The following is a 42097-nucleotide window of genomic DNA, read 5'->3' on the forward strand; positions in this document are numbered from 1 at the left end:
TCAAGTGCGGCAAGAATTTCGCGGGTGCTGCGTACACGCGCCAGCCGCGGGAAGATATTGTCGAAAGCAAACTGGTGCATTTCAGCGTTTGCTGTGCTGCACACGTCTTCGGCGATCACCAATTCGTAGCCGTGTTCCCAGGCGGCGCGGGCGGTAGATTCCACGCCAATATTGGTGGCAATTCCCCCTAGCACAATGGATTTAATGCCGCGGCGACGCAGTTGCAAGTCAAGATCGGTGCCATAAAATGCGCCCCATTGGCGTTTGGTCACCAGAATGTCGCTGTCACTCACTGCCAGAGCGTCAGGAAATTCCCACCAGTTGGCAGGCAGCCCGCCGGCTGGCGCGGGAGATGGCTTGTCTACCGGCTGTTTCAGCGCTTCAGCGAAGGAGTCTGACCAGCCGACGCGCACCAGGAACACCGGGGCCGCCAATGAACGGAAATGTGCGGCTAACTGTGCACCATGGGCAACAACACTCTCGGCGCTGTGCGGGCCTCCAGCATAGGGTAGAATGCCGTTTTGCAAATCAATCAACACCAGGGCAGTGGTGTGGGCATCAAGTTTCAACATGGTCATATCTCGTGACGAGGTGGATAAAATGCGCGCAAACGAAACCGCGCGCCAAACACGTGTTGATTCAGGCTACGTGAAAAAAGGGTCACCGGTTAATGGGAAATTTGTTAATCAATGTGTTATTTCGGGCAAAAACACGTCATTTAGTGCTGCAACAAAGCTGTGTTCGCACTTATCTGGCGCATGAATTTCCTTTATAATGATCGCCTTTTTTCAACACACTTTACGCCAAAGACCTATGCCGATTTATGAATATGCATGTGGTGCTTGCAGCCTTCGGTTAGAGAAACTGCAAAAATTTTCCGATGCGCCGCTGACAGATTGTCCGGCGTGTGGGCAGCCCGCGTTAACCAAGCTGATTTCTTCCACGGGGTTCCAGTTAAAGGGCACCGGTTGGTATGCAACAGACTTCAAACCGGGCAAGAAATAGAGTTCATCAGAAATTATCAGAAAACAGCCGTGTGGCAGGTGCCAAAAGCCCGCGCGGCATCGGCTTAAGCCAAAAGGATAGCGTATGCGTACTGAATATTGCGGGCAGTTGAATCTGTCCCACGTGGGCCAGGAAGTCACTCTGTGTGGTTGGGTCAACCGTCGTCGCGATCTGGGCGGCCTGATCTTTATTGATATGCGCGACCGCGAAGGCATCGTGCAGGTGTTCTTCGATCCAGACCAGAAGGTCGCGTTCGATAAGGCGTATGACCTGCGTAATGAATTCTGCATCCAGATCGTCGGCACAGTGCGTGCGCGTCCGGACAGCCAGATCAATAAAGATATGGCCACCGGTGAAGTCGAAGTCTTCGCCCATGCCCTGGAGATCATCAACCGCTCCGAACCATTGCCGCTGGACTCCAACCAGGTTAACAGCGAAGAAGCGCGCCTGAAGTATCGCTACCTGGATCTGCGTCGTCCTGAAATGGCTGACCGCTTGAAAACCCGCGCTAAAATCACCAGCTTTGTGCGTCGCTTTATGGACAGCCACGGCTTCCTCGACATCGAAACACCGATGCTGACCAAAGCTACGCCGGAAGGCGCGCGTGACTATCTGGTACCGAGTCGCGTGCATAAAGGCAAATTCTATGCGCTGCCGCAGTCACCACAGCTGTTCAAGCAGTTGCTGATGATGTCCGGTTTCGATCGCTACTATCAAATCGTCAAGTGCTTCCGTGACGAAGACTTGCGTGCTGATCGCCAGCCTGAATTTACCCAGATCGACGTGGAAACCTCTTTCATGACTGCCGAACAGGTACGTGAAGTGATGGAGAAACTGGCACGTGAACTGTGGCTGGACGTGAAGGGCGTTGATTTGGGCGATTTCCCGATCATGACCTTCGAAGAAGCCATGCGCCGTTACGGATCTGACAAGCCAGACCTGCGTAACCCGCTGGAGCTGGTGGACGTTGCCGATCTGGTAAAAGACGTGGAGTTCAAAGTCTTCTCCGGTCCGGCCAACGATGCTAAAGGCCGCGTCGCTGCCATTCGCGTTCCTGGCGGAGCGCAGTTGACCCGTAAATTGATCGACGAGTACGGTGCATTCGTTAATATTTATGGTGCTAAAGGCCTGGCTTGGCTGAAGGTTAATGACCGTGCCGCCGGCATGGAGGGTGTACAAAGCCCTATCGCCAAATTCCTCAGTGCGGACGTTCTGGAAGCTATCCTGGCGCGTACCAACGCACAGACTGGCGATATTCTGTTCTTCGGTGCCGACAGCTTCAAGATTGTGACTGATGCGATGGGCGCGCTGCGTCTGAAACTGGGCCGCGATCTGGAACTGACTAAACTGGACAGCTGGGCACCGCTGTGGGTGGTTGACTTCCCAATGTTCGAAGAGGACGGTGAAGGTGGTCTGGCAGCGATGCACCATCCGTTCACGGCACCACGCGACATGAGCCCGGAAGAGCTGGCCGTAACGCCAACCAACGCCATTGCCAACGCCTACGACATGGTGATTAACGGTTATGAAGTGGGTGGCGGTTCTGTACGTATTCACCGCAGTGAAATGCAGCAAACGGTCTTTAGCATCCTGGGCATTACCGAATACGAACAGCGTGAGAAATTCGGTTTCTTGTTGGACGCATTGAAGTACGGTACACCACCGCACGCCGGGCTGGCCTTCGGTTTGGATCGTTTGGTGATGCTGTTGACGGGTACTGACAACATCCGTGACGTTATCGCCTTCCCGAAAACCACGGCTGCGGCCTGTTTGATGACCGAAGCACCCAGCTTCGCCAATCCGACGTCGTTGCAGGAGCTGGCTATCTGTGTGGTAAAGAAAGCCTCTGCGGAACAAGAGAGCGAGTGATGAACTACAAGCGACCCGAGTCTATTCTGGTAGTGATTTATGCCATCTCCAGTGGCCGGGTGCTGATGTTACAGCGGCGCGATGATACGGAATTCTGGCAGTCGGTTACCGGCAGTCTGGAGGACGCAGAATCGCCGCCGCATGCCGCGCGGCGTGAGGTCAAGGAAGAAGTCGGCATCGATATCGAAGCAGAGAATCTGCCGTTGTTCGATTGCCAGCGCTGTGTGGAGTTTGAACTCTTTGTCCATTTGCGACATCGCTATGCCCCGGGGACCACGCGCAATAAAGAGCATTGGTTCTGTCTGGCTTTGCCTGAAGAGCGAGATCCGGTGATTACCGAGCATCACGCCTACCAGTGGCTTGACGCGGCGGAAGCCGTGAAACTGACCAAGTCCTGGAGCAATCAGCAGGCGATTGAAGAGTTTGTGATTAATTCAGTCCAGTAATTTTTTCGGAGATTTTTATGGCAGGTCATAGTAAGTGGGCCAACACAAAGCACCGTAAAGCAGCGCAAGATTCCAAGCGCGGTAAAATTTTCACCAAAATTATTCGCGAGCTGGTGACGGCTGCGAAACTGGGCGGTGGCGATCCGGGTGCTAACCCGCGTCTGCGCGCGGCGATCGATAAGGCGCTGTCTAACAACATGACGCGTGACACCCTGAACCGTGCTATCGCACGCGGTGTGGGTGGTGATGATGATTCCAACATGGAAACCATCATTTATGAAGGTTACGGCCCAGGCGGCACTGCCGTCATGATCGAATGCCTGAGTGACAACCGTAACCGTACCGTGGCAGAAGTGCGTCATGCCTTCACGAAATGCGGCGGAAACCTTGGTACCGATGGTTCAGTGGCTTACCTGTTCACCAAAAAAGGCGTAATCACTTACGCACCGGGTCTGGATGAAGACGTGGTAATGGAAGCAGCACTGGAAGCCGGCGCTGAGGATATCGTCAGCTACGACGATGGGGTGATCGACGTGTTCACCGCGTGGGAAAATCTCGGCGAAGTGAAAGATGCACTGACTGCTGCCGGCTTTACCGCTGAGTCAGCGGAAGTTTCCATGATCCCATCGACCAAGGCCGATATGGATGAAGAAACTGCACCTAAGTTGCTGCGTCTGATCGACATGCTGGAAGACTGTGACGACGTGCAGGAGGTTTACCACAACGGTGAGATCTCCGACGAAGTTGCAGCTACGCTGTAATCAGCTTGAAGTATGGCGCTGCTGCGTGGCAGCGCCTGGCAACATTAATGCCTAACGCAAGGTGGGTGTAGGGATGACGATCATACTCGGTATCGATCCCGGATCGCGCGTCACCGGTTACGGCCTTATTCGTCAGCAAGGCCGTCAGTTAAGCTATGTCGCCAGCGGCTGCATCCGCACCGTGGTGGATGACATGCCGACGCGTTTGAAGCTGATTTACGCCGGCGTCAGCGAAATCATTACCCAGTTTAAACCGGACTTTTTCGCCATTGAGCAGGTGTTTATGGCGAAAAACCCGGATTCGGCGCTCAAGCTTGGGCAGGCGCGCGGCGTGGCGATTGTCGCTGCCGTGAACCAGGATCTGGAAGTGTTTGAGTATGCGGCACGACAGGTAAAGCAGACGGTGGTCGGCACGGGCGCGGCGGAAAAGGCACAGGTGCAGCATATGGTGCGTTCGTTGCTTAAACTGTCGGCTAACCCCCAGGCTGATGCCGCCGATGCCTTGGCAATTGCCATTACCCACTGCCACCTCAGTCAAAATGTGCTGAGGATGAGTGAAGGGCGGTTGAACCTGGCGCGTGGGCGTTTAAAGTAGTGCTTAATCAGCGATAACTGAGGCTGGATATTCATCCAGCCTTTTTTATGTTATAAGCTTTACCAGCACGGCATGGCAGAAGGTCATGCTCAGGAATTCAGCAGGAGGGTAAATGATAGGTCGTCTCAGAGGATATATTCTGGAAAAGCAGCCGCCACTGGTATTACTGGAGGCAAACGGTGTGGGCTATGAAGTGCATATGCCGATGACCTGTTTTTATGAGCTGCCGGAGCTGGGGCAAGAGGCTATCGTGTTTACCCAATTTGTGGTGCGCGAAGATGCACAACTGCTGTATGGCTTTAATGATAAACAAGAGCGTGCGCTGTTCCGCGAGTTGATCAAAGTGAACGGCGTAGGGCCAAAGTTGGCGTTGGCTATTTTGTCCGGTATGTCTGCGCAACAGTTCGTCAGTGCGGTGGAACGCGAAGAGATCACGTCCTTGGTGAAATTACCGGGCGTGGGCAAAAAAACCGCAGAGCGCCTGGTCGTAGAAATGAAAGACCGCTTCAAAGGGCTTAATGGCGATCTGTTTAACAGCAGCAGCGAAATCACGCTGCCGGCCACTTCCGCACAAACCGTCGAGGTGGATGCTGAAGCTGAAGCCGCCTCTGCGCTGGTGGCATTGGGCTATAAACCGCAAGAGGCCAGCCGCATGGTAAGTAAAATCGCCAAGCCGGGTGCCGATTGCGAAACCCTGATCCGCGACGCGTTGCGCGCCGCGCTGTAAGCGCCGATAAGAGGTAGAGAATGATTGAAGCCGATCGCCTGATTTCTGCCGAGCCGATCAATGAAGAAGAAATTCTTGATCGCGCAATACGGCCGAAGCTGCTGACGGAATATGTTGGTCAGCCGCATGTCCGCGAGCAGATGGAAATCTTTATTCAGGCGGCCAAGCAGCGTGGCGATGCGCTGGACCATTTGCTGATCTTCGGCCCTCCAGGGTTGGGTAAAACCACGCTGGCCAATATCGTTGCTAATGAAATGGGCGTTAATTTGCGTACCACTTCCGGCCCGGTGCTGGAGAAGGCAGGGGATTTGGCGGCGATGCTGACCAATCTCGAACCGCACGACGTTCTGTTTATTGATGAAATCCACCGCCTTTCTCCAGTAGTAGAAGAAGTGCTGTATCCGGCGATGGAAGATTATCAACTGGACATTATGATCGGCGAAGGCCCCGCTGCACGTTCGATCAAGCTCGATTTGCCGCCTTTTACGTTGGTGGGCGCAACCACCCGTGCCGGTTCGCTGACATCGCCATTGCGTGACCGTTTCGGTATCGTGCAACGCCTGGAGTTTTATCAGGTTGCCGATTTGCAGCACATTGTTTCACGTAGCGCTAACTGCCTGGGGCTGGATCTGTCGGACGAAGGGGCGCATGAAGTGGCTCGTCGCGCGCGGGGGACTCCACGTATCGCTAATCGTTTGCTGCGCCGAGTGCGCGACTTCGCCGAAGTCCGCGCCAATGGCGTGATCAGCGGCGATGTGGCGATGCAAGCGCTGGACATGTTGAATGTTGACGCGGAAGGTTTCGACTACATGGACCGCAAGCTGCTACTGGCAATTATCGACAAATTCACCGGTGGACCTGTTGGTTTGGATAACTTGGCGGCTGCGATTGGCGAGGAACGAGAAACGATCGAGGACGTTATCGAGCCTTTCCTGATCCAGCAAGGTTTTATCCAGCGCACACCGCGTGGGCGCATGGCTACCAATCATGCTTATAAGCACTTTGGTATGGTGCGCGAAGAGTAAGTCTTGCGTGGTCATCTGCATGAAAAAGGGCCGCTAATTGCGGCCCTTTTCATATCTGCACGGGGAATCAGGCATGCTGCTTTTTGGATAGGCTCAAAACAAACAGCACGGCTGCGCTTAGAACTACCGACGGGCCGGCCGGCGTGTCGTAAAATGCCGAGAAGGCTAACCCCCCCGTCACCGCAAGCACACCAACCAGTACCGCGTATCCGGCCATTTGTTCCGGTGTGCGGGCGAAACGCCGTGCGGTTGCCGCTGGGATAATCAACAGTGAAGTGATAATCAGCGCGCCGACGAATTTCATTGCCAGGCCAATGGTGAGGGCTGTGACCAGCATTAACACGGTGCGTGCTCGCACCAGGTTAACGCCGTCAACGTGCGCGAGTTCCGGGCTGATGGTCATCGACAGCAGGTTACGCCATTGCCACCACAGGATCAGCAGCACGAGAGTAACGCCAATACCAATCATCCAAATATCGTTGAGCGTGACCGACAGCAGATCGCCAAACAGGTAGGCCATGAGATCGACCCGGACGTTGGACATCAGAGCAACCACCACCAACCCCAGTGAGAGCGCGCTGTGCGCCATAATACCGAGCAGGGTATCAACGGATAGTTGCGGACGACGCTCCAGCCACACCAGCACCAGTGCCAACACCAGCGTGACGGCAATCACCGCGTAGAACGGATTCACGTCAAGCAGCAGGCCGAACGCCACACCCAAGAGTGAGGCGTGCGCCAATGTATCCCCGAAATAAGACATTCGACGCCAAACCACAAAAGAGCCGAGTGGCCCTGCGGCACCGGCAAGAAGCACCCCGGCGAGCCAGCCAGGTAATAACAGTTCAATCATGCCTCACGGCCCCCGGTTTTCTTCAACACAATTCGTCCTTGCAGGTCATGGCGGTGATTATGGTGGTGGCGATAGACCGCCAGTTGTTCTGCGCCACGGTTGCCGAACATGGCGATAAATTCAGGATGCATCGACACCACTTCCGGCGCACCGGAACAACAAATGTGTTGGTTGAGGCACAGCACTTCGTTGGTTTTCGCCATCACCAGATGCAGGTCATGGGAAACCATCAGTACCGCGCAGCCTAATTCTTTGCGCAGTTGATCGATCAGATCGTACAACGCTAGTTGGCCATTGACGTCGACCCCTTGCGTGGGTTCATCCAGCACCAGCAACTGCGGTTTATTCAGTAAGGCCCGAGCCAGCAGCACGCGCTGGTTCTCACCGCCAGAGAGCTTTTGCATTGGCTGATTAATCAGGTGCGCAGCTTGTACACGCTTAAGCGCTGGCAGGATATCGGTTTTTTTAACGCCGGGTTTTAGGCGCATAAAGCGGCTGACGGTAAGTGGGAGGGTAGCGTCGAGGTGCAGCTTTTGCGGCACATACCCGATACGTAAGCCAGGCTCACGTGCCAGTGTGCCTTCCGTTGGTGCAATGAGCCCCAACACGACGCGTACCAGCGTGGATTTGCCCGCACCGTTTGGGCCGAGCAGCGTCAGGATACGACCCGGCTGCAGGCTGAGCGAAATATTCGACAGCACCTTACGGTTGCCAAAGGATACGGAGATATTTTTTAGCGTTGTCAGTGTGGACATCTCATGATTACATTTTGCAGAACTAACCGAATGTTATAATATCACGCTTCGCTAACGAAAACGACGGGATTACGGATAATGGCACAGAAAAATAAATGGTTACAACGCACGCTACTGGCCAGTGCATTGATAATGGCGGGACCGCTGAGCAACGCCTCTGCGGCGGTGGTGACGTCCATTCGCCCATTGGGCTTTATCGCCTCGGCAATTGCTGATGGGGTAACGCCAACGGAGGTTCTGTTGCCGGACGGTGCATCACCGCATGACTTCGCGCTGCGGCCTTCCGATATTCAGCGTTTGCGTGCCGCGGATCTGGTGGTATGGGTAGGTCCAGATATGGAAGCCTTCCTGACAAAATCGTTAGCGCCAGTAGCGGCTAAACACCAGGTCGCCATCAGCGAACTGAGTGGCGTGAAACCTTTGCTGATGAAAGGCGAAGATGATGACCACGATCATGAACATGCAACAGATGCGCATAATCATGCCGACCATGATGAGGGCGACGGGCATCATCACGGTGAATATAACATGCATGTTTGGCTGTCCCCAGAAGTGGCAAAAGTGACCGCGATCGCGATTCACGACAGGTTATTGGAACTTATGCCACAAAATAAGGACAAATTAGACGCAAACCTGCGCCAGTTCGAGAATCTGCTGACGCAAACTGACAAAAATGTTGGTAACATGCTTAAGCCTGTGCAAGGTAGGGGATATTTTGTTTTTCATGATGCTTATGGCTATTTTGAGAAACACTTCGGCTTGAGCCCATTGGGCCATTTTACCGTTAACCCCGAAATCCAACCTGGAGCACAGCGCTTACACCAAATTCGAACACAGTTGGTTGAGCAGAAAGCAGTATGCGTTTTTGCTGAGCCACAATTCAGGCCAGCCGTAATCAATGCTGTTGCCAAAGGGACCAATGTGCGTTCAGGAACGCTGGATCCGCTGGGCATCGGCATCGCACTGGGTAAAGACAGCTACGGGAACTTCCTGACTCAGTTGTCAAACCAGTACGTGAGCTGCCTGAAGTAAAGATTATGAGGATAAAATCGAGTGCAGCAGATAGTCCGAACTATCGCTCTGGCGTATAACAACCTGCCACGGCCCCACCGCGTCATGCTGGGGTCGTTGACAGTCGTTACATTGGCCGTCGCTGTTTGGCGGCCTTTTGTTTATCACCCAGAACATAACCCCATCGTTAAGAGCATTGAATTAGAATCCAGCCAATTACGTTCCTTGTTACCTGAAGCCAGTGAACCGATCGACGTTGACCAACCCACCCCCGATGATGACATCCCACAGGATGAGCTGGACCAGAAGGTCGCCGGCGAGGATGGAGTGCATGAATATGTGGTTTCGACGGGCGATACGCTGGGCAGCATTCTGACCCAATATGGCATCGATATGTCGGACGTCACGCTGTTGGCATCGCAAAACCGCGATCTGCGTAATCTGAAAATCGGCCAACAACTGTCCTGGACAGTGAACGAAGCCGGCGATTTGCAGCGTTTGACGTGGGAAGTGTCTCGACGTGAGACCCGCACCTACGATCGTACAGGCAACACCTTCAAAGAAACCCAGGAAGCTCAGCAAGGCGAATGGCGCAACAATGTCATCAGTGGTCGTTTAAACGGCAGTTTTGTCAGCAGCGCCAGCAATGCCGGCCTGAGTCGTGCTGAGATCAATGCAGTGATCAAAGCGTTGCAGTGGCAGTTGGACTTTCGTAAGTTGCGCAAGGGCGATCAGTTCTCTGTGTTAATGTCCCGTGAACATTTTGACGGCAAGAGTGCGCAGAGCCAGTTACTGGGTGTTCGCATGCGTAGCGGCGGTAAAGACTATTACGCCATTCGTGCCGAGGACGGTAAATTCTACGATCGTCAGGGTTCTGGTTTGGCGCGTGGCTTTATGCGTTTCCCAACCATGAAACAGTTCCGCATTTCCTCAAACTTCAACCCGCGCCGCGTTAACCCTGTGACAGGGCGTATTGCACCGCATAAAGGTGTCGACTTTGCGATGCCGGTAGGCACCCCGGTGCTGGCTGTCGGTGACGGTGAGGTGTTGATCGCCAAACGTAGCGGAGCTGCGGGTAACTATGTGGCGATCCGTCATGGTCGTCAGTACACCACGCGCTATATGCACCTGAAAAAGCTGTTGGTCAAGCCAGGGCAGAAGGTGAAACGTGGTGACCGCATCGCATTATCCGGCAATACCGGCCGTTCTACCGGCCCACATCTGCACTTTGAAATGTGGACTAACCAACAGGCGGTGAACCCGTTGACGGCGAAACTGCCACGCTCTGAAGGGCTGACCGGTAAAGATCGCAGCGATTATCTGGCGCAGGTGAAAGAAGTGGTCCCTCAACTGCAGCTAGATTAATGCATTTGTCGGGGCGCGTTACCGCGCCAGTGATTCCATCGGCCTGATTACGGGCCGATGTTGTTTTATATTGGCGCTTCGCCGTTGTTAATTGCAAAATCAATCATTGCAATTATGATTAGCCGAACCGCTAAGTTAAGAGCTTGTGCATGCAAAACGAAAAAAAATCAAATCCTGAGTTCATCCCGCAATTTCAGAAAGCCTTTTACCACCCGCGCTACTGGGGCGTTTGGTTAGGAACAGGGCTGATGGCCGGTATTTCGCTGGTGCCTGCGCGCCTGCGCGATCCAGTGCTTGGTGCGATTGGTAAACTGGCAGGCAAGGTTGCTAAAGGCGCAAGGCGTCGTGCTCGTATCAACTTGTTGTATTGCTTGCCGGAGGTGTCGGAAAGCGATCGTGAGCACATCATTGATGAGATGTTCGCCACAGCGCCACAATCGATGATCCTGATGGCGGAACTGGCCTGCACTAAACCGGAAAAGGTGTTGAAGCGCGTTCGGTGGCACGGTGAAGAGGTGCTGGATAAAATCCGTGAAGAAGGTCGTAACGTGATCTTTCTGGTACCGCATGGCTGGGCAGTAGATGTACCGGCAATGCTGATGGCTGCTCGCGGCCAGCCGATGGCGGCGATGTTCCATAACCAACGCAATCCTCTAGTCGATTATCTGTGGAATAAGGTGCGTCGCAAATTTGGCGGCAGAATGCATGCCCGGAATGACGGCATCAAGCCGTTCATCAGCTCAGTGCGCCAGGGTTACTGGGGTTATTATCTGCCCGATCAAGATCACGGTGCAGAACACAGCGAGTTCGTCGACTTCTTTGCGACCTATAAGGCCACATTGCCGGCCGTTGGGCGTTTGATGAAGGTTTGTCGCGCAGCTATTGTCCCGCTGTTCCCGGTCTATGATGGCAAAACCAGCATGTTGGATATTCATATTCGCCCGCCGATGGATGACTTGGCCACGGCTGATGATCACTATATTGCACGGCGAATGAATGAAGAGGTTGAGAATCTGGTGGGGCCAAACCCAGAACAGTACACCTGGATCCTAAAACTGTTGAAAACGCGTAAAGAAGGGGAAATTGAACCCTATTCACGTGACGATTTATATCGCTAAATCCGGTTTTTGCTGACGGCCAAGGGCCAGACATCTTCGGGGGTCTGGCCCTTTTTGTTACGGGGCTTAAATATGCACCATGCAGCCTTGAGCAATCAGGGGTTCCAACACGGCAGGCATATGGGCAAAGCTGTTCCAGCGTAGATCCAAGCGTCGTAAACGGGTCAAGTTCACCATACTGTCCGGCAGAGTACTTAAACGGTTAGCGCGCAGGTCAAGCGTGGTCAGCGCGGTTAATTGGCCCAAATCGGCGGGCAACTGTTGTAACTGATTGGCCCGGAGGTTGAGGTCAGTCAGGTTGCTGAGGTGACAAAATGCGTCTGGCAGCAGACCGATGGCGTTATTTTCAACGTCCAGCACCGCCAGCTCGGACAGCTGAGAGAGCTCATTCGGCAATGTCGTCAGGCGATTGTTCATTAGATGCAGTTCTCGCAGTGCCGTTAACTGACCAACAGAGCCAGGCAATGCAGCAATTTGGTTGTTGTACAACCGGAGTTCTTGCAAGGTGCTGAGCTGAACGATAGCGGCCGGCAACTGAGTCAGCTGGTTATCCGTCACATTCAGATAGCGCAATTTGCGTAGTTGACCCAACTCAATGGGCAGATCGCTAAAGGCATTATCACTCAGATATAAATAGGTCAAATTGTGCAACTCACCGATTTCTGCAGGGACGTGAGTGGCTTGGTTGTGGCCGCAATCCAGCATCGCAAGATGTTGCAGTTGGCCAATGCCGATCGGCAGTTCACAAAGTTGATTGCAGGAAATATTCAACACCTGCAGATCGGTGTGTTTGAACATTTGCGCAGAGAGCTGGAGGAGTCGGTTGTTGTATAAACTGATTTTCAGCAATGCGTTGCCTTGCAGGCAGGCATCATCCAAATGTTCCAGCCCCTGGCTGTCCAAATTCAGCGCATTTAGGCTGCAGTTTTGCTGTGGGTGTTGATGAAGCATCAATGGCTCTCCGTTTGCCGAGCGGCGACTGGAGGGGAGTTTAACAGGGGAAAGGGCAGAGTGGGGAAAAATGCCGGCCGAGTTAACGGCCGGCAGCAGCAGTGATTACTCGACGCGCAGGATACGGCTGGTGTTGGTGGTGCCAACGGTTTCCATCACGTCACCCTGGGTGACGATGACCAGATCGCCGGACACCAGGAAGCCTTTATCACGCAGGCGGTTCACTGCGTCATTGGCGGCGATGACGCCGTCGTTATGGCTGTCGAAATACACCGGCGTAACGCCGCGGTACAGTGCAGTCAGATTCAACGTGTGCTCATGACGTGACATGGCGAAGATCGGCAGGCCGGAACTGATACGTGACATCATCAGAGCCGTGCGCCCAGATTCGGTCATGGCGATCAGTGCGGTAACACCTTTCAGGTGGTTTGCCGCGTACATTGAAGACATGGCGATAGCCTCTTCAATGTTGTCAAATTGCACGTCCAGGCGGTGTTTGGAGACATTGATGCTTGGGATCTTCTCAGCGCCCAGACAAACACGCGCCATTGCCGCTACGGTTTCTGCCGGATACTGACCGGCTGCGGTTTCAGCCGACAGCATAACGGCGTCGGTACCATCCAGCACGGCGTTCGCCACGTCCATGACTTCGGCGCGGGTTGGCATCGGGTTGGTGATCATCGACTCCATCATCTGGGTTGCGGTAATCACGGCGCGGTTCAGCGTACGGGCACGGCGGATCAGTTTTTTCTGGATGCCGACCAGCTCAGGATCGCCGATTTCGACGCCCAGATCGCCACGCGCCACCATGACCACGTCAGACGCCAGGATGATGTCGTCCATAGCTTCATCGCTGCACACGGCTTCAGCGCGTTCAACTTTGGATACGATCTTGGCATTGCAGCCTGCGTCGCGAGCCAGACGGCGTGCGTAGTTCAGATCTTCGCCGGTACGTGGGAAGGAAACCGCCAGGTAGTCAACGCCGATTTTTGCCGCAGTGACGATATCGGCTTTGTCTTTTTCAGTCAGGGCTTCTGCGGACAGACCGCCACCGAGTTTGTTGATACCCTTGTTGTTGGACAGTGGGCCGCCAACGGTGACTTCGGTAAAGACTTTCATGCCCTGAACTTCGAGCACTTTCAATTGTACGCGGCCGTCATCCAGCAGCAGCACATCGCCCGGCACAACATCGGCAGGCAGGCCTTTATAGTCGATACCGACTTTTTCTTTATCGCCTTCGCCCTTGGACATGTTGGCATCGAGCAGGAATTTATCACCGATGTTAAGGAAAATTTTGCCTTCCTTAAAGGTGGAAACACGAATCTTCGGCCCTTGCAGGTCACCCAGAATAGCGACGTGACGTCCCAACTTGGCAGCAATTTCGCGCACTTTGTCCGCGCGAGCTTGGTGATCTTCAGCACTGCCGTGGGAAAAGTTTAGCCGAACTACGTTAGCGCCAGCGGCAATGATCTTTTCCAGATTATTGTCGCGGTCAGTAGCCGGACCCAGGGTGGTAACAATTTTGGTTCTTCTGAGCCGTCTGGACATGTATTACTCCGTTGACTGGTGAAGCAAATTATTGGTGTTGCGATAACGTCGGATAACGAAACCAGGAGTGAAATGTAATTTTACTACACTGATGTTTCACTCGGGTTACCCGCATGAGCGTTTTAACAGGGTACTGCCTCTAATGCTGCCGTTCAGGTTATCCTGACCGACAGTTTTTTTCACATCGGTTACGAGTCGAAATTGTTGGGGATAACGACACCCTTATCAAAGCGCGATTCTTTCAACGCTTCCTTGACCCGCTTCAAGTTATCTCTGAATTTGGCCCCTCTACGCAAGGTAAATCCGGTAGCGAGAACGTCGATGAGCGTTAATTGTGCAATTCGAGACACCATGGGCATATAAACGTCGGTGTCTTCAGGGACATCGAGCAGCAAGGCTAACGTTGCTTCGTGTGCCAAAGGGGTGTCGCGTGAGGTAATGGCGATCACCGTGGCGTCGTTTTCTCGCGCCAGCTGCGCCATTTCCACCAGATTTTTGGTGCGACCGGTGTGGGAGATTAATACCACCACATCACCTTCGCTGGAGTTCATGCACCCCATACGTTGCATGACGATGTCATCGAAGTAGACTACCGGAATATTGAAGCGGAAAAACTTGTTCATGGCGTCATGGGCGACGGCTGCCGAGGCACCTAAACCAAAGAAAGAGATCTTTTTTGCCTGGGTAAGCAGATCAACAGCACGATTGATTGCTGCAATATCTAAATTTGCCTTTACTGTATCCAGACTCGCCATGACGGATTCGAAAATTTTACCGGTATAGGACGCGACGCTGTCATCTTCCTCCACGTTACGGTTTACGTAAGGTGTGCCATTGGCCAGACTTTGTGCCAGATGCAGTTTAAAATCAGGGAAGCCTTTGGTATCAAGACGGCGGCAAAAACGGTTGACGGTAGGCTCGCTGACGTCCGCCATCCTGGCCAGCGTCGCAATGCTGGAGTGAATGGCGGTCTGTGGAGAGGCGAGGATCACCTCTGCGACTTTCCGTTCAGATTTGCTCAGTAGCTCCAGATGGCTCTGGATTTTTTCCAGCGTATTCATATAACGAGAGTCACTCATAGGGTATGTCGATTTCAATCAAAGGAGAAATCAATGCCGGTTTAGTGAAAATATACTACGTGCTGGAGACCGTTGGCAGTGTAGACAGAGGGTATGCAGTCTTTTTTCATCAGAACATGACCTGTGTCTAACTTTCATAATGGTAAAAGAGTGTCAAAAAAGACAGAAAATTACAGTTTTTCGTTTGGTCAGCGGCATTTATGCCCGATAACGCTTAACACTGCAATTTCTAGGGCTTTTTTTCTACTTTTGATCCGGGTTTACTGGCCGTAGTTAAAGAGAGTACATTAGTAATGTAAGAAAATTACAAATATCCTGCAACGAGGAGATGAACATGGCGGTAACCTCTACAGCCCAGGCGTGTGACCTGGTTATTTTCGGCGCGAAAGGCGATTTGGCGCGTCGTAAGCTGTTGCCTTCCCTGTACCAGTTAGAGAAAGCCGGTCATATCCACCCGGATACCCGTATTATTGGCGTCGGCCGTGCCGAGTGGGATAAAGAAGCCTATATCAAGGTGGTCAAGGAAGCGCTTGGCACCTTTATGAAAGAAAAATTGGATGACGAACTCTGGGCCACGCTGAGCGCGCGCCTGGACTTCTGCAACCTGGATGTGAACGACAGCAAGAATTTTGCCACATTGGGTAAAATGCTGGATCAGAAACATCGTACTACCATCAACTACTTTGCAATGCCGCCAAGCACCTTCGGCGCGATCTGCAAAGGCTTGGGCGAAGCCAAGCTGAACCACGAGCCGGCCCGCGTTGTAATGGAAAAACCGCTTGGCACCGATCTTGCGTCGTCACGCGTGATCAACGATCAGGTTGCGGAATACTTTAACGAATCCCAGGTTTACCGTATTGACCACTATCTCGGTAAAGAGACCGTGCTTAACCTGTTGGCATTGCGTTTTGCTAACTCGCTGTTCGCGTCCAACTGGGACAACCGTACTATCGACTCCGTGCAGATCACCGTGGCGGAAGAAGTGGGGATTGAAGGGCGCTGGGGCTATTTTGACCAGGCTGGCCAAATGCGTGACATGATCCAGAACCACCTGTTGCAAATTCTGACCATGATTGCCATGTCACCCCCTGCGGATCTGACCACCGACCGTATTCGTGACGAGAAGGTGAAAGTGCTGCGTTCATTGCGTCGTATCGATCAGACCAATGTTCGTGAAACCACGGTGCGTGGCCAGTACACTGCCGGTTTCGTGCAGGGTAAAAAAGTGCCAGGTTATCTGGAAGAGGAAGGGGCGAACAAAAGCAGCAATACCGAAACCTTCGTCTCCATTCGTGTGGATATTGATAACTGGCAATGGGCGGGTGTGCCGTTCTACCTGCGTACAGGTAAACGTCTGCCGACCAAATGTTCCGAAGTGGTGGTTTACTTCAAAAACCCGCCATTGAATCTGTTCAGCGATTCTTACCAGCAACTGCCGCAGAACAAACTGACCATTCGTTTGCAGCCGGATGAGGGTATCGAGATTCAGGTGTTGAATAAGGTGCCTGGTCTGGATCACAAGCATCGTCTGCAAACCACCAAGCTGGATCTGAGCTTCTCCGAAACCTTCAACCAGGAGCACGTCGCGGATGCTTACGAGCGCCTGTTGCTGGAAACCATGCGCGGCATTCAAGCGTTGTTTGTGCGTCGCGACGAGGTGGAAGAGGCATGGAAGTGGGTTGACTCCATCATGGATGCGTGGAAAGCCGATAACGAAGCGCCGAAACCGTATCAATCCGGCACCTGGGGGCCGGTAGCCTCAGTCGCGATGATCACTCGCGATGGCCGTTCCTGGAACGAGTTCGAGTAATGACTCTGCCGGCAGTTTATCTGCCGGCATTTTTTTGCCCGCAATACCGGGGCGCAACATCACTTGGGGTACGGCCGGACGCCTGCGTGAATTCGCGGAGCCCTGTGGCAGGGGCGTGCCATTGATAACCCGTAAGTCATGGAGAAGTAACAATGAAAAACTGGAAAACCAGCGCAGAACAAATTCTGACCGCAGGCCCGGTCGTTCCTGTGATTGTGATCAATAAGCTGGAACATGCGGTGCCGTTGGCCAGGGCGTTGGTAGCCGGTGGCGTGCGCGTACTGGAGGTTACATTGCGGACCGCCTGCGCCATGGAGGCGATTCGTGCTATCGCGTCGGAGGTGCCGGAAGCGATTATTGGTGCCGGTACGGTGATTAACCCACAGCAATTACAGGCTGTGACCGATGCGGGGGCGCAATTCGCCATTAGCCCGGGCCTGACAGAGGCGCTGCTGAAGGCGGCAACGTCAGGTCCCATTCCGTTAATTCCTGGCATTAGCACTGTTTCAGAGCTGATGCTGGGGATGGATCATGGCCTGAGCGAGTTCAAATTCTTCCCGGCGGAAGCCAATGGGGGGGTGAAAGCGTTACAGGCAATCGGTGGGCCATTCCCACAGGTGCGCTTCTGTCCGACGGGCGGCATAACGCCGAATAACTACCGTGATTATCTGGCGCTGAATAGTGTGCTGTGTATTGGCGGCTCTTGGTTAGTACCAGCCGATGCGTTGGAAAAGGGCGACTACGCACGCATCACTGAACTGGCGCGTACCGCCGTCAGTGGTGCCACGGCGTAACCCGCGCCGAGCCTGGGTTTGTCGATTTATTGGCCGACCCGTTCCAAGTGAAGGTTCAACACAATGTTGAGCCTTTTTTTATTTTTAAATTACTTAACTTTATTATTTTTAAACTTTTTTTATATGGTTTTTGCGAAAACGGGGGTTTGCTTTATAATTTTTGCTGTGGTACAACTATCACAGTTGAAAATTTTACTTGATGAGGATATTGGGCAAATCGCACTCCGTGTAACAAGATAATGTGCGGCTGAGAATAGAGAATACTTATGATGACAACTAATGGAATTACCCTCAGAACCTCTACTTGCCAGCTTTTCCTATCTGCCATCCTTGCCAGTGAGCATCACTGGTGCAGCGAGCTATAGCGTCTTTCTCCCTTAACCGGTGCTGGTGACAGGCTCAGTCCTTCGTCATTCCGCGTAGCCGGGCAAACTTCTTTATTACGTTTGGGTCAGTTTATCCCCAGGGATCTCTGCGTCGTCAGCGCCTTGTTGCGCCTGTCTGACGAGATAAATCGGGATAAATATGCCTTAGCGTGCGTTATTCGCCGTTTGGGAGAGAAATTATGATTTATTGGATCTTTTTAGGTTTGGCCATCGTGGCCGAAATTATCGGTACCTTGTCAATGAAATACGCCAGCATCAGCGGTGGCATGACGGGGCATATCGTGATGTATATCATGATCACAGCGTCGTACGTGATGCTGTCATTAGCGATAAAGCGTGTTGCCTTAGGTGTTGCTTATGCATTGTGGGAAGGTATCGGTATCCTGTTCATTACCTTGTTCAGCGTGCTGTGGTTTGATGAACCTATCTCGGTACTGAAAGTCCTGGGTCTGGTGACATTGATTGCCGGCATCCTGTTGGTGAAGTCGGGTACCCGCAAATCACGAAAACAGGCCAGCCCGCGAGGTGACAACCATGCAACAGCTTGAGTTGTACCACATTGGGTTTTTGGGACTGGCGATTGTGCTGGAAATTGTCGCCAACATCTTCCTGAAGATGTCAGACGGTTTCCGTAAAATTTGGTTAGGTCTGTTGTCTTTGCTCTCGGTACTGGGGGCATTCAGTGCCCTGGCACAGGCGGTGAAGGGGATTGATCTGTCGGTGGCTTATGCACTGTGGGGCGGATTTGGTATTGCCGCGACTATCGCAGCCGGTTGGATCTTGTTCGGTCAGCGATTGAATGCCAAAGGTTGGATCGGCCTGGCCTTGTTGCTGGCGGGGATGGTCATTATCAAACTGGCTTAATCGGCAGACAACAAGTAAAAACCGCAGGCGTTACCGTCTGCGGTTTTTTTTTACAGTGCGGCAATGATTTTGATTTCAACCTTGTACTTCGGGTTCATCAATTTAGCCTCTACCGTGCAGCGCACAGGGGCGCTACCAGCAACGACCCAGGCATCCCAGGCGGCGTTCATGGCAGCAAAGTCTGCGCCGTCAGCCAGAAAAATGGTGGCATCCAGCACCCGGCTCTTGTCTGAGCCAACACGGGCCAGAATCACATCGATCGCCGCCAGGGCGTTGGCGGTCTGCGCGGTGGCGTCGTCATCCAGATTTTCCGGCACGCTGGTGTAATAGATTGTGTCGTTATGAACAACTGCTTCTGACCAGCGCTTGTCCGGATCAATTCGTTCGATATTCATTCATTTATCTCCATATCATCATCGCCTTAAGGGTATCACAGCCATCGACATAAATGCTTGATGAGAAAGTCGGTGGTAGCCGTGCATCAGGATTGGCATAATCAACGCTGAATTACATCGGCAGAGAGATAGCGTGACAGACGATTTCGCAACAGACGGCGCCCTGGCGCAGGCAATCAAGGGTTTCAAACCGCGTGAAGCACAGCGGCAGATGGCGGAAGCAGTCACAGAGGCCATTAACTTCAAGCAGGAGCTGGTGGTCGAAGCGGGCACCGGCACCGGTAAAACCTACGCCTACCTGGTACCGGCACTGCGGGCCGATCGTAAAGTGATCATCTCTACCGGTTCGAAAGCGCTGCAGGACCAGCTTTACGCGCGCGATTTGCCTACCGTCGCTAAGGCACTGAAGTACAAGGGGAAGATGGCGTTACTGAAAGGGCGGTCAAACTACCTGTGCCTGGAACGTCTGGAGCAGCAGTCGATGGCGGGCGGGGAGCTGGCTGGGCAGGCGTTGATCGATCTGGTTCATCTGCGCAAATGGTCGTCAATGACCAAAGAAGGCGATATCAGTAGCTGCAGTGACGTCGCGGAAGACAGCTTCGTCTGGCCGTTAGTGACCAGCACTAACGATAACTGTCTGGGCAGTGACTGTCCGCTGTATAAAGATTGCTTTGTGGTTAAGGCGCGTCGCCGTGCGATGGATGCAGATGTGGTGGTTGTGAATCATCATTTATTCCTGGCAGATATGGTGGTGAAAGAAGGCGGCTTTGCTGAATTGATCCCGGAAGCAGACGTGATGATCTTCGATGAGGCGCATCAGATCCCGGACATCGCCAGTCAGTACTTCGGTAAACAGTTGACCAGCCGCCAATTGCTGGATCTGGCCAAAGACATTTCCATTGCCTACCGAACCGAAGTTCGCGACGCCGCTCAGCTCCAAAAAAGTGCAGACCGGCTCAGCCAAAGTACCCAGGACTTCCGTTTGATGCTGGGCGAACCGGGGTTTCGAGGGAACCTGCGTGAGGTACTGAGTCAGCCAAACGTACAGCGCGCTTTGCTGCTGCTCGATGACGCTCTGGAGTTGTGTTACGACGTCGTCAAACTGTCTCTGGGACGCTCGGCTCTGCTGGATGCTGCTTTCGAACGGGCCACACTGTACCGTGCACGTCTCAAACGCTTGAAAGAGGTCAACGAACCGGGGTTCAGCTACTGGTATGAGTGCAACTCACGCCATTTCGTGCTGGCGTTAACGCCGCTGACGGTGGCTGACCGCTTCCGTGAATTGTTGGATGAAAAACCAGGCAGTTGGATTTTCACCTCGGCAACGTTGTCGGTGAATGAGCAAATGGGGCATTTCACCGATCGTTTGGGTCTGAACAAAGCCAAAACGTTGTTGCTGGCCAGCCCATTCGACTATGCAAAACAAGCCTTATTGTGTGTGCCGCGCTTTCTTCCATCTCCCAATCAGCCCGGAGGTGCTCGGCAACTGGCGCGCATGCTACGCCCGTTGATTGAGGCCAATAACGGCCGCTGTTTCTTCCTTTGTACTTCCCACCAGATGATGCGTGAACTGGCGGAAGAGTTTCGTGCGACCATGACGTTGCCGGTACTGCTTCAGGGGGAAACCAGTAAAGGGCAATTGCTGGCGCAGTTTGTCGAGGCTGGCAATGCGCTGTTGGTGGCGACCAGCAGCTTCTGGGAAGGGGTGGACGTGCGTGGCGATGCCCTGTCATGCGTGATCATCGACAAGCTGCCGTTTACCTCGCCCGACGATCCCTTGTTGAAAGCCCGCATTGAAGACTGCCGGCTACGTGGTGGCGATCCGTTTAACGACGTGCAGCTGCCGGATGCGGTCATCACCCTGAAACAGGGCGTTGGGCGCCTGATTCGCGATACTGACGATCGCGGCGTGCTGGTGATCTGTGATAACCGCTTGGTGATGCGACCCTATGGCGAAGTGTTCCTTAACAGTTTACCGCCGACGCCACGCACCCGCGATATCGCTCAAGCGATCGCCTTCTTGCAGGCAGCGCGCTAGCGGATAGGCGTGACAGCAGGGCTGTGCTACAATGCGCGCCCTGTATGAAAAACCCTGTTTTATTCCCGCCTGAGGTTGGCATGTCCACGCGAATTTTAGCGATCGATACAGCGACGGAAGCCTGTTCCGTTGCGCTCTGGAATCAAGGCGAGATCCACGCCCTGTTTGAGCTGTGCCCACGTGAGCATACGCAACGCATTTTACCGATGGTGCAGCACGTGCTGGCGGAATCCGGTGTAACCCTTAATCAGCTCGATGCTCTGGCCTTTGGCCGTGGACCTGGCAGCTTTACCGGCGTGCGTATTGGCATTGGTATTGCGCAGGGGTTGGCTTTGGGTGCCGGGTTGCCATTACTGGGCATTTCTACGTTGCAAACTATGGCGCAAGGGGCTTGGCGCGTGACTGGCGCAAATCGCGTTCTTGCTGCGATAGATGCACGCATGGGTGAGGTTTACTGGGGCCAGTTTGAGCGTCAGCAAGACGGTAACTGGCTGGAGAGCGAAGGTGAGGCGGTGCTTTCTCCGCCGCAGGCGTTGGCGCGAGCGCAAGGTCTGCAAGGCGATTGGGCACATGTTGGCACCGGCTGGCAAACCTACCCAGACCTGGTCGCTGGCACGGCATTAAGTCTGCGCGATGGCCAAATATTGCTGCCGCATGCGGAAGATATGCTGCCATTAGCGGTGCAAGCCTGGCAAAACGGGCTGGCGGTACAGGTAGAAAATGCCGAGCCAACTTATTTGCGCAATGAAGTTACCTGGAAAAAACTGCCCGGTCGCGAATAGCCGTAGCCTATTGTGCTTTGGTTGATGCCAGGAAATGAATGGTCTGCAACTTGCTTTGTGTATTGATGTCAAAGTTACAGCTATTTCAGGAGATTGCGACGATGTTAACTCACACTGTAAGTAAAAAAATGTCGCTGCTGGCTATTGCCTGCGGTGCGCTCGCTTTGTCGGGTTGTGTCTCTGTACCTGATGCGATCAAAGGCAGTACGGCAACGCCGGTCCAGCAGCTCACTTCGGTTCAGAATGCGCCGAACCTGTTTGTGGGGGCTGAAGCCCGTTTTGGCGGAACCGTGGTGAATGTTGCGAACGAGCAGGGAAAGACCGTATTGGAAATCGCTACGGTTCCGCTCGATTCAGGCGCACGGCCGATCCTGGGCGAACCGTCGCAGGGGAGGCTGCTGGCGTCGGTGAATGGTTTCCTGGAGCCAGTTGATTTCAAAGGCCAGTTGGTTACCGTTGTTGGCCCGATCACGGGTGTAAGAGACGGCAAGATTGGAATGACACCCTACAAGTTTGTCACCATGAACGCCACCGGCTACAAGCGTTGGCACCTGACTCAACAGGTGATGATGCCACCTGCGCCGATGGGGCCGTGGGGCTGGCGTGGCGGTACCTGGGGCCCAGGTTGGGGCGTCGGCTACGGCTGGTATAATCCTGGCCCGGTGCAGGTGCAAACCATCGTCACCGAGTAATGCTCGCTTGTTGTTAACGATTTTATTAGGGCGGCTCCGGCCGCCTTTTTCTTTTGGCGCAGGGAATTAGCGCCAATTAGTGACGTACATCGCAACCTGAATAATGTTTAAAACCCAAACTGGTCCGCTGAGTTAAAATATTGTTATGGTTTGGCTGCGGGTTAGGGGCTGCGATGATAATGAGTAATGATTTCAGGAGTAATACCTTGGATAAGGTTTGGTTAAAACGTTACCCGGCAGATGTTCCAGCAGAGATCGATGCCGATCGTTATTCATCTTTGGTCGAAATGTTTGAGAATGCGGTTAAGCGTTATGCGGATCAACCGGCTTTCATTAACATGGGCGAAGTGATGACCTATCGTAAGCTGGAAGAGCGCAGTCGCGCCTTCGCAGCGTACTTGCAAAACGAGCTTGGGTTGCAGAAAGGCGATCGTGTCGCTTTGATGATGCCGAATCTTTTGCAGTATCCGATCGCGCTGTTTGGTATTTTGCGTGCCGGTATGGTGGTGGTAAACGTTAACCCGCTTTATACGCCACGTGAGTTGGAGCACCAACTGAACGACAGTGGTGCCACTGCCATCGTGATTGTCTCCAACTTTGCTCATACGCTGGAAAAAGTGGTGTTCAACACCCAAGTCAAACATGTGATCCTGACACGTATGGGCGACCAGCTTTCTACTGCGAAAGGCACCTTGGTTAACTTCGTGGTGAAATACATCAAACGGCTGGTCCCAAAATATCACCTGCCTGCCGCGATATCTTTCCGCAGCGCACTGCAACGCGGGCGCCGCCAGCAGTATGTTAAACCTGATATCATCAATTCCGACCTGGCGTTCTTGCAATATACCGGGGGGACTACCGGTGTGGCGAAAGGCGCGATGTTGACACACCGTAATATGCAAGCGAACGTAGCGCAGGCCAAAGCCGCCTACGAGCCACTGTTCCGTGACGGTCAGGAGCTGATTGTCACCGCATTACCGCTTTACCACATCTTTGCATTAACGGTGAATTGCCTGTTGTTTATCGAGCTAGGCGGCCGCAACCTCCTGATCACTAACCCGCGTGATATTCCGGGGTTGGTCAAGGAACTGGGCCGTTATCCGTTTACCGCGCTAAGCGGGGTGAATACCTTGTTCAATGCATTGTTGAATAACAGCGATTTCCATCAATTGGATTTCTCGACGCTACGCTTTTCGGTAGGCGGGGGCATGTCGGTGCAGAAAGCGGTGGCGGACAGATGGGAAGAAACGACCGGTAAGCACTTGCTGGAAGGCTATGGTCTGACAGAGTGTGCACCCTTGGTCACCTGCAACCCGCACGATTTGAAGCACTATAGCGGCAGCATCGGTCTGCCAGTATCTTCTACGGATATTCGGTTGGTGGATGATAATGGCAATGATGTTCCTGTCGGTGAGCCGGGTGAACTGTGGGTCAAAGGGCCGCAAGTTATGTTAGGCTACTGGCAACGGCCGGACGCGACGGATGAAGTATTAAAAGATGGCTGGCTCGCGACCGGTGATATCGTTACAGTGGATGACATGGGCTTTGTGCGCGTCGTTGATCGTAAGAAAGACATGATTCTGGTGTCCGGGTTTAACGTCTACCCGAACGAGATCGAAGACGTGGTCAGTCAGCATCCGAAAGTATTGGAATGTGCGGCGATTGGCGTGCCGAACGAGGTTTCCGGTGAAACGGTCAAGATCTGCGTGGTGAAGAAAGACGCCTCTCTGACCAAAGAAGAGCTGTTGACACATTGCCGTCGGCAGCTTACCGGGTATAAAGTGCCTAAAATTGTTGAGTTCCGTGACGAGTTGCCGAAGTCTAACGTCGGTAAAATTTTGCGGCGAGAACTGCGTGATGAGCAGAAAAAACCTGCGGCGGCCAATGCCGCCTAGGTCAGCATCCACGCCTACAGATCAACAACGCCGGTGAATGCCGGCGTTGTTGTGTTTGAATCATGAAAGCGACCAAGAGAATGATGTTTTGAACTATCAGTTGATCACTACCGATGCCGGATTGCAGCAGGTCTGCGAGCAGGCGAAAAAGCATGCCCAGATTGCGCTGGACACCGAATTTGTCAGAACGCGCACCTACTATCCTCAGTTAGGTCTGATTCAGTTATACGACGGTGAACAACTCTCCCTGATTGATCCTTTGCCAATCAAGCAATGGCAGCCATTTATCGAGTTGCTCAGTGACACCCAGATAGTGAAGTTCCTGCATGCCGGCAGTGAGGATTTGGAAGTGTTCCTCAATGCGTTCAAAACGTTGCCGACGCCGATGGTGGATACCCAGATTCTGGCTGCCTTTACCGGTCGACCATTATCGTGCGGCTTTGCGACGCTAGTGTCGGAATATATGCAGGTGGATCTGGATAAAAGCGAAGCCCGTACCGATTGGCTCGCTCGTCCACTGACAGAAAAACAATGTGTCTACGCCGCTGCGGATGTGTTCTATCTGCTGCCCATGGCCAAACGGCTCGTGCAGGAGACGGAGGAGGCCGGTTGGACGGCAGCAGCAAGCAATGAATGCCTGTTGTTGTGTCAACGCCGTAGCGAGACACTGGCGCCGGAATTGGCCTACCGTGAAATCACCAATGCCTGGCAATTACGTCCGCGTCAGTTGGGGTGTTTACAAAAACTGGCGGAATGGCGTCTGCGCCAGGCGCGTGAACGTGATCTGGCAGTGAATTTCGTGGTGCGTGAAGAGAACCTCTGGCAGGTGGCGCGTCATATGCCGACGTCTTTGGGAGAACTGGACTCACTTGGGCTAAGCGGCCCGGAAATTCGCTATCACGGTAAAACGCTATTGGCCTTGGTTGCAGAAGCCGCCGAGCTGGATGAATCCGTCTTGCCTGAGCCGTTGTCGAACCTGGTCGATCAGCCCGGTTATAAGAAGGTGTTCAAGGAAATCAAAGCGGCGATCGTCATTGTCAGTGAGCAAAGTGGGCTGAGCAGCGAATTGCTGGCATCACGTCGACAGATTAATCAGTTGCTGAATTGGCATTGGAAATTGAAAGGTGGCGACAACTTGCCAGAATTAGTCAGCGGCTGGCGAGGTGATTTATTATCGACGCCGCTTCAGGACATTCTGAAGGATTATTAATCGGATTTTAAAAAGTCAGGGCAGGGTAAGGAAACACTGCTCTGATTATTTATTAGGGATAATAGAAGTACTGACTCTTACTACCAGCATTTACTCTAAACAACAGTGACGCAAGATTAATTGAGATTAATCCCAAAGGGTAAAATGATAATGGGGTCTTTTTTATCTCAATAACTGGTTATGCATACAGTTACCCCCTGCAAGAAAATATACAGGGGGTAATTAATGCGTCACACTCATTTAGTTACTTCTTCCGATTCCGGTAATGTCACGTTGAGTTCAAGTACCGAAATATCATCCCCTTTCTGCTCAAACTGTACGTGCAGCATCTCAGGGTCGATTTGGATGTATTTGCAAATTACCGCCAGAATATCGCGTTTTAAATCAGGCAGATACGGGGGCTCACTGTCCCCGCGTCGGCGCTCTGCGACGATAATCTGCAGCCGTTCCTTGGCTATATTGGCTGTCTGCTTTTTGCGGGACAGAAAGAAGTCTAGTAATGCCATGGTTTATCCCCCAAAAAGGCGTTTCAGGAAACCCTTCTTCTCTTCTTCAATGAAGCGGAAGGGGCGTTCTTCCCCTAACAAGCGGCTAACGGTATCGTCATAGGCTTTACCGGCATCTGACTCAGCATCAAGAATCACCGGCTCACCCTGGTTAGATGCCCGCAGTACGGACTGATCCTCCGGGATAACGCCGACCAGTGGAATGCGCAGGATTTCCAGCACGTCTTCCATGCTCAGCATGTCGCCACGGCTAACGCGGCCTGGGTTATAACGGGTCAACAGCAAGTGTTCTTTGATGGCGGACTCGCCACGCTCAGCACGACGGGATTTGGAAGACAAAATGCCCAAGATGCGGTCAGAGTCACGTACCGAGGAGACTTCCGGGTTGGTGGTAATGATGGCTTCGTCAGCGAAGTACAGGGCCATCAGCGCACCCGTTTCGATCCCGGCCGGAGAGTCACAGACTACAAAGTCAAAATCCATCTCGCCCAAATCGTTGAGGATCTTCTCGACGCCATCGCGGGTCAGCGCGTCTTTATCACGTGTTTGCGATGCTGGCAGGATAAAGAGATTTTCCGTGCGTTTGTCTTTGATTAGCGCTTGATTCAGTGTGGCATCCCCCTGAATCACATTGACGAAATCGTAAACAACCCGGCGTTCACAGCCCATGATCAGGTCAAGATTCCGCAGACCGATATCGAAATCGATGACAACGGTTTTCTTCCCTTTTTGGGCTAAGCCGGTAGCGATGGCCGCGCTTGAAGTGGTCTTGCCAACGCCCCCTTTACCCGATGTAACAACAATAATGCGTGCCATGAAATGGATTCCTTGTCAAAAGGGCTTAATTTAAAGGTTGTATGGTTAAAGCGTTATCCAACAGGCTGAGTCGTACGGCCTGCCCGACATAATCGGACGGGATTTGGTCGCTCAACCAGTACTGCCCTGCGATAGAGACTAGCTCAGCACCCAGGTGCGTGCAAAAAATCTGGCACTGTGTATCACCTGATGCACCGGCCAGCGCACGACCGCGCATCATGCCATAGACGTGAATGTTGCCATCGGCAATTAATTCGGCGCCGGCACTGACGCTGCTGGTCACAATCAGATCGCTATTGCGGGCATAAATCTGTTGGCCGGAACGGACAGGAGCACTGATGATGCGCGTCTTGGCGGGGGCGTTGGGATCCACCACGGGGACAGGTGCGGGCACCGGTTCCTGGGCAGCCATCTTTTGGCCTTTGCCTTCGTTCAATAATGGCAGTCCAGCACGGGCTATCGCGCGTTTTTGCCGCTCATCTCTGCAACCGCTGATACCTACAACGCGCAGTCCTGCTGCCGTGACAGCCTGTTGAAGTTCTTTCCAGTTTGCGTCGCCGTTTAGCGTTGCAACGTTGATAACAACAGGGGCATTTTTCAAAAAGGCAGGCGCTTGCTCCACCTTTTCTAGTAATGCCTGACGTATTACCTCGGGTTCCGAATTATACAAATGAACAACCGATAGGGTAAAACTGCTGCCTTTTAGCTCAATTGGCGATTGTGACATCTATCCTGACTCAGTCTCAGCAACTTTAAATCCCCGGAATACCAATCGGGGTGCGATATTCCGAAGTACTATAAGCATGTTATAGTCAGAGTTATATCCAGGCAAGACGCTGCCCCAATTAAATAGAGTTAAAAACATGCTTTGTGTGATCTATAGAAGCTCGAAACGCGATCAAACTTATCTTTATGTCGAAAAAAAAGACGATTTCTCTCGCGTGCCCGAAGATCTGATGAAAAGTTTCGGTACGCCGCAATTGGCCATGACGCTTTCTCTTGAAGGTCGGGAAAAGTTAGCCTCGGCGGATATTGAAAAAGTGAAGGAAGCCCTGAAAGAAGAAGGGTTTTATCTGCAGGTTCCACCGCCGTTGGAAAATTTATTAAACCTGCATTTGTCTAACGATAAAAAATAACCGTCGTTGGTGCACAGGAGCTACGCTGGATCAGTGACCCTAAACTGACAAAGGAGCTGTGTAATGAGATTGTCGGCGATAACGACGGTGTTGACTCTGCTGACGCTGGGATGTGTCGGCCAGCGTGCCGAGGCGCAGGTTGTTACTCCGCCGCAAGCTGCTTTAGCGGGGGCGACCAACCCTCCGGCGCAGAGTACGCTTGCCGAAACCGGCCGTGATCCCGTGCAGTTCCCTGCTTATGTTGAGCAGCTAAAGCGCCAGGCATTGGCGAAGGGTATCAGTCCTGCCGTCGTTGAAAGTGCTTTTGCCAATGTGCATTTTGTTGATCGGGTCATAAAGGCAGACCGCAGTCAGCCAGAAAAGAAAATTACGCTGGATGATTATCTTAAGCGGGTGTTGCCTGCAGCCAAGATTGCGCAAGGGCGAACCTTGTACCGGCAGTATCAGCCGCAACTGTCGCACATCACTGCACGTTATGGTGTTCCGGGACGTTATGTGGTTGCACTGTGGGGGATGGAAAGTGCCTTTGGCAAGATTCAGGGGCGCGAGGATGTGATATCCGCGCTTGCCACCTTGGCATTTGAAGGCCGTCGTGAGGCCTTCTTCAGCCAGCAGTTGATGGCGGCGTTGCAAATCCTTGAACAAGGGCATGTTAGCCGTGAACAGCTGAAAGGCTCCTGGGCTGGTGCGATGGGACAGTGTCAATTTATGCCGACCTCGTTCCTTCACTATGCGGTTGACGGCGATGGGGACGGCCGTATTGATATTTGGAACAACGTTGACGATGTGTTTGCTTCGACGGCTCATTATCTGTCGAGTGAAGGCTGGAAACCCGGTGTTGGTTGGGGCCGAGAGGTGAAACTGCCTGCCGGTTTCAACGCCGATAATGCAGGGTTGAAAGACAGTCAGGCGCACAGCGTGAATGAATGGCAAAAGCGTGGTGTGCGCCGCCCTGACGGTTCAGCTTTGCCGCATTCTACCTTACGTGGTTGGGTGATCACGCCCGATGACATGCAAGGCCGTGCATTCCTGGTTTATGATAACTTCCGCACAATTATGCACTGGAATCGCTCTTACTATTTTGCGATCGGTGTGGGTATGATGGCTGACGGCATCGGGCAATAGATAAAGACCACGGTGCCTCCACCAGAGCGTGGAATAACGGGCTTAGCATGCTAAGCCCCTACATGATTGTAGGGAGAGGTAGTATGTATCAACATAGAGACTGGCAGGGTTCATTACTTGATTTTCCGGTGAATAAAGTGGTCTGTGTCGGCAGTAATTATGCTGACCACATCAAGGAAATGGGCAGTGCAACCTCTGCAGAACCGGTAGTGTTTATTAAGCCTGAAACGGCGCTCTGTGATATCCGTCAGCCGGTGGCGATCCCCAAAGAGTTCGGTTCGGTGCATCATGAAGTGGAGCTTGCGGTGCTGATCGGCACGCCGTTAAAGCAAGCGAATGAAGATCGTGTGGCCCGCGCTATTGCCGGTTACGGCGTGGCGCTTGATCTGACGCTGCGTGAACTGCAAGCCGGCTTTAAGAAAGCGGGGCAACCGTGGGAAAAGGCCAAGGGATTTGACGGTTCCTGTCCGATCTCCGGCTTCATTCCCGTTGCAGAGTTTGGTGATCCGCAAAACGCAGAATTGTCTCTGACAGTGAATGACCAAGTGCGTCAGCAGGGCAATACCCGTGACATGATCACGCCGATCCTGCCGCTGATCAGTTACATGAGCCGTTTCTTCACTCTGCGTGCTGGCGACATTATTCTTACCGGTACACCGCAAGGTGTTGGCCCAATGAGCTCGGGCGACATGTTGAAAATCACTCTCAACGGTAAATCGTTAACGACGCGTGTGATTTGAAACCACACTGGAACAACGTAAAAAGGCCCCGCAGGGCCTTTTTTTCGGTCAGAGCTGAGTGAAAGGTTACTTACGGCCCAACAAGAAACCGAAAACAATGCCAACCGCCGCGGCGATAGCCACACCAGCCAGTGGGTTGGATTCAACTTGGGTCCGCACCGTATCGGCCGCATCACGTGCTGCGTAGCTAGCCTGTGAGGCGTATTTACGGGCGGCGCCTTTAACCTGATGTTCCGGCGAATCTGTTGCTTTACCAAAGGCTTCCTGCACGGCACCGGCAGCTTCATTCACTTTATCTTCTGCTTTCCCAAACATACTTGGCTCCCTATCTTTGTATAAAGGCGAACATTAACCATAGCAGGATTATGCTGATTGGGGCGGCGTAACGTGCTTTATGAGAGGAATCTTATCCTGTGGGTTGTTAAGCGTCTGAGGAAAACGAAAGGGTGATGGACCTGCGATTTGTACGTATAATTGAACTATAGGCACGTTGTGTTCACCCACCGAAGACATGGCGTAATCGTCTGGCAGTGATGCCGTTTAATATTAAATACCGTTGTTTTAAATAGCGTTTTTTTTAAGCGATGTTTTTTTATCGCTATGATTATATTGTGTTTTCAGCCTTCCTATCTGGCAGGGATATCTATATAGTGCACCCTCAAAACCTGTACGCAGGTTATCTATTCATTTACCTATACCGGACGCGAACATGTCACAAACCCCTTTTTGGCAACAAAAAACGCTGGCTGAAATGTCAGAACAAGAGTGGGAGTCGCTGTGCGACGGTTGTGGGCAATGCTGTCTGAATAAGCTGATCGACGAAGATACCGACGAGATTTATTTCACCAACGTAGCCTGCAACCAGCTGAATATTAAATCGTGCCAGTGCCGCAATTATGAGCGCCGCTTTGAACTGGAAGAGGATTGCATCAAGTTGACACGGGAAAATCTTACGACGTTTGACTGGTTGCCGCCGACGTGTGCATACCGCCTGATTGGTGAAGGTAAACCTTTATTCCCATGGCATCCGCTGGTTAGCGGTTCCAAAGCGGCGATGCACGGTGAACGTATTACGGTGCGCCATATTGCTGTACGCGAAAGCGAAGTGGTGGACTGGCAAGATCACATTCTGAACAAACCTGACTGGGCTCGTTAATACGCTGAAATTCAATGGATTTACGGTTGGCTAACGCGTTGTATTGCTCGGGGCAGCGCATAGCGGCTGAATCTTCAGAATTGGACGTGAGCAAAAAAACGGTATGCAAGAGAGGGAAAAAAGCCCCTGCAAAGATGAGGGGCAAGACACACAACAACACCAGGGAAATCGGTGATACTAACTTGCAGATACTATAAGGATTTTTCGGCAAAACTTCATCAAAATATTGATGCAATAATGCATCACTATGATGAGTTTTTTTGTATGAAGCAGATGGGTTTAGATTTTCAACGCCTCAAACGTTCAGGCTGTTAATCCTGAACGCGTAATTTGCTCGCCCTCGCATACGGCTTTTCTCGCTTCTAACTTAATGTTATGTAAATTACGCACTGGATCCCGTTCGGATGCTTCTTTTTATACATAAGGTTAGGTAGTTTGACCGCTCTCACGCTAAGTTCCGAGAGTAAAACAATGAAAATGATACGTCTGTTTGCCGTGGCTGGTGCACTGATTGTGCTTGTTTATTACCTTACACATACTTAATACCGATTTACCTCTGAAGATCATCAGTAACTCGATAAAAAACGGCGCCCTGGGGCGCCGTTTTTTATTCTTTCGCGCTTAGCGGCCAAACAGGTCGCGACGTCGCGGACGAACAAATTGTGCGAGCAGCACGATAATGGCGAACAGCAGATACGCAGTGAAGATGCCGACCAGCCACTGTGGCATTTCCAGTGTCAGGAACTCCCATTGACGCACGGAGCAATCGCCCGACGCATGAAACACCGCCGGTAGCCATTTATCCAGTGGCAGCCAAGAAGGGAAGCTGACGAAGAAATCGCAGGTATTAAACGGCGAAGGATGCAGCTGGATCATGGTGTGTTTCCACGCCAGTTGCAGGCCTTCCCAGGCACTGTAAATCCACAGCAGGATAGCGACATAGCGCAGCGGCGTTTTGGGTGCAATGGCTCCGAGCAGCGAGGCGCCCAGAATACCAAACAATGCGCAGCGTTCGTAAATGCACATCACACAGGGTTGCAGCAGCATTACGTGCTGAAAGTAGAGTGCAACTAATTCCAGTACCAATGCAGTCAGGGCCATCAACAGCCAAGCACCGCGCCCCTGCGAGCAACGGTTAAAGAATTGCAACATATATTTATTCTTCCATGCAGTAAGCAATTGAACCGGCAGTGTAAACCAATTCAACCCTGCTGCCAGCCACTTGAGGCGTATTCAGCACAAAAATAGTCGCTGGCAGCGGAGAGGGTTTACAGGATTAGCGTACAGCGGCTTCGATGGACGGCAACGTCAACCAATGCCACTGGGTAAGCAGATCGGTCACGGGCGCCAAAGTAAACTGTACGCACAGCAGCCCGACCAGCGTTAACACCACAGTATAGGGCAACGCCATCCATACCATTCGCCCATAGGATAAACGTACCAGTGGTGCCAGGGCGGAGGTCAGCAAGAACAGGAAGGCGGCCTGCCCATTTGGCGTGGCGACCGACGGTAAATTGGTCCCGGTGTTAATAGCGACCGCCAGCATTTCGAACTGTTTCAGAGAAATGGCACCATTTTCAAACGCGGCGCGTGCTTCATTAATGTAAACCGTACCGACGAACACATTGTCAGAGACTGAAGACAGCAGGCCATTGAACAGGTAAAACAGCGAAAGTTGAGAAGAAGGCTCTGCCTGCAGAACAAATTGAATCACTGGGGTAAACAGGTGTTGCTCAATGATCACGGCCACCACGGTGAAAAATACCGTCAGTAGAGCGGTGAAGGGCAGGGCTTCCTGGAAGGCTTTGCCGATGGCGTGCTCATCGGTGACACCACACAGGGAAGTGGCGAGAATAATCACCGACAGGCCAATCAGGCCCACTTCCGCAAGGTGAAAGGCCAACGCGACAACCAACCAAACGCCGATAAGTGCCTGGACCGCTAACTTAACCTGTTCTTGTTTGCTGCGCCCGGCAGTCGCCTGGCGGTCAAACTCTGTCAACACTTCGCGTACGCGATCCGGCAGTTTTGCCCCGTAGCCGAATATGCAGAAACGCTCAAGCAGCAGGCAGACCAACAGGCCGCAGACCAGTACCGGCAGAGTCACGGGTGACATGCGCAGGAAAAAGTCGACAAACCCCCAGTCGGCGCTTTTGGCAATGATCAGGTTTTGTGGTTCACCCACCATGGTCATTACGCCACCCAGCGCGGTACCGACACCTGCGTGCATTAATAGGCTGCGTAAAAAGGCACGGAACTGTTCCAGCGTCTGTTTGTTATCGTCGTTTATCAGCCCACTGTCATCATTGACGTCGGCATTGCCGCCGGACGGGTTCGACACCACGTTGTGGTAGATCGAATAAAATCCGGTTGCGACGCTGATAACCACCGCGACGACCGTCAGTGCATCGAGGAACGCTGACAATAACGCGGCCGCAAAACAGAATGCCAAAGAAAGCAGCATTTTAGAACGAATGTTCAGCAGTAGCTTGGTGAAGACGAACAGCAGCAACTGCTTCATAAAGTAAATGCCTGCCACCATAAATACCAGCAACAGCAGGACGTCCAGGTTATGAGCAATTTCCTCGCTTACACGGTCGGGGCTGGTCATGCCGATTAGCACGGCCTCAATCGCCAGCAAACCACCTGGTAATAGGGGGTAGCACTTCAGCGCCATAGCCAGGGTGAAAATAAATTCGACGACAAACAGCCAACCGGCAATGAACGGGTCGACGAAAAAGAAAACCAGCGGGTTGACCACCAAGAAAATAAGAATGGCCAGTTTGTACCAGTCAGGTGATTGCCCAAGGAAGTTTTTCACCAGGGCACTGCGTAAGGTCGTTTCCATTATGCGTTATACGTCCTGAAAATAAGTTATCGCATAATACCCTAACAATGCTGCCGGGGCAGTTGCAACCTGGGCTTGCTTTACGACGTGAAATTTCTCTGACGCGGTGTTTTTGCACAATTTTTGCCACTTTATGCACAGTTTCGTTTAATGTTTTTCGCTCACGCTATGTCATGCTTTGGCGATCTGGTATGATCAGCCGACTACTATTACTCATTATCGTCGCTACGGAACGTCAAACACATGGTCATAAAGGCGCAGAGTCCTGCCGGTTTCGCGGAAGAATACATTATCGAGAGTATCTGGAATAATCGCTTCCCCCCTGGCTCTATTTTGCCCGCGGAGCGTGAGCTTTCAGAGTTGATTGGTGTTACACGCACCACGTTACGCGAAGTTTTACAACGCCTGGCCCGTGATGGCTGGCTGACCATTCAGCATGGCAAACCGACCAAAGTAAATAATTTCTGGGAAACCTCAGGCCTTAATATTCTTGAGACAGTGGCACGCCTTGATCACCAAAGCGTCCCGCAACTGATCGACAACCTGCTGTCTGTCCGCACCAATATTGCGGCGATCTTTATTCGCGCAGCGGTGCGTAATCATCCAGAGGCCGCTCAGGAAGTGTTAGCGAAAGCCACCCAGGTGGAAGATCAAGCTGATGCTTTCAATCTGCTGGACTACGAAATTTTCCGTGGTTTGGCGTTTGCCTCCGGTAACCCGATTTACGGCCTGATTTTTAACGGCTTGAAAGGGCTATATACCCGCGTTGGCCGCTACTATTTCTCAAACCCTGAATCGCGCAAACTGGCGTTGACCTTCTACAGCAAGCTGTCAACGCTGTGTCATGAGAAGTCGTACGATCAGGTAATGGATTGCGTGCGTAACTACGGTAAAGACAGCGGTGCTATCTGGCAGAGCATGCAAGGCACCATGCCGAGTGATCTGACCGAAGCGCGTCGTTAACCAACATTCCCGCATGATGTAAAAGGGGCGCCAATGGCGCCCCTTTTGTTATGGTTGTAAGGCTATAACGGTGTGGGCCTCGGCGGACAACGCTCCAGTAGCTCGACGCTACCGTCTTCGTTTTGCTGTTCCAAAATAATGTCGAACCCCCACAAACGGTGTAAGTGTTTCATCACTTCACGCCGGCTCTTGTCCAGTGGCGCACGGTCCTGCGGGATATAGCGCAGCGTTAATGAGCGATCGCCACGTAAATCCACATTCCAGATCTGAATGTTTGGCTCGTGGTCACTCAGGTTATATTGCGCTGAAAGCTCTTCTCGGATTGCCCGGTAACCCGCTTCATTATGGATTGCCGCAATTTCCAGATAGTTATTACGATCGTCATCCAGCACGGTGAACAGCCGGAAGTCGCGCATGATCTTCGGTGACAGGAACTGGCTGATAAAACTTTCATCCTTGAAGTCACGCATGGCGAAGTGCAACGTTTCCAACCAATCTTTACCGGCGATGTCCGGGAACCAATAGCGGTCTTCCTCGGTTGGCGATTGGCAGATGCGTTTGATGTCCTGGAACATGGCAAAGCCCAGTGCATACGGGTTAATACCGTTGTAATAAGGGCTGTTGTAAGGCGGTTGATACACCACGTTAGTGTGGCTGTGTAAAAACTCCAGCATAAAACGTTCGGTGACCCGGCCTTCATCGTACAGATGATTAAGGATGGTGTAGTGCCAGAATGTCGCCCAGCCTTCGTTCATCACCTGCGTTTGCTTCTGCGGATAAAAATACTGGCTCACTTTACGCACAATGCGCAGAACCTCGCGCTGCCACGGTTCCAACAGCGGTGCATTCTTCTCCATGAAATAGAGGATATTTTCCTGAGGTTCACTTGGATAACGGCGAGCTTGCTCAGGGGCCTCTTCACGCTCGACACGCGGCAGGGTTTTCCATAGCGTATTTACCTGGCTTTGCAGGTACTCTTCGCGGCTTTTCTGGCGAGCTTTTTCTTCAACCAATGAGATCTTCTGCGGTCGTTTGTAACGATCAACGCCGTAATTCATCAAGGCATGGCAGGAATCAAGCAGCTTCTCAACCTCTTCAACCCCGTAGCGTTCTTCGCACTGGCTGATGTAGTGACGGGCGAACAACAGATAATCGACAATAGAACTGGCATCGGTCCAACTGCGGAACAAATAGTTATTCTTGAAAAAGGAGTTGTGCCCGTAGCAGGCATGCGCCATAACCAATGCCTGCATGGTGATGGTGTTTTCTTCCATCAGATACGCGATGCAGGGGTTAGAGTTAATCACAATTTCATAGGCCAGGCCTTGCTGCCCATGTTTATAACGCTGCTCGGTCTCAATGAATTTTTTACCGAATGACCAATGGGTATAGTTAATCGGCATGCCGACGCTCGAATAAGCGTCCATCATCTGCTCAGAGGTGATGACCTCAATCTGATGCGGATAGGTGTCTAGCTTGTAATGTTTGGCCACGCGATCGATGTGCTCCAGGTACACCTGCAGCAGCTCGAACGACCAGTCCGGCCCATCACTCAGACGTTTATCTTCCTTGACCTTGTCATGTGTTGAAGTAGTCATCAGCGCACCCTCGTTATTACGGACCTTGCTCAAACGGCAGACCCTAGATCAATCGTAGCTCAATCTGGGCAGAGGGAATAATGATATAAAGCTTAAAAATTCAACGATCTGTCTCGTCGATTCCCAGTAATGATGTACCTGAGGGCTTTTATCGTGAGTTTTTTCTGCTGTAGGGGGGCAGAAGTCTTACAAAAGGTTATGGCAGTTTAATATCATTTTTATGGTTTTTTATTCTGTTTATGTACGGGTGTTTCATTTTTATGTTCTGTTAAATCCATGTTGCGTACTAGGGTTTTTTTCTATGCTATCAATGCTGTCATTGATAGCATATGGGTCATTGTTTCGCTCTAAAATCGGGCTTTCACAACATCTTATCGCTATTTATAGGTAGCTATTGCAAAAGAACCGGCCATGAACGATAAATTAATTGTGAATGTTGTCACGTTTGATGACTAAGATGTTGGACGGATTTTTCCACTGAGTTAATTTCCTGTGAGCAGAAGATTATGCTTTGTGATGCCTTGAGCTGGAGTCAGCGATGCGAGTGGTAATTTTAGGTAGTGGGGTTGTGGGTGTTGCGAGCGCCTGGTATTTGGCGAAGGCGGGGCATGAGGTCACAGTGATTGATCGTCAGCCTGGTCCGGCGATGGAAACCAGCGCGGCGAATGCCGGGCAAATCTCACCGGGCTATGCGGCTCCGTGGGCGGCGCCGGGTGTGCCACTGAAGGCGATCAAGTGGATGTTCCAGCGCCACGCGCCGCTCGCTGTTCGTCTTGATGGCAGCAGTTTCCAGTTAAGCTGGATGTGGCAGATGCTAAAAAACTGCAATACTGAACACTATATGACCAATAAAGGGCGGATGGTGCGGTTGGCAGAATACAGTCGCGACTGTATCAAAGCATTGCGCCAGGAAACCGGCATCCAGTATGAAGGCCGCCAAGGCGGTACGCTGCAGCTGTTCAGAACGCAGCAACAGTTTGAAAGTGCAGCGAAGGATATTGCTGTTCTGGAAGATGCCGGCGTGCCTTACAAGCTGTTGGAAGCGAACCAACTGGCCAGCGTTGAGCCCGCATTGGCCCAGGTCGCGCACAAGCTGACCGGGGGGCTTCAACTGCCAAACGACGAAACCGGTGATTGCCAACTGTTTACCCAGCAACTGGCTAAACTGGCACAACAAGCAGGAGTCACCTTTTTGTATAACCGCAGCGTTGATCGCTTGCTGGTTGAAGGCGATAAAATAAGTGGCGTACAGTGCGGCGGCGAAATCTTCAAGGCTGACAGCTACGTGGTTGCTTTCGGGTCCTATTCCACAGCGCTGTTGCGCGACCTCGTGTCGATCCCGGTATATCCGCTGAAAGGCTATTCACTGACCATCCCGATCACGGATGAGGCTGCTGCCCCATTCTCGACCGTACTGGATGAAACCTACAAAATCGCCATCACCCGTTTCGACCAGCGTATTCGCGTCGGTGGCATGGCGGAAATTGTCGGTTTTAATACCCAGCTTGAGCAAAAACGGCGCGAGACGCTGGAGATGGTAGTACGCGATCTTTACCCTAACGGTGGGCGGGTGGAAGATGCGACGTTCTGGACAGGTCTGCGCCCGATGACGCCGGACGGCACGCCGATTGTCGGTAAAACGTCGCTGAAAAACCTGTTCCTGAACACCGGCCACGGCACACTGGGGTGGACAATGGCCTGCGGTTCTGGGCAGCTACTTTCTGATCTCATTTCCGGTATCACGCCGGCTATTCCTTCGGAGGACCTGGGGGTGGCGCGATACAGCGCTGGATTTCATAACCGCTACGCCGGCCCTTTAAATGATGTGCATCCCGCGCGTTAAGAACCCAATTTATTGATGTTGTCGTCACGGGCGTTGTCCCGTGACGGCATTCGCAGGCCCGTAGGAGTGCCCATGCCTCGCCCGATTTCCGCCACGTTGCACCTTGGCGCATTTGAAAATAACCTGCAGGTTGTTCGGCGTTTTGCCCCCAGCGCTAAAGTCTGGTCGGTGGTAAAGGCCAATGCCTATGGTCACGGTATTAAACATATTTGGCGCAGTTTGGCACAGACCGACGGTTTTGCTCTGTTGGATCTCGCTGAAGCCATTACCTTGAGAGAGTCTGGCTGGCAGGGGCCGATTCTTTTACTGGAAGGTTTTTTCAAGCCGCAAGATTTGGCCTTGCTCGATCGCTATCGTTTGACCACATCAGTGCACAGTGATTGGCAATTGTCGGCGATAGCTGAAGCCAAACTGTCGGCGCCACTGGATGTTTATCTGAAAGTGAACAGCGGTATGAATCGTCTGGGATTTGCACCGGAACGTTTGCACGCGGTTTGGTTGAAAGCGAGGGAGATAAGCAATATTGCGAACATGACGGTGATGAGTCATTTCGCCACTGCTGATGGCCCTCAGGGAGTGGTAGAGCAAATGAGGGTTGTTGAAGACGCAGCGTCGCCTATCCCTTTGCCGCGTTGTTTAGCTAACTCTGCCGCCACGTTGTGGCACCCAGAAACCCATGGTAGCTGGGTGCGGCCAGGTATTGTGCTCTATGGCGCTTCGCCCAGCGGGCAATGGCGTGACATTGCGGAGAGCGGTTTGCAGCCCACCATGACGCTGAGCAGCGAGATCATTGGGATTCAAACGTTGAAACGCGGCGATCAGGTTGGCTATGGTTGGCGCTACCGTGCCGAAGGTGCGCAGCGTATTGGCGTAGTTGCTTGTGGCTATGCAGACGGTTATCCGCGCCATGCGCAGACCGGGACACCTGTCTGGGTAGACGGTGTGCTGACGCGGACGTTGGGTACGGTTTCAATGGATATGCTGGTGGTTGACTTAACGCCATGCCCAAATGCCCAAATTGGGGCGGAAGTAGAGCTTTGGGGACGACGCCTGCCGGTTGACGATGTTGCTGCCGCGGCAGGCACGTTGGGCTATGAATTACTGACGGCGTTGGCCGCCAGGGTGCCTGTAACCACTGAGGCTTAAAAGCCTCAGGCGACTTTCTTCAATTGACCTTTAATTTGCTTGCTGCGCTGCCGCGCGTGCAGCGCCAGCAGGCAACCCACCAGCATCACCAGTGCGAGTGACAGCTTGGGTTGCAACGGCAGTGCCATTGCCAACAAGCCTAGCCCCGCACCACCGGCCATCTGTACAAATCCCACCAGGGCAGAGGCAACTCCAGCCTCGTTAGAGTACGGCTCCAGCGCGTAGCTGGTTGCCGGCCCCATCACAAAGGCAAGCCCTGCGCAGGCACAGGCGACAGGCAGCATATAAGCCAGCCAGTGAGTTTGCGCCGGGCCTGACAGCAAGAACACGCCAAGCAGCAATCCAACACAGCCGATGCCCATCAACAGCCCGCCGGTCGCAAGGCATACTGGCCGCCCGACCTTGTGAATAATCCGGTTGGCGAAAAAACTCACCAGCATGATCCAAAAGCCGTTAGCGCCAAACACCAGTGAGAATTGCAACGGGGTTAGGCCGGCGGTTCCCATCAACACGTTAGGCGCTAGCGAAACATACGTCAGTGCCATCCCCATCGCCCCAGAGTTAACTACGGCGAAGGACAAAAAGCGGCGGTCGCTAAGAATTCGGGCATATTGTCGCACCGGTAATCCTTTGACACGCACAGTATCCGCCGGGCGAGTCTCTGGCAGCCGCAGGGCGATCAGTATCAAGACAGCCAGGGCGTAACACACAAGGAACCAGAACGGTGCGCGCCAGCCAAAGGCTTCAGCTAGCAGACCGCCGAGCAGCGGTGCCAGTGCAGGGATAATATTCAGCGTGCCGTTGAGAAAACCAAAGGCGCGCGCCGCATCGTCACCGTTCATTCGGTCACGCACACCGCTGAATGCCACTACCGCAGTGCAACAAACCGCGACACCTTGCAGCAGCCGCGAGGCAACAAACACCGTTGGCGTGGTTGCCAACGCCGCCATGGCCGCGCCAAGCATATAAATAACAATACCTGCCAACGCCACCGGCTTGCGACCGTAGTTATCCACTAACGGGCCGGCGATAATCTGCCCAAGGCCTAATACCAGAATGAACAACGAAATAGTGGACTGAATCAGCGCTTCGCTGCTGTTAAGGCCGAGAGCGATCGCGGGAATAGTCGGCAAATAAAGATCGATGCCCAGCGGGCCGAGAAGTACCAGGCTAAGAAGCAGAAACAGAAATTTTTGCATAACAAAAACAGCACGTCCGAGTGACAAAGAGGGCTAGAGTAGAGACTCTGGCGTTAAATAGAAAGGGGCAAAACATAGGCTGGTTATCGCTTCGCCTGTCTGCTCCGCTTACAGTGCAGAGTTTTTGCGATAGTAAAGTGCTGAGATCGTATCTGCCACGTAGCGCGCCTGATGTTTGGCGTCATCCAAGGCGCGATGAGGCGTGCCCTCGAATGCCCGTTCCTTCTTGGGATTGAAACCCAGCAGTTCGGCCAGCGTGATCACGGTACGAACGTCTTGCGTATCCCAAAACTTCCAGGGGCACGGCATTTCAAGCTGCTGAAAGGCATGTTCGAGAATGGCGCAGTCGAATTCTTTACCGTTACCCCAGACTTTTACCGGGTCGGTGCTGTTCATATGGATAAACCGGCTCAGGTTGGTCAGCGTTCGTTTAAGTGTCTCAGTGCCACCGAAAGCCAGCTTACGGGCTCCATCTGATTGTTTCGCCCACCAGGCGACGGTATCCAGGCTGATGGTCCTGCCGGGTTGATCTTTTTGGCTACTCACGGCGTTTTCAAACTCGGCGCCCAGTTGGCCGGTTTGGGGATCGAAAAAGACAGCGGCAACGACCAGAATCACAGCGCTTGGCTTTATGTCCAGCGTTTCAATGTCTAACATGAGATGGTGCATTGGGGCTCCCGGCTAAGTGAGGTCGTGCATAATCTTACTACAAACCGGGCGAGGATGCGCCGTCAGGCCTGTATGTCTGAAATGACCGGCGGATTTAAAGAATACTTTGAAATAGTCTAAGGCAGGGTAACCGAGGTATGATACTCAGGGTTCTGTTGTCGGGTTGGTTCTATCGGTGAGAACGTTTATTTTCATTTTGTGTATGGTCGGTTATCTGCTGGTATTGAGCTACCTTGGCGTTTTTGTCACTGATAAAATATGTGAAAAGTCTAACAACTACACCAAAGTGTGCCGTCTGGTAGATATCTCTGAGCCTCACATCCCAAGACAATGACCGGCGCTCAGCCCAAATAATCGATGGTAATCAACGGTGTCAAT

Annotated in this window: 42 protein-coding genes (1 of these 42 only partly in view); 26 read left to right on the plus strand and 16 right to left on the minus strand. The window is 52.6% G+C overall.

The features are described 5' to 3' along the window. Positions 1–572, minus strand: the 5' portion of a protein-coding gene (locus AC2FCQ_RS01075; RefSeq protein ID WP_490308204.1) for a hydrolase. Its footprint begins 7 nt before the window's first position; only the first 572 of its 579 coding nucleotides appear in the window; it begins with the start codon at positions 570–572; its stop codon lies off the left edge, out of view. Between the two features lie 241 nt (positions 573–813). On the opposite strand from AC2FCQ_RS01075, the gene AC2FCQ_RS01080 reads away from it, so the two are divergent. From AC2FCQ_RS01080 to ruvB, 7 genes are all read left to right on the plus strand, one after another. Next, complete coding sequence (locus tag AC2FCQ_RS01080; RefSeq protein ID WP_037419991.1) at positions 814–1005, plus strand: FmdB family zinc ribbon protein; 192 nt, start codon at positions 814–816, stop codon at positions 1003–1005. A gap of 84 nt (positions 1006–1089) precedes the next feature. After that, positions 1090–2874: an aspartate--tRNA ligase gene (gene aspS / locus AC2FCQ_RS01085; protein ID WP_490308206.1), complete on the plus strand. Its 1785-nt coding sequence runs from the start codon at positions 1090–1092 to the stop codon at positions 2872–2874. Then, positions 2874–3320, plus strand: a complete 447-nt coding sequence (gene nudB / locus AC2FCQ_RS01090; RefSeq protein ID WP_037419820.1) for a dihydroneopterin triphosphate diphosphatase — start codon at positions 2874–2876, stop codon at positions 3318–3320. The genes aspS and nudB overlap by 1 nt, the downstream gene beginning before the upstream one ends. Positions 3321–3337: 17 nt before the next feature. After that, positions 3338–4081 (plus strand): YebC/PmpR family DNA-binding transcriptional regulator, encoded by a 744-nt coding sequence (locus AC2FCQ_RS01095; protein ID WP_209633992.1) that lies wholly within the window; start codon positions 3338–3340, stop codon positions 4079–4081. Positions 4082–4154: 73 nt separating this feature from the next. After that, on the plus strand, positions 4155–4676 hold the full coding sequence (gene ruvC / locus AC2FCQ_RS01100; RefSeq protein ID WP_037419817.1) for a crossover junction endodeoxyribonuclease RuvC: 522 nt from the start codon (positions 4155–4157) through the stop codon (positions 4674–4676). 112 nt (positions 4677–4788) lie between these two features. Next, on the plus strand, positions 4789–5403 hold the full coding sequence (ruvA, locus tag AC2FCQ_RS01105) for a Holliday junction branch migration protein RuvA (protein WP_404759419.1): 615 nt from the start codon (positions 4789–4791) through the stop codon (positions 5401–5403). 20 nt (positions 5404–5423) lie between these two features. Then, the gene (gene ruvB, locus AC2FCQ_RS01110; RefSeq protein ID WP_209633989.1) at positions 5424–6428 is read left to right on the plus strand and encodes a Holliday junction branch migration DNA helicase RuvB; all 1005 of its coding nucleotides are present in this window, start codon (positions 5424–5426) and stop codon (positions 6426–6428) included. A gap of 67 nt (positions 6429–6495) precedes the next feature. Here ruvB and znuB read toward each other — a convergent pair whose 3' ends face one another. After that, entirely contained in the window at positions 6496–7281 is a 786-nt protein-coding gene (gene znuB / locus AC2FCQ_RS01115; protein ID WP_209633987.1) for a zinc ABC transporter permease subunit ZnuB, read from the minus strand. Continuing rightward, a complete protein-coding gene (znuC, locus tag AC2FCQ_RS01120) occupies positions 7278–8036 on the minus strand; it encodes a zinc ABC transporter ATP-binding protein ZnuC (RefSeq protein WP_490308207.1) in 759 nt (252 codons plus the stop codon). The genes znuB and znuC overlap by 4 nt, the downstream gene beginning before the upstream one ends. Positions 8037–8114: 78 nt before the next feature. Here znuC and znuA point away from each other — a divergent pair, with 78 nt between their 5' ends. The 3 genes from znuA to lpxM all read left to right on the plus strand — a co-directional run bounded on the left by znuA (position 8115) and on the right by lpxM (position 11530). Then, positions 8115–9068 (plus strand): zinc ABC transporter substrate-binding protein ZnuA, encoded by a 954-nt coding sequence (gene znuA / locus AC2FCQ_RS01125; protein ID WP_209633983.1) that lies wholly within the window; start codon positions 8115–8117, stop codon positions 9066–9068. A gap of 21 nt (positions 9069–9089) precedes the next feature. Then, complete coding sequence (gene mepM, locus AC2FCQ_RS01130) at positions 9090–10412, plus strand: murein DD-endopeptidase MepM (protein WP_404759421.1); 1323 nt, start codon at positions 9090–9092, stop codon at positions 10410–10412. 149 nt (positions 10413–10561) lie between these two features. Continuing rightward, the gene (lpxM, locus tag AC2FCQ_RS01135) at positions 10562–11530 is read left to right on the plus strand and encodes a lauroyl-Kdo(2)-lipid IV(A) myristoyltransferase (protein ID WP_265553640.1); all 969 of its coding nucleotides are present in this window, start codon (positions 10562–10564) and stop codon (positions 11528–11530) included. Between the two features lie 66 nt (positions 11531–11596). On the opposite strand, the gene AC2FCQ_RS01140 is transcribed toward lpxM, so the two are convergent. From AC2FCQ_RS01140 to AC2FCQ_RS01150, 3 genes are all read right to left on the minus strand, one after another. Next, positions 11597–12481, minus strand: coding sequence for a leucine-rich repeat domain-containing protein (locus tag AC2FCQ_RS01140; protein ID WP_490308209.1), 885 nt, complete (start codon positions 12479–12481; stop codon positions 11597–11599). Between the two features lie 105 nt (positions 12482–12586). After that, positions 12587–14029: a pyruvate kinase gene (pyk, locus tag AC2FCQ_RS01145; protein WP_209633975.1), complete on the minus strand. Its 1443-nt coding sequence runs from the start codon at positions 14027–14029 to the stop codon at positions 12587–12589. Positions 14030–14217: 188 nt separating this feature from the next. After that, complete coding sequence (locus AC2FCQ_RS01150; RefSeq protein WP_037419984.1) at positions 14218–15090, minus strand: MurR/RpiR family transcriptional regulator; 873 nt, start codon at positions 15088–15090, stop codon at positions 14218–14220. A 352-nt stretch (positions 15091–15442) separates the two neighbouring features. Between AC2FCQ_RS01150 and zwf the strand changes: the two genes are divergently transcribed. The 4 genes from zwf to mdtI all read left to right on the plus strand — a co-directional run bounded on the left by zwf (position 15443) and on the right by mdtI (position 18962). Continuing rightward, positions 15443–16918, plus strand: a complete 1476-nt coding sequence (gene zwf, locus AC2FCQ_RS01155) for a glucose-6-phosphate dehydrogenase (protein ID WP_209633973.1) — start codon at positions 15443–15445, stop codon at positions 16916–16918. Between the two features lie 152 nt (positions 16919–17070). After that, positions 17071–17712: a bifunctional 4-hydroxy-2-oxoglutarate aldolase/2-dehydro-3-deoxy-phosphogluconate aldolase gene (locus AC2FCQ_RS01160; protein ID WP_209633971.1), complete on the plus strand. Its 642-nt coding sequence runs from the start codon at positions 17071–17073 to the stop codon at positions 17710–17712. 565 nt (positions 17713–18277) lie between these two features. Further along, positions 18278–18646, plus strand: coding sequence for a multidrug/spermidine efflux SMR transporter subunit MdtJ (gene mdtJ / locus AC2FCQ_RS01165; protein WP_209633969.1), 369 nt, complete (start codon positions 18278–18280; stop codon positions 18644–18646). After that, positions 18633–18962, plus strand: coding sequence for a multidrug/spermidine efflux SMR transporter subunit MdtI (gene mdtI, locus AC2FCQ_RS01170; protein WP_209633968.1), 330 nt, complete (start codon positions 18633–18635; stop codon positions 18960–18962). The genes mdtJ and mdtI overlap by 14 nt, the downstream gene beginning before the upstream one ends. 50 nt (positions 18963–19012) lie before the next feature. Here mdtI and AC2FCQ_RS01175 read toward each other — a convergent pair whose 3' ends face one another. Next, positions 19013–19357 (minus strand): RidA family protein, encoded by a 345-nt coding sequence (locus tag AC2FCQ_RS01175; RefSeq protein WP_209633966.1) that lies wholly within the window; start codon positions 19355–19357, stop codon positions 19013–19015. Positions 19358–19490: 133 nt separating this feature from the next. Between AC2FCQ_RS01175 and yoaA the strand changes: the two genes are divergently transcribed. From yoaA to rnd, 5 genes are all read left to right on the plus strand, one after another. Then, complete coding sequence (yoaA, locus tag AC2FCQ_RS01180) at positions 19491–21395, plus strand: DNA repair helicase YoaA (RefSeq protein ID WP_404759424.1); 1905 nt, start codon at positions 19491–19493, stop codon at positions 21393–21395. 80 nt (positions 21396–21475) lie between these two features. After that, complete coding sequence (tsaB, locus tag AC2FCQ_RS01185; protein ID WP_265553634.1) at positions 21476–22177, plus strand: tRNA (adenosine(37)-N6)-threonylcarbamoyltransferase complex dimerization subunit type 1 TsaB; 702 nt, start codon at positions 21476–21478, stop codon at positions 22175–22177. Positions 22178–22278: 101 nt separating this feature from the next. Then, complete coding sequence (locus AC2FCQ_RS01190) at positions 22279–22869, plus strand: Slp family lipoprotein (RefSeq protein WP_265553632.1); 591 nt, start codon at positions 22279–22281, stop codon at positions 22867–22869. Between the two features lie 206 nt (positions 22870–23075). Further along, positions 23076–24764, plus strand: coding sequence for a long-chain-fatty-acid--CoA ligase FadD (fadD, locus tag AC2FCQ_RS01195; protein ID WP_209633961.1), 1689 nt, complete (start codon positions 23076–23078; stop codon positions 24762–24764). A gap of 88 nt (positions 24765–24852) precedes the next feature. After that, positions 24853–25974: a ribonuclease D gene (gene rnd, locus AC2FCQ_RS01200; protein WP_130381011.1), complete on the plus strand. Its 1122-nt coding sequence runs from the start codon at positions 24853–24855 to the stop codon at positions 25972–25974. A gap of 236 nt (positions 25975–26210) precedes the next feature. On the opposite strand, the gene minE is transcribed toward rnd, so the two are convergent. From minE to minC, 3 genes are read right to left on the minus strand one after another with little or no spacing between them, the layout of a single operon-like run. Next, positions 26211–26480: a cell division topological specificity factor MinE gene (gene minE / locus AC2FCQ_RS01205; RefSeq protein ID WP_012145482.1), complete on the minus strand. Its 270-nt coding sequence runs from the start codon at positions 26478–26480 to the stop codon at positions 26211–26213. Between the two features lie 3 nt (positions 26481–26483). Continuing rightward, positions 26484–27296 (minus strand): septum site-determining protein MinD, encoded by an 813-nt coding sequence (minD, locus tag AC2FCQ_RS01210; RefSeq protein ID WP_037419763.1) that lies wholly within the window; start codon positions 27294–27296, stop codon positions 26484–26486. Between the two features lie 25 nt (positions 27297–27321). Next, complete coding sequence (minC, locus tag AC2FCQ_RS01215) at positions 27322–28023, minus strand: septum site-determining protein MinC (protein ID WP_209633959.1); 702 nt, start codon at positions 28021–28023, stop codon at positions 27322–27324. Between the two features lie 136 nt (positions 28024–28159). Here minC and AC2FCQ_RS01220 point away from each other — a divergent pair, with 136 nt between their 5' ends. The 3 genes from AC2FCQ_RS01220 to AC2FCQ_RS01230 all read left to right on the plus strand — a co-directional run bounded on the left by AC2FCQ_RS01220 (position 28160) and on the right by AC2FCQ_RS01230 (position 30297). Then, a complete protein-coding gene (locus AC2FCQ_RS01220; protein WP_209633957.1) occupies positions 28160–28432 on the plus strand; it encodes a YcgL domain-containing protein in 273 nt (90 codons plus the stop codon). A 63-nt stretch (positions 28433–28495) separates the two neighbouring features. Further along, positions 28496–29557 carry a lytic murein transglycosylase gene (locus AC2FCQ_RS01225; protein ID WP_490308211.1) on the plus strand — a complete coding sequence of 354 codons (1062 nt, stop codon included), beginning with the start codon at positions 28496–28498 and terminating at the stop codon, positions 29555–29557. 83 nt (positions 29558–29640) lie between these two features. Next, the gene (locus AC2FCQ_RS01230) at positions 29641–30297 is read left to right on the plus strand and encodes a fumarylacetoacetate hydrolase family protein (protein ID WP_012145477.1); all 657 of its coding nucleotides are present in this window, start codon (positions 29641–29643) and stop codon (positions 30295–30297) included. Between the two features lie 66 nt (positions 30298–30363). On the opposite strand, the gene AC2FCQ_RS01235 is transcribed toward AC2FCQ_RS01230, so the two are convergent. Further along, positions 30364–30612, minus strand: coding sequence for a CsbD family protein (locus AC2FCQ_RS01235; protein WP_037419760.1), 249 nt, complete (start codon positions 30610–30612; stop codon positions 30364–30366). Between the two features lie 394 nt (positions 30613–31006). Here AC2FCQ_RS01235 and ycgN point away from each other — a divergent pair, with 394 nt between their 5' ends. Further along, positions 31007–31453 carry a cysteine cluster protein YcgN gene (gene ycgN / locus AC2FCQ_RS01240; protein ID WP_209633953.1) on the plus strand — a complete coding sequence of 149 codons (447 nt, stop codon included), beginning with the start codon at positions 31007–31009 and terminating at the stop codon, positions 31451–31453. A gap of 621 nt (positions 31454–32074) precedes the next feature. Here ycgN and dsbB read toward each other — a convergent pair. Together dsbB and nhaB are read right to left on the minus strand one after the other, a co-directional pair. Further along, a complete protein-coding gene (gene dsbB, locus AC2FCQ_RS01245) occupies positions 32075–32605 on the minus strand; it encodes a disulfide bond formation protein DsbB (RefSeq protein ID WP_037419753.1) in 531 nt (176 codons plus the stop codon). A gap of 124 nt (positions 32606–32729) precedes the next feature. Next, positions 32730–34301, minus strand: a complete 1572-nt coding sequence (nhaB, locus tag AC2FCQ_RS01250) for a sodium/proton antiporter NhaB (RefSeq protein ID WP_490308212.1) — start codon at positions 34299–34301, stop codon at positions 32730–32732. 243 nt (positions 34302–34544) lie between these two features. On the opposite strand from nhaB, the gene fadR reads away from it, so the two are divergent. Next, positions 34545–35264 (plus strand): fatty acid metabolism transcriptional regulator FadR, encoded by a 720-nt coding sequence (fadR, locus tag AC2FCQ_RS01255; RefSeq protein WP_037419750.1) that lies wholly within the window; start codon positions 34545–34547, stop codon positions 35262–35264. Between the two features lie 62 nt (positions 35265–35326). Here fadR and AC2FCQ_RS01260 read toward each other — a convergent pair whose 3' ends face one another. After that, positions 35327–36862 (minus strand): SpoVR family protein, encoded by a 1536-nt coding sequence (locus tag AC2FCQ_RS01260; RefSeq protein WP_037419977.1) that lies wholly within the window; start codon positions 36860–36862, stop codon positions 35327–35329. Positions 36863–37400: 538 nt separating this feature from the next. Between AC2FCQ_RS01260 and AC2FCQ_RS01265 the strand changes: the two genes are divergently transcribed. Together AC2FCQ_RS01265 and dadX are read left to right on the plus strand one after the other, a co-directional pair. After that, on the plus strand, positions 37401–38705 hold the full coding sequence (locus AC2FCQ_RS01265) for a D-amino acid dehydrogenase (RefSeq protein WP_265553613.1): 1305 nt from the start codon (positions 37401–37403) through the stop codon (positions 38703–38705). A gap of 72 nt (positions 38706–38777) precedes the next feature. Continuing rightward, positions 38778–39851, plus strand: coding sequence for a catabolic alanine racemase DadX (gene dadX, locus AC2FCQ_RS01270; protein WP_490308213.1), 1074 nt, complete (start codon positions 38778–38780; stop codon positions 39849–39851). A gap of 5 nt (positions 39852–39856) precedes the next feature. Here the strand turns inward: dadX and AC2FCQ_RS01275 are convergent, their stop codons facing one another. Continuing rightward, on the minus strand, positions 39857–41050 hold the full coding sequence (locus AC2FCQ_RS01275) for a multidrug effflux MFS transporter (RefSeq protein WP_265553609.1): 1194 nt from the start codon (positions 41048–41050) through the stop codon (positions 39857–39859). 108 nt (positions 41051–41158) lie between these two features. Then, complete coding sequence (locus tag AC2FCQ_RS01280; protein WP_209633943.1) at positions 41159–41719, minus strand: 3'-5' exonuclease; 561 nt, start codon at positions 41717–41719, stop codon at positions 41159–41161. Positions 41720–42097 lie beyond the last annotated feature (378 nt).

The sequence above is a fragment of the Serratia sp. CoH_134_PS_4 genome (assembly GCF_058190535.1).

What these genes read in the sequence shown, in the direction of transcription:
- AC2FCQ_RS01080 (WP_037419991.1), top strand. Translation starts at nt 814, where the DNA reads ATGCCGATTTATGAATATGCATGTGGTGCTTGCAGCCTTCGGTTAGAG.
- aspS (WP_490308206.1), top strand. Translation starts at nt 1,090, where the DNA reads ATGCGTACTGAATATTGCGGGCAGTTGAATCTGTCCCACGTGGGCCAG.
- nudB (WP_037419820.1), top strand. Translation starts at nt 2,874, where the DNA reads ATGAACTACAAGCGACCCGAGTCTATTCTGGTAGTGATTTATGCCATC.
- AC2FCQ_RS01095 (WP_209633992.1), top strand. Translation starts at nt 3,338, where the DNA reads ATGGCAGGTCATAGTAAGTGGGCCAACACAAAGCACCGTAAAGCAGCG.
- ruvC (WP_037419817.1), top strand. Translation starts at nt 4,155, where the DNA reads ATGACGATCATACTCGGTATCGATCCCGGATCGCGCGTCACCGGTTAC.
- ruvA (WP_404759419.1), top strand. Translation starts at nt 4,789, where the DNA reads ATGATAGGTCGTCTCAGAGGATATATTCTGGAAAAGCAGCCGCCACTG.
- ruvB (WP_209633989.1), top strand. Translation starts at nt 5,424, where the DNA reads ATGATTGAAGCCGATCGCCTGATTTCTGCCGAGCCGATCAATGAAGAA.
- znuB (WP_209633987.1), bottom strand. Translation starts at nt 7,281, where the DNA reads ATGATTGAACTGTTATTACCTGGCTGGCTCGCCGGGGTGCTTCTTGCC.
- znuC (WP_490308207.1), bottom strand. Translation starts at nt 8,036, where the DNA reads ATGTCCACACTGACAACGCTAAAAAATATCTCCGTATCCTTTGGCAAC.
- znuA (WP_209633983.1), top strand. Translation starts at nt 8,115, where the DNA reads ATGGCACAGAAAAATAAATGGTTACAACGCACGCTACTGGCCAGTGCA.
- lpxM (WP_265553640.1), top strand. Translation starts at nt 10,562, where the DNA reads ATGCAAAACGAAAAAAAATCAAATCCTGAGTTCATCCCGCAATTTCAG.
- AC2FCQ_RS01140 (WP_490308209.1), bottom strand. Translation starts at nt 12,481, where the DNA reads ATGCTTCATCAACACCCACAGCAAAACTGCAGCCTAAATGCGCTGAAT.
- pyk (WP_209633975.1), bottom strand. Translation starts at nt 14,029, where the DNA reads ATGTCCAGACGGCTCAGAAGAACCAAAATTGTTACCACCCTGGGTCCG.
- AC2FCQ_RS01150 (WP_037419984.1), bottom strand. Translation starts at nt 15,090, where the DNA reads ATGAATACGCTGGAAAAAATCCAGAGCCATCTGGAGCTACTGAGCAAA.
- zwf (WP_209633973.1), top strand. Translation starts at nt 15,443, where the DNA reads ATGGCGGTAACCTCTACAGCCCAGGCGTGTGACCTGGTTATTTTCGGC.
- AC2FCQ_RS01160 (WP_209633971.1), top strand. Translation starts at nt 17,071, where the DNA reads ATGAAAAACTGGAAAACCAGCGCAGAACAAATTCTGACCGCAGGCCCG.
- mdtJ (WP_209633969.1), top strand. Translation starts at nt 18,278, where the DNA reads ATGATTTATTGGATCTTTTTAGGTTTGGCCATCGTGGCCGAAATTATC.
- mdtI (WP_209633968.1), top strand. Translation starts at nt 18,633, where the DNA reads ATGCAACAGCTTGAGTTGTACCACATTGGGTTTTTGGGACTGGCGATT.
- AC2FCQ_RS01175 (WP_209633966.1), bottom strand. Translation starts at nt 19,357, where the DNA reads ATGAATATCGAACGAATTGATCCGGACAAGCGCTGGTCAGAAGCAGTT.
- tsaB (WP_265553634.1), top strand. Translation starts at nt 21,476, where the DNA reads ATGTCCACGCGAATTTTAGCGATCGATACAGCGACGGAAGCCTGTTCC.
- AC2FCQ_RS01190 (WP_265553632.1), top strand. Translation starts at nt 22,279, where the DNA reads ATGTTAACTCACACTGTAAGTAAAAAAATGTCGCTGCTGGCTATTGCC.
- minE (WP_012145482.1), bottom strand. Translation starts at nt 26,480, where the DNA reads ATGGCATTACTAGACTTCTTTCTGTCCCGCAAAAAGCAGACAGCCAAT.
- minD (WP_037419763.1), bottom strand. Translation starts at nt 27,296, where the DNA reads ATGGCACGCATTATTGTTGTTACATCGGGTAAAGGGGGCGTTGGCAAG.
- minC (WP_209633959.1), bottom strand. Translation starts at nt 28,023, where the DNA reads ATGTCACAATCGCCAATTGAGCTAAAAGGCAGCAGTTTTACCCTATCG.
- AC2FCQ_RS01220 (WP_209633957.1), top strand. Translation starts at nt 28,160, where the DNA reads ATGCTTTGTGTGATCTATAGAAGCTCGAAACGCGATCAAACTTATCTT.
- AC2FCQ_RS01225 (WP_490308211.1), top strand. Translation starts at nt 28,496, where the DNA reads ATGAGATTGTCGGCGATAACGACGGTGTTGACTCTGCTGACGCTGGGA.
- AC2FCQ_RS01230 (WP_012145477.1), top strand. Translation starts at nt 29,641, where the DNA reads ATGTATCAACATAGAGACTGGCAGGGTTCATTACTTGATTTTCCGGTG.
- AC2FCQ_RS01235 (WP_037419760.1), bottom strand. Translation starts at nt 30,612, where the DNA reads ATGTTTGGGAAAGCAGAAGATAAAGTGAATGAAGCTGCCGGTGCCGTG.
- ycgN (WP_209633953.1), top strand. Translation starts at nt 31,007, where the DNA reads ATGTCACAAACCCCTTTTTGGCAACAAAAAACGCTGGCTGAAATGTCA.
- dsbB (WP_037419753.1), bottom strand. Translation starts at nt 32,605, where the DNA reads ATGTTGCAATTCTTTAACCGTTGCTCGCAGGGGCGCGGTGCTTGGCTG.
- nhaB (WP_490308212.1), bottom strand. Translation starts at nt 34,301, where the DNA reads ATGGAAACGACCTTACGCAGTGCCCTGGTGAAAAACTTCCTTGGGCAA.
- fadR (WP_037419750.1), top strand. Translation starts at nt 34,545, where the DNA reads ATGGTCATAAAGGCGCAGAGTCCTGCCGGTTTCGCGGAAGAATACATT.
- AC2FCQ_RS01260 (WP_037419977.1), bottom strand. Translation starts at nt 36,862, where the DNA reads ATGACTACTTCAACACATGACAAGGTCAAGGAAGATAAACGTCTGAGT.
- AC2FCQ_RS01265 (WP_265553613.1), top strand. Translation starts at nt 37,401, where the DNA reads ATGCGAGTGGTAATTTTAGGTAGTGGGGTTGTGGGTGTTGCGAGCGCC.
- dadX (WP_490308213.1), top strand. Translation starts at nt 38,778, where the DNA reads ATGCCTCGCCCGATTTCCGCCACGTTGCACCTTGGCGCATTTGAAAAT.
- AC2FCQ_RS01275 (WP_265553609.1), bottom strand. Translation starts at nt 41,050, where the DNA reads ATGCAAAAATTTCTGTTTCTGCTTCTTAGCCTGGTACTTCTCGGCCCG.
- AC2FCQ_RS01280 (WP_209633943.1), bottom strand. Translation starts at nt 41,719, where the DNA reads ATGCACCATCTCATGTTAGACATTGAAACGCTGGACATAAAGCCAAGC.